At 43.6% G+C, this 48,329-nt stretch carries 46 protein-coding genes and 1 pseudogene; 11 read left to right on the top strand and 36 right to left on the bottom strand.

The genetic code is table 11. The features are described 5' to 3' along the window. Window positions 1-95: 95 nt before the first annotated feature. Window positions 96-726: pseudogene (locus AACR09_RS07935) on the bottom strand (DUF5677 domain-containing protein). 90 nt (window positions 727-816) lie between these two features. Between AACR09_RS07935 and AACR09_RS07930 the strand changes: the two are divergent. Continuing rightward, window positions 817-1,842 (top strand): IS110 family transposase, encoded by a 1,026-nt coding sequence (locus tag AACR09_RS07930; RefSeq protein ID WP_193836298.1) that lies wholly within the window; start codon window positions 817-819, stop codon window positions 1,840-1,842. A 380-nt stretch (window positions 1,843-2,222) separates the two neighbouring features. On the opposite strand, the gene AACR09_RS07925 is transcribed toward AACR09_RS07930, so the two are convergent. The 4 genes from AACR09_RS07925 to AACR09_RS07910 form a co-directional block, all read right to left on the bottom strand. Continuing rightward, window positions 2,223-3,275: a protein kinase domain-containing protein gene (locus tag AACR09_RS07925; RefSeq protein ID WP_193836297.1), complete on the bottom strand. Its 1,053-nt coding sequence runs from the start codon at window positions 3,273-3,275 to the stop codon at window positions 2,223-2,225. Window positions 3,276-3,477: 202 nt separating this feature from the next. Continuing rightward, window positions 3,478-3,600, bottom strand: a complete 123-nt coding sequence (locus AACR09_RS07920; protein WP_265575724.1) for a hypothetical protein — start codon at window positions 3,598-3,600, stop codon at window positions 3,478-3,480. After that, window positions 3,554-3,748, bottom strand: a complete 195-nt coding sequence (locus AACR09_RS07915; protein WP_322621730.1) for a hypothetical protein — start codon at window positions 3,746-3,748, stop codon at window positions 3,554-3,556. The genes AACR09_RS07920 and AACR09_RS07915 overlap by 47 nt, the downstream gene beginning before the upstream one ends. Further along, the gene (locus AACR09_RS07910) at window positions 3,735-3,923 is read right to left on the bottom strand and encodes a hypothetical protein (RefSeq protein ID WP_193836304.1); all 189 of its coding nucleotides are present in this window, start codon (window positions 3,921-3,923) and stop codon (window positions 3,735-3,737) included. The genes AACR09_RS07915 and AACR09_RS07910 overlap by 14 nt, the downstream gene beginning before the upstream one ends. 382 nt (window positions 3,924-4,305) lie before the next feature. Between AACR09_RS07910 and AACR09_RS07905 the strand changes: the two genes are divergently transcribed. Continuing rightward, entirely contained in the window at window positions 4,306-5,613 is a 1,308-nt protein-coding gene (locus AACR09_RS07905; protein ID WP_193836303.1) for a GGDEF domain-containing protein, read from the top strand. 808 nt (window positions 5,614-6,421) lie between these two features. Here the strand turns inward: AACR09_RS07905 and AACR09_RS07900 are convergent. From AACR09_RS07900 to AACR09_RS07860, 9 genes are all read right to left on the bottom strand, one after another. Beyond that, window positions 6,422-6,574 carry a YoaH family protein gene (locus AACR09_RS07900; protein WP_017073513.1) on the bottom strand — a complete coding sequence of 51 codons (153 nt, stop codon included), beginning with the start codon at window positions 6,572-6,574 and terminating at the stop codon, window positions 6,422-6,424. A gap of 41 nt (window positions 6,575-6,615) precedes the next feature. Then, window positions 6,616-7,755 carry a conjugal transfer protein TraF gene (locus tag AACR09_RS07895; protein WP_193836296.1) on the bottom strand — a complete coding sequence of 380 codons (1,140 nt, stop codon included), beginning with the start codon at window positions 7,753-7,755 and terminating at the stop codon, window positions 6,616-6,618. A 50-nt stretch (window positions 7,756-7,805) separates the two neighbouring features. Continuing rightward, entirely contained in the window at window positions 7,806-8,693 is an 888-nt protein-coding gene (locus tag AACR09_RS07890; protein WP_017082176.1) for a DUF2861 family protein, read from the bottom strand. Then, on the bottom strand, window positions 8,693-9,352 hold the full coding sequence (gene vxrB / locus AACR09_RS07885) for a response regulator transcription factor VxrB (RefSeq protein ID WP_009845363.1): 660 nt from the start codon (window positions 9,350-9,352) through the stop codon (window positions 8,693-8,695). Before vxrB ends, AACR09_RS07890 begins: the two co-directional genes overlap by 1 nt. After that, a complete protein-coding gene (vxrA, locus tag AACR09_RS07880) occupies window positions 9,327-10,799 on the bottom strand; it encodes a sensor histidine kinase VxrA (protein ID WP_054546846.1) in 1,473 nt (490 codons plus the stop codon). The genes vxrB and vxrA overlap by 26 nt, the downstream gene beginning before the upstream one ends. 344 nt (window positions 10,800-11,143) lie before the next feature. Beyond that, window positions 11,144-12,523: a Re/Si-specific NAD(P)(+) transhydrogenase subunit beta gene (gene pntB / locus AACR09_RS07875; RefSeq protein WP_017079246.1), complete on the bottom strand. Its 1,380-nt coding sequence runs from the start codon at window positions 12,521-12,523 to the stop codon at window positions 11,144-11,146. 10 nt (window positions 12,524-12,533) lie between these two features. Further along, window positions 12,534-14,084 carry a Re/Si-specific NAD(P)(+) transhydrogenase subunit alpha gene (gene pntA, locus AACR09_RS07870; protein WP_004731020.1) on the bottom strand — a complete coding sequence of 517 codons (1,551 nt, stop codon included), beginning with the start codon at window positions 14,082-14,084 and terminating at the stop codon, window positions 12,534-12,536. 300 nt (window positions 14,085-14,384) lie between these two features. Continuing rightward, window positions 14,385-14,666 carry an HlyU family transcriptional regulator gene (locus AACR09_RS07865; RefSeq protein WP_017095724.1) on the bottom strand — a complete coding sequence of 94 codons (282 nt, stop codon included), beginning with the start codon at window positions 14,664-14,666 and terminating at the stop codon, window positions 14,385-14,387. Between the two features lie 39 nt (window positions 14,667-14,705). After that, complete coding sequence (locus tag AACR09_RS07860) at window positions 14,706-15,074, bottom strand: late competence development ComFB family protein (protein WP_004731025.1); 369 nt, start codon at window positions 15,072-15,074, stop codon at window positions 14,706-14,708. Between the two features lie 338 nt (window positions 15,075-15,412). Between AACR09_RS07860 and AACR09_RS07855 the strand changes: the two genes are divergently transcribed. Next, on the top strand, window positions 15,413-16,654 hold the full coding sequence (locus AACR09_RS07855; protein ID WP_017079247.1) for a GGDEF domain-containing protein: 1,242 nt from the start codon (window positions 15,413-15,415) through the stop codon (window positions 16,652-16,654). 47 nt (window positions 16,655-16,701) lie between these two features. On the opposite strand, the gene AACR09_RS07850 is transcribed toward AACR09_RS07855, so the two are convergent. Both AACR09_RS07850 and AACR09_RS07845 read right to left on the bottom strand, forming a co-directional pair. Next, window positions 16,702-17,733, bottom strand: a complete 1,032-nt coding sequence (locus tag AACR09_RS07850; RefSeq protein WP_193836295.1) for a Solitary outer membrane autotransporter beta-barrel domain — start codon at window positions 17,731-17,733, stop codon at window positions 16,702-16,704. Between the two features lie 77 nt (window positions 17,734-17,810). Then, on the bottom strand, window positions 17,811-18,761 hold the full coding sequence (locus tag AACR09_RS07845) for a diguanylate cyclase (RefSeq protein WP_004731034.1): 951 nt from the start codon (window positions 18,759-18,761) through the stop codon (window positions 17,811-17,813). 152 nt (window positions 18,762-18,913) lie between these two features. Between AACR09_RS07845 and AACR09_RS07840 the strand changes: the two genes are divergently transcribed. Beyond that, window positions 18,914-19,351, top strand: coding sequence for a DUF3069 domain-containing protein (locus AACR09_RS07840; RefSeq protein ID WP_004731036.1), 438 nt, complete (start codon window positions 18,914-18,916; stop codon window positions 19,349-19,351). 392 nt (window positions 19,352-19,743) lie between these two features. Here AACR09_RS07840 and modC read toward each other — a convergent pair whose 3' ends face one another. From modC to AACR09_RS07820, 4 genes are all read right to left on the bottom strand, one after another. Next, a complete protein-coding gene (gene modC, locus AACR09_RS07835) occupies window positions 19,744-20,850 on the bottom strand; it encodes a molybdenum ABC transporter ATP-binding protein ModC (protein WP_065607045.1) in 1,107 nt (368 codons plus the stop codon). Beyond that, complete coding sequence (gene modB, locus AACR09_RS07830) at window positions 20,847-21,545, bottom strand: molybdate ABC transporter permease subunit (RefSeq protein WP_004731040.1); 699 nt, start codon at window positions 21,543-21,545, stop codon at window positions 20,847-20,849. The genes modC and modB overlap by 4 nt, the downstream gene beginning before the upstream one ends. After that, complete coding sequence (gene modA, locus AACR09_RS07825; RefSeq protein WP_004731042.1) at window positions 21,546-22,304, bottom strand: molybdate ABC transporter substrate-binding protein; 759 nt, start codon at window positions 22,302-22,304, stop codon at window positions 21,546-21,548. A gap of 94 nt (window positions 22,305-22,398) precedes the next feature. After that, window positions 22,399-23,865 carry a cobyric acid synthase gene (locus AACR09_RS07820; RefSeq protein WP_193836294.1) on the bottom strand — a complete coding sequence of 489 codons (1,467 nt, stop codon included), beginning with the start codon at window positions 23,863-23,865 and terminating at the stop codon, window positions 22,399-22,401. 296 nt (window positions 23,866-24,161) lie between these two features. Between AACR09_RS07820 and AACR09_RS07815 the strand changes: the two genes are divergently transcribed. Next, window positions 24,162-24,554, top strand: coding sequence for a YgiW/YdeI family stress tolerance OB fold protein (locus tag AACR09_RS07815; RefSeq protein WP_004731047.1), 393 nt, complete (start codon window positions 24,162-24,164; stop codon window positions 24,552-24,554). Between the two features lie 99 nt (window positions 24,555-24,653). Continuing rightward, window positions 24,654-25,178, top strand: coding sequence for a hypothetical protein (locus tag AACR09_RS07810; protein ID WP_004731049.1), 525 nt, complete (start codon window positions 24,654-24,656; stop codon window positions 25,176-25,178). Between the two features lie 167 nt (window positions 25,179-25,345). Here the strand turns inward: AACR09_RS07810 and AACR09_RS07805 are convergent, their stop codons facing one another. The 5 genes from AACR09_RS07805 to nrdD all read right to left on the bottom strand — a co-directional run bounded on the left by AACR09_RS07805 (window position 25,346) and on the right by nrdD (window position 32,186). Then, a complete protein-coding gene (locus tag AACR09_RS07805; protein ID WP_102488563.1) occupies window positions 25,346-26,953 on the bottom strand; it encodes an ABC-F family ATPase in 1,608 nt (535 codons plus the stop codon). 324 nt (window positions 26,954-27,277) lie between these two features. Then, window positions 27,278-27,964: a putative ATP-dependent zinc protease gene (locus AACR09_RS07800; RefSeq protein WP_017081072.1), complete on the bottom strand. Its 687-nt coding sequence runs from the start codon at window positions 27,962-27,964 to the stop codon at window positions 27,278-27,280. A gap of 11 nt (window positions 27,965-27,975) precedes the next feature. Beyond that, window positions 27,976-29,160 (bottom strand): amino acid aminotransferase, encoded by a 1,185-nt coding sequence (locus AACR09_RS07795; protein WP_102461987.1) that lies wholly within the window; start codon window positions 29,158-29,160, stop codon window positions 27,976-27,978. A gap of 266 nt (window positions 29,161-29,426) precedes the next feature. Continuing rightward, on the bottom strand, window positions 29,427-29,894 hold the full coding sequence (gene nrdG, locus AACR09_RS07790) for an anaerobic ribonucleoside-triphosphate reductase-activating protein (RefSeq protein WP_102534117.1): 468 nt from the start codon (window positions 29,892-29,894) through the stop codon (window positions 29,427-29,429). A gap of 171 nt (window positions 29,895-30,065) precedes the next feature. Continuing rightward, entirely contained in the window at window positions 30,066-32,186 is a 2,121-nt protein-coding gene (nrdD, locus tag AACR09_RS07785; RefSeq protein WP_102556086.1) for an anaerobic ribonucleoside-triphosphate reductase, read from the bottom strand. Between the two features lie 303 nt (window positions 32,187-32,489). Here nrdD and AACR09_RS07780 point away from each other — a divergent pair, with 303 nt between their 5' ends. After that, on the top strand, window positions 32,490-33,368 hold the full coding sequence (locus tag AACR09_RS07780; protein WP_193836293.1) for an endonuclease/exonuclease/phosphatase family protein: 879 nt from the start codon (window positions 32,490-32,492) through the stop codon (window positions 33,366-33,368). Window positions 33,369-33,507: 139 nt separating this feature from the next. Here the strand turns inward: AACR09_RS07780 and AACR09_RS07775 are convergent, their stop codons facing one another. The 5 genes from AACR09_RS07775 to AACR09_RS07755 all read right to left on the bottom strand — a co-directional run bounded on the left by AACR09_RS07775 (window position 33,508) and on the right by AACR09_RS07755 (window position 37,613). Beyond that, on the bottom strand, window positions 33,508-33,939 hold the full coding sequence (locus AACR09_RS07775) for a YeeE/YedE family protein (RefSeq protein WP_102482673.1): 432 nt from the start codon (window positions 33,937-33,939) through the stop codon (window positions 33,508-33,510). After that, complete coding sequence (locus tag AACR09_RS07770) at window positions 33,939-34,415, bottom strand: YeeE/YedE family protein (protein ID WP_102461989.1); 477 nt, start codon at window positions 34,413-34,415, stop codon at window positions 33,939-33,941. The genes AACR09_RS07775 and AACR09_RS07770 overlap by 1 nt, the downstream gene beginning before the upstream one ends. A 252-nt stretch (window positions 34,416-34,667) precedes the next feature. Then, window positions 34,668-35,900, bottom strand: coding sequence for a glycosyltransferase (locus AACR09_RS07765; RefSeq protein ID WP_193836292.1), 1,233 nt, complete (start codon window positions 35,898-35,900; stop codon window positions 34,668-34,670). A gap of 99 nt (window positions 35,901-35,999) precedes the next feature. Beyond that, window positions 36,000-36,464 carry a GNAT family N-acetyltransferase gene (locus AACR09_RS07760; RefSeq protein WP_004731086.1) on the bottom strand — a complete coding sequence of 155 codons (465 nt, stop codon included), beginning with the start codon at window positions 36,462-36,464 and terminating at the stop codon, window positions 36,000-36,002. Between the two features lie 51 nt (window positions 36,465-36,515). Further along, a complete protein-coding gene (locus AACR09_RS07755; protein WP_193836302.1) occupies window positions 36,516-37,613 on the bottom strand; it encodes a ketoacyl-ACP synthase III in 1,098 nt (365 codons plus the stop codon). Window positions 37,614-37,735: 122 nt separating this feature from the next. On the opposite strand from AACR09_RS07755, the gene trxC reads away from it, so the two are divergent. Further along, window positions 37,736-38,170, top strand: coding sequence for a thioredoxin TrxC (trxC, locus tag AACR09_RS07750; RefSeq protein ID WP_193836291.1), 435 nt, complete (start codon window positions 37,736-37,738; stop codon window positions 38,168-38,170). A gap of 181 nt (window positions 38,171-38,351) precedes the next feature. Here the strand turns inward: trxC and AACR09_RS07745 are convergent, their stop codons facing one another. Then, entirely contained in the window at window positions 38,352-40,001 is a 1,650-nt protein-coding gene (locus AACR09_RS07745; protein ID WP_193836290.1) for a GMC family oxidoreductase, read from the bottom strand. After that, entirely contained in the window at window positions 39,994-41,598 is a 1,605-nt protein-coding gene (locus AACR09_RS07740; RefSeq protein WP_193836289.1) for a long-chain-fatty-acid--CoA ligase, read from the bottom strand. Before AACR09_RS07740 ends, AACR09_RS07745 begins: the two co-directional genes overlap by 8 nt. Before the next feature lie 303 nt (window positions 41,599-41,901). On the opposite strand from AACR09_RS07740, the gene AACR09_RS07735 reads away from it, so the two are divergent. Both AACR09_RS07735 and AACR09_RS07730 read left to right on the top strand, forming a co-directional pair. Further along, window positions 41,902-42,927, top strand: coding sequence for an AraC family transcriptional regulator (locus tag AACR09_RS07735; RefSeq protein WP_102503069.1), 1,026 nt, complete (start codon window positions 41,902-41,904; stop codon window positions 42,925-42,927). A 269-nt stretch (window positions 42,928-43,196) separates the two neighbouring features. After that, entirely contained in the window at window positions 43,197-44,348 is a 1,152-nt protein-coding gene (locus AACR09_RS07730) for an MFS transporter (RefSeq protein ID WP_017079268.1), read from the top strand. A 163-nt stretch (window positions 44,349-44,511) separates the two neighbouring features. Here AACR09_RS07730 and AACR09_RS07725 read toward each other — a convergent pair whose 3' ends face one another. The 3 genes from AACR09_RS07725 to AACR09_RS07715 all read right to left on the bottom strand — a co-directional run bounded on the left by AACR09_RS07725 (window position 44,512) and on the right by AACR09_RS07715 (window position 46,394). Then, a complete protein-coding gene (locus AACR09_RS07725) occupies window positions 44,512-44,847 on the bottom strand; it encodes a winged helix-turn-helix domain-containing protein (protein WP_017079269.1) in 336 nt (111 codons plus the stop codon). Between the two features lie 176 nt (window positions 44,848-45,023). Next, entirely contained in the window at window positions 45,024-45,371 is a 348-nt protein-coding gene (locus AACR09_RS07720; RefSeq protein WP_029222224.1) for a winged helix-turn-helix domain-containing protein, read from the bottom strand. 129 nt (window positions 45,372-45,500) lie between these two features. Further along, window positions 45,501-46,394, bottom strand: coding sequence for a helix-turn-helix transcriptional regulator (locus AACR09_RS07715; RefSeq protein ID WP_193836288.1), 894 nt, complete (start codon window positions 46,392-46,394; stop codon window positions 45,501-45,503). Window positions 46,395-46,444: 50 nt separating this feature from the next. On the opposite strand from AACR09_RS07715, the gene AACR09_RS07710 reads away from it, so the two are divergent. Further along, a complete protein-coding gene (locus tag AACR09_RS07710) occupies window positions 46,445-47,842 on the top strand; it encodes an MATE family efflux transporter (RefSeq protein ID WP_017079272.1) in 1,398 nt (465 codons plus the stop codon). Between the two features lie 154 nt (window positions 47,843-47,996). Here AACR09_RS07710 and AACR09_RS07705 read toward each other — a convergent pair. Continuing rightward, on the bottom strand, window positions 47,997-48,329 hold a 333-nt coding region (locus AACR09_RS07705; protein ID WP_228011029.1), incomplete at its 5' end, for a nitrous oxide-stimulated promoter family protein.

Below are 48,329 nucleotides of genomic sequence, written 5' to 3'. Positions count from 1 at the left end.
AAAGATGGTTGTGACTCTTAACTCTATGCTGAGAGATGGCGCCATGTGGGATGAAAACACTGCCAAAAATTAATCATTGACGCCATAGTCGTTTGTTATAAAGCTTTGTTGAGTTTATCGATTATCTTTTGTGGGTACTCAAGCGTAACTTTATCTACCCCAAAGAATTCTAAACTGTCTCGAATAGAAAGAGCTACCAAGTTTATTGCTTGATCGAAAAATTGAAGTAACTTTTCATCATCGTAGGCTGAGCCTAGTAAAACTTGAGAATCTTTCGAGTTACTCTCGATTAAAGCACCTACATTGCCGTGTGCGTACATTGACAACATCGAATAGTAACTATTATACAATTCCACTAAATCAGCTTTTTTGAAGCGATCCCACACTGAGAGCTTTTTACCTGACTTTTTATTTATCACTTTCAATATGTTTTTGAAGCTCGTAAAGCCGTTGGTATTGAGCTTTTGTCATAGCCTCTGGATGACTTTGGTCTTTAATGCAACATTGTAGATCAGCGAAAGTTTCTAATGCAGAGCGTAAAACTGTAGGAACTGATGAAATTCTGTGATTATTTAAAAGAACTACAGCATCTAAGCATAGTTCCGTAACCCTAATTGTTAATGCAATGATGTACTTTTCCTGTAGATTGTCGTGAACTAGTGATGCGAATTTCTCATCTCGAAATTGAAATAGTCCAACCCAATCATCTACTTTATTTGAACTCATTATCTACCTTACTTTATAACGAATGACATGGATTCCCCCCTTCCGAGGATCTGCCACACTTATGTGGTACTTAATTGCACCGGAGGCACCATGTCTGATTTTTCTTATTTCTGCGGTATCGACCTAGCTAAAAACCACTTTAGTCTTCATGCCGTAGACCAAAATGGTAAGGTCATACTTCATAAGTCAGTAACTCGCTCTAAACTACTGACTACAATAGCAAATATACCACTCATGCGTATAGGCGTTGAAGCGTGTGGTGGTGCACATTATTGGGCAAGAACACTCAATACACTCGGTCACGACGCCCGCATTATGGCCGTTAAATACGTAATTCCTTATCGAACCAAGGGAAAGAACGACCTTAATGATGCTGTTGCCATATGCGAAGCTGTTCAGCGACCATCCACTCGCTTTGTACCCGTAAAATCCCCCGAGCAACAAGCCATCTTATCGGTACATAGAATGAGAGAGCATTGGGTTCGTGAACGCACCGCGCTTATGAATCGCATGCGTGCCTTACTCTCTGAATTCGGGTTGATCATTCCTGTTGGCCGCTCTTCATTAATGAAACACGTTCCCTTAATGCTTGAAGATGCAGAAAATGAACTGCCACATCTCGCAAGAACGGTGATTGCCGATGCTTATCACCACCTTGGAGAGTTGAATCAACGTATCGCCGATACTGAACAAGTCTTCGACTCTTTTGCTAAGGTCAGCGCTAATGTTCAACGAGTGATGAAAGTTCGAGGTATTGGACCGCAAACCGCTACTGCGATACTTGCTTCGATAGGCAACGGTTCTCAATTTGATAAAAGCCGTGATTTCTCTGCTTGGCTAGGACTCGTACCAAAACAATATTCGACGGGAGGAAAGCCTCGCTTAGGTCGGATAACCAAACACGGCGACAAATACTTACGAACACTATTAGTTCACGGCGCAAGGACCGTGATTGCCAACCTTGGCGACAAGCAAGATAAGTTAAGTCAGTGGTGTCGGGGCGTTCTAGAGCGGAGAGGAATGAACCGAGCGATAGTGGCACTTGCCGCGAAGAACGCACGAATTATATGGTCGCTTTTACACAATCAAACAGAATATGAAAACTATGCTGCTTAAGTAAAAACCTAAGCAGCATAAAGAGTTAAACCCACCGGGTCATTGCAGACGCTAATGATGGAGATAGGTTAAGACCACTTGCGGAGAGCCTGTTAATGCGGCGGACACACTAGATGTCATCTAACGAATAAGGCACCGCAGTCGCGCAAGTCATCAGGGCCACGACGTATGCGAATCGTCGATAAGTAGGCCGAATGTAGAGCGGCAGTCCAAAACCCATCAACATAAGTTTAGCGGATGTTTGACAACCGGGGGAATCCATGTAGCCGCATTAAGGTGTGAGCAACGCTACCACGAAACTCACCCTTATCACCGTAAACACGAAACTCAACGATGGAATGAAAAATGCCAAGCGTTGGGAATCACTCTTAAATGCCTTGTTATATTGTATGTCTGCGAACTTCTAAAATAGACTTTTTGTCATTAATGTACGTATCTTCAAAGAATTTAAATAGGAATCTAGCATTTATCGATTGCCCTTTATCCAATGCTTCAAATTCCGCTAATAATGTATCAAATACATGTTGTAATGAGGGACGATCATTAGGAATTGGTTCTAAAAGTGAAAGAATCAATTTAGTAATTTCTTGATTCGCACAATTTACCAGTCTTTCACCATTTTTAGCCCATGAAGACCAACCCTGCTTTAGCTTAGGACTTTTTTTCAAAGCAAATGCTGCATCCTTTCCTGTTGGGTGCATACCAGTAAACATCATGCAGAGAATTACCCCCAAGGCAAATAAGTCAGGCGCAAAACCGTCAATACTCTTGTCATATTGTTCAGGTGCTTTATAGGCAAACTTCCCTCCAGCTTTACCTTGTACTGGATCCTTAAGGAAATAGTTAGCCATGCCAAAATCACTAATCATAACTCTGTACTTGAATGAATAGTGATATTCTTGAGGTGGATACGGTTCATACTCAGTTCTGTCCTTAACTGGCTTCCCATTACTATCAAACAGCTTAGACATGTCTTCAAACATGATATTAGGTGGATTTAAATCTTGGTGGTGCTTAATTCCAGAAGCCTGCATATCAATCAACCCCTTAACCAATTGCAATGCAATGTTGTATGCTGCCACGTCATCTAAACCATTTAGTATCAATTCAGAAAGATTACCATCAATACCAGCCCTCATGCAGACAAAGTACTGTCCTTCAATAATATCGATATATTGAATAGGCAAAACATACCTACTTACAATTTGGAACCATTTTTCTGTCTCTTCTTTGAATATTTCAAAGCTATCCCCATCGTATCTTTTGCATTTTTTATATGCTATGAACTTTGGAATGGTATATGTTGCAGGTGGAATAGGTGTATTTTCAACCAAATAAACCCTTCCAGAGTTACCTTCAAATGTATTGATAATCTTGCCTAGAAAGATTGATTCCAATACATATTTTTCATTAAGAGCATTCAATTTTGTCATTATTAATCCTAGCCATTACTTTTAAATACAGAGTTTTTCTGTTTAGTCTGTTTTATGGAAAAGGATTATAACCATTAACCCCATCTATAACAGTGATTTAACCCATTAGCAGTAAAACTTGATGCTTAAAATGTAGATTCTTGTCGTAGAAATGCAGAAAGGGCTACTCTCGTAAGAAAGTAGCCCTTTAGATTGGTGTGAATTATCGGCGTTTCTTGTAGCGTTTTCGGGTGGTATTTGCCCTCACCACTCGCCCGTTCTTGAGCGTGTAACCTTTCTTAAGTTGGCCGTTTGCTCGGCGGCCTTTGCACTTGTGTCCTTTCATTCGGTATCTCCAGTTTTCGTATCCGTTGCTCTTGGTCTTGCTGCACTCGCTTTATCCAGTTGATGTCCGTTTTCAAGGCTGCAATCGTGCCAAGGCTTGAGACTCCACCGGTAATCCGTGTAATGGTTAATGCATCAACGAATTCCATCACTTCGTTTTCCGTCGTGATGCGTAGTATTCAAGTAGATGACGCGCATGCCTAACGTATCGACCACAACAGCACCGACTACGCTAGGGATTTTCTGCAGAGCATCGAACCCTTGTTCGACATATGGCGCGTAATTGGGAATGAAAGACAAAATGAGTGGTACGAACGATCTCATAGACAATAAAGTGTTTCGATAAAACTAAGCTTAAAAAGTGACACTGCAACATAATTACTCTCCACTTTAATTGAGGAACAGTAAGTGGCCACGTGACTCGTTATCACAGCAAGCCATAAAACTCGAACACACTACTCTGATTACAACAAAACGAGCCACTTCAATTTAACTGTATAAATATACAGTTAAATTATCACCTCCGTAAAAACCGTACTCATTGAGCAAATAACGTTCAAAATCAGGGTGCTGTGTTCAATTTTTAAACTTGAATTTGGTCTAATGGTGTGCTTTCCTGTATAATCGTCAATTCTGGATCAGTTCTGGGTATAGCAATTTTATGAATGCTAATACTCTAATCTCCGATTGCGCCAACTCTAAGGCATTGCACATTAGGTTCGAATCACGTGTACGAGTTAGTATCATGAGCGACAAAGCATTCCGAAAACTCAACATATTCCTTTCGATTTTTTGCCTAACAATCACGCTAGTGTCGTTGATTTCATTTAATACGCTCATGAATAAGAGCCACGTTATTACGCCAGACAAATTCCCTACACGCGTTCACACAGACAGAGACCATGATGGTGGCACCGTAGGCTCATTACATAAGCTAGAAAATGGAATTGAGTTACAGTGTGACTTTGAACGAACCTATAGCTTACCCTTCTGTGAAATTGAATTCGTTATATCGACACAAGGTAAAGGGCTCGATCTCTCGACGTACGATTCGGTCACCATTAATATGGATTACCAAGGCCAAGAAGACCCAAGGTTTCGCTTCTACATTCGTAATTACGACAAGAATTACAGCGTGAAAGGCGATGCTATGTCGAATAAGTTCAATCGCTTAGATTTCTCGCTAGCAGATAAAAACCACATCGACTTAAACTACTTCAACGTTCCTTTTTGGTGGATTGATCATTACAACCAACCGATTACTAGTAGCGCGGTAGACATTACAAACGCGGTGTCTGTTGAGCTCGGGCTTGGAGCCAGCACGCTTGATGGACATCATTCACTTAAGATCTCGAGCATTGTTTTCCACGGTAAAATCATTAGCAAAGCTTTGTTGGGAGAACTCCTAATTGGATTATGGGTGACGTATGCCATCTATTATGTGGGTTGTGCGTTACATATCGCACAGCGAAGCAAAACGCGCGCAGCAGAGCAACAACGTTATTTAACCCAAGAAATTGAAGAGCTAAAGGTAAAGGCCACAACCGATCCGTTGACCGGATGTCGAAACCGAACCGAGGCGTTAGATACCTTCTATGATTTCGAATGGCTGGCGCAACAAGGAAAAACGATTCACATCGCGTTGTTTGATTTAGACCATTTTAAGCAGATCAATGATCAATACGGCCATGAAGTGGGTGACAAAGTGCTTATTCAGTTTGTCGCAATGGCGAACGAGAGCCTTGGTGAGCAGTACTTGCTTTATCGCTGGGGTGGTGAGGAGTTTCTACTCGTTTGCCTGGAACAAACTGCGCTACAGTGTAACGAATCTATCGATGATTTTTACCTAGCAATGGACCAAAGACCTTGGCCTAAAGCGCTTAAAGTGACGACTTCGACTGGAGTAACGCAGCTTAAGGAGCATGAGTCGATACGTACAGCCATCAAACGTGCAGACAAAGCACTCTACCAAGCGAAAGACAATGGACGAAACCAAGTCGTTACGTTTTATTAAGGCTCGCTAGACTGGACTGCAGCTACACATTCAACTCTCGGCCAATACTCAATCACACGCCATTAATGCCCTGTCGATATCTACTCTCCACTTAAGCAGCCGTTAGATTCGTAAGTGCTGACCAAACAAGCCCATAAGCTTTGCTGTCTCATCAGAACTTAAATCGATTCATATGCCTATAAGCGTGCTCTCGCTATCTGCAATAACACCGTTTGCTATAACACCATCTGTAATAACTCCATCAATATCATTCTCAGGTTGATACGTATCGTTCCTGAATCGCTCTATAAACAGCTCTTCCGTACGCCTCTAACTTCCTAAGCACTTGTTTTAAAAGTCCACATATTTGGCTAGTAAAGCGCGCTTTAACCAATGGTTAGTCACTCGCGGTAACGGTTTTGAACATTACCGTCGTCACTTATCTCGCACTGTTCTTAGATGAAATCCTCATTTGTCTGCTTCTGAACATTCATGCACTCGTACCCACTAAAAATAGAAGTCACAACGTCACTAGCCATAAAAAACGGCATATATTTAACCACTTAGACGTGGTGACACAAATGCTGACACCTAAAATGGCGATTGTTTTACTTTCAGATCTTGCTGTAATTTAATTACAAATAGAAACCAAGAAAAGCCCTTAAAGTGGATTACTCTAATGTAACTTACTGAATAATTTAAGTTTAAGAATTCTGGGCGGGTTGGAACTTAGGGGGAGCTAAAGAATTTGTATGTACGAGATAATATACTAGAGGGTAATATATTTAGTTATAGTGCATCAAGGTAATAAAAAAGAAGGGCTGATGCCCTACTCTTCTTTATTACTCATTTCTTCACGAATTTGCTCAGCAACAATTTTGATCGCTTGTCCTGTGCTGATGCCCTGAGTCATCATTTCTTGAATTCGTTCAACAGCTTTCTGTTGTTCTTCGTGAGAAAGGGTTGGTAAGTCGTTTAGCATGCTCTGCTCCTTTATTTAGGAGCAGAACTATATAAGGACTGTTAGTAACTAGCAAGGAAATTGATTGAAGCACCCATTGCATTTTTGTTTGTGTAGTTCGCACTTAAATCTAACAGGAACAAATTGAGTGGCGAGATACCAATACCGGCTGTGACTGTTCCTTCCGAATCAGAGTAAGCCAGGTTCTTGTAGTACCCTCCCCTTAACTTAAGCTGACGCAGAAGATCGACTTCGGTACCAACACGAATCATCTGTTCGTTATCTTCGAACGAAGTAAACTTCTCAGTCTCGTTTAGGTCGTAATCAACACTGAAAGAAAAGTAATCCGATACGATGCCGGCACCAACGGTGTATACCGGTTCAAGCTTGTAATTATATTTGCCGCCAACAAGGTTACTTTGAGAGCCGCTTGTTAATAACTGAGTTGTGTCTTTCGTCTCAATGTCTCTTGAGATCAAATTAGTCGCAGCTACACCCACTCGGAATGGACCGAAGAACCAGAGTGCACCAGCATCCATGTTGAACGCAGTTTCACCATTGCTGTTTTCTCGTACGTCAGACAGATCGTAATCTTTCACCGACGCCACATAATTGTATGTGTAAATTCGCTGAATCTTAGGTGTGATACCAAATGAGATATGTTGGCCCATGAAAGTTTGGTATTTAGCAAGAGAGAGGCCGACTTCGGCGACCCCAATAGAAACCGCCTCGACGGTGGACAGTTCAAGCTGCTGCTGTTCTGTACCACCAGTATGTACGTCAGGACTTGCGAAAGATTCCGTGTAAGCTTTAGCAAAAAGGTTGGCAGCAATAAACTGATTTGGCAATGCAAAAGCAACAACGCCACCTAACTCAACGTTAGCTTGATTACCGTCAAGCTTCTTCAAGCCATCCGTAATATCGCTACCGGATGCATCAAGCACGGCATCGATATTCGATTTCATATCGTTAGGATCATTGTAGCTACCACCAAAACTTGGCGTGATCATTCCCATATCATCGTTACGACGATAAATGGCAACAAGTGCTGGGTTATAGAATGGAGCGGTTAGGAAGTTTGCTGAAACAACACCAACACCACCCATCGCATCACCACGCGCTTCAATGGCGTAGTTTGCTGCTGAAAGAGGAAGACTGGCGAATGCAATTGATGCTGCGAGTAGTTTAGTCGTATTTTTCATGCCGTTTATCTTTGTTAGATCCCTTACATAGTTAACGGCTCAATTCTAAATTACTTTAACTCTTCTTCGCTAGAAATATCATAAGTTTTACTGATAGTTTGTGCTTGTTCTATCGCTATGTCACCTTGCCAGCGAGAATGCACCATTGAAACCGCCAAAACGTAGCGATCATTGGGAAGTTCTTCGCCAGTGAGGTTCATTGGATAATCAGATTCATAGCTCTTGCCCCACACCTGCTCATAGTGTTCATCGACGTAATCGTATAAACCAATTTCGAGCTTAGGAAGCGGACAATAAGGATTCAGAAGTTCTTTTTTATCGATGCGCCACGTGTCTTTTGATGCCCAACGAACTTGCTGACGAAAAGCAACGTCACCAAGAATAATCCAAGTACTCCATGAATTACCGCCATCGCCTTTCACACTTAAACGATACAGGCCTGACTCAAGTTGAGATGCTAAATTGTAACGCTTGCGGTATAGGCTCACCGATGCGTTGTTTACCACTTCACTGTCTTTGGTTAGCTCGCTGTCCGATGAAACAATCTTATCGACCCACTTCTCGAAGGTAATATCTTGAATGTTGTTTTCGGATTCAACATCAATCGATACGCGAAAAGTATCTCGGCCAGGGCTTTGAATGATGTGTCTTTTAACGACGACTGAACTGATCCAATCTGGGAGTGTTTTTCTGGTGAGGGTTTTACCACAATCTTTGTTCAATGCTTGATCGAACAGCTCATTGAGGTGGTCTTCTCGTGATTGAGAAGAGTTGATTTGCCAAACTTCCACTAGTGAATCAAACATCTGAGGTAAGTCATTATCCAACAGGTGTTTATGAACTTGAGTTAGAGTATCGCTACTCTTAAACCAATCTGCAGCTTGCGCGGTATTCACCACGCAAGACAACATTAATAGTGGAAGTAAGGCTTTTTTCATTACGCTTTCATCTTGTAACCAACGCCACGCAGCGTTTCGATTTCTAGACCCGGCAGTTTCTGTCTTAGTTGCAGAACGTGCGTGTCTACCGTACGTGTTGTTGGGAAATGGTTGTAACCCCATACATGGTCAAGCAGCTCATCACGTGTGAAAACACGGCCAAGGTTGCTTGCCAAAAATAGCAGTAGGTCAAACTCTGTGCGCGTTAACGTGACTTCCAGTTCATTGAAAAACACTTCACGTGTCGCTTTATCGATAACCAGATTTTGAGCCATCACTTTTGATGCGTCTTGATCTTCTGCATCAGGCAGGCGTAACTGCGCGCGAATTCGAGCAAACAATTCAGCTTCAGCGAAAGGCTTAGTTAGGTAGTCGTTTGCACCTGAGTCTAGGCCCGCAACTTTGTCTTTTACTGTGACGAGAGCCGTCAGCAAAATAACTGGGATGTCTTTCTTTTTCTTCCAACCTGGAAGTGAATCTACTGAGTCACCATCAGGAAGTTGACGGTCTAGAATCACTAGGTCCGCTTGTTCCCAGTAGCCTTCAACTTCAGAGATCAGTTCTGCATGCAAACATTCATATCCAGCTTGCTCAAGGCTAACTAATAAACCGTCAGCTAAATTTTTATCATCTTCAACGAGAAGCAATGTCTGTTTCACAAGGTATCTCCAAAATAAATGTTGTTGGGGGGCCGATAAGCGTCATGTGACCGCCCATTTTTCCGACCATAGATTCCACTATCGTCAGACCTAAACCGAGTCCACTCTTACTTACGAATGGCTTTCTTAGTTGCCCCCAATCTTTGCGGGACAAGTCTCCATTATCTATAACTTTGAATGTCAGCTTCTTGTCAGAAGTATTCAGTTCTAGTATCACTGGTGCGACACCGTATTTCACGGCGTTTCTGATCAGGTTGTCGATGCACGTTCCTAACCAATATACGTTTATTTTTGCAGCAATGTCTTTGTTTACACGGAGTTCAATTCCCGGTGCAAATTCTTCTTCAACTTTGTATTGAAGCCACTCTTCGACACTTGGTACCCACTCTGTTGCGAGCGGTTGGTTGTCTGATTGCAAATAGTCTTTACTTGCTTCTGCCAACTGCCTTAAACGGCGTGTATCTTCACACAGCCTACGAAACTCATCATATACCGATTCTGGTAAGTGTTCGAACTCGCGTCTGAACCCTTCAACGGTCAATGACAAACTTGCAATCGGCGTTCTTAATTCGTGCGTTAGGATTTGAAGCACCAGCATGCGGCTCTTCATCTCTTGTTTCTTACTGTTCCAACGGTAAACTGCCCACCCCAAAACAAGCATGATGTTGGCGAGCACCAAGATAAACATGGCGACTTGCAGAAGCTCGGAATGATCTTCTATTTCCCAACATACATTACCGCGCTGAACAAAACAGCTTTTGCCTTCTGAAGATAAACTGAACGATAATCCAGAAAGTGTCGCGTTTTCATTCCAGTCTGATTCTTTGTACAGGTAATATCTGTCGCCGCGTTTTACCCACATTTCGTCAAGCTCGACAAACATGCTCGAACCGGCTAACAGTGCCGTGATAGCTTCACTGTCCATGTTTTGTAAACGAGATAACAGTTCATCATGTTCAGTGTTTGGACGCTCTTGAATATGCATAAAGCGTTTCAAAGAGTCGAACTTGTCCGGGTACTTCTCTACGTATCGCGCCGCATAGGAACCACCACCAGGGTGAATCAAGCCACTACGGCTAAACCAACGATCAGAAAGCTTGGTTCCTTTACACATTGCACGAGTAAAGACCAAAGGTTCGGTGATCAACGGGCTTAACGGTAATTTCCCGCTACAGGTTTTTGATAACTGGTATAAGCGCTGTATGTCTTTTAATGGGTACTCTGCGGTTTGTGGCAGCATAGAAGACGGCATGATCAAACGTGTTGGATAATCAGCCTGCAACAATCGAATATCATAAGATTCGATTGCGGTTTCATGATCAAAGAGTTTGGTGAAATTATCGATACGCTCAGGTAAAGAGTCAGCAAGCGCGTTTGCAGACACAGATAACGTAGCGATAAGAAGAGTAAATGTTCTTTTGATGATCACAAACCAACGCAAATTCATATAGATCAAACAAATATATACCATTCGCTATCAAAGATAAATTTTTAACCGCATGAAAAACAGTGGGAATGGTGAGTTATAGCGATAAATCCCATCATATTAGGATTGTGTTGCACAGGCGCACTCGCAAGCTGATTGGTGAAACCAGCCATCATTCGAATGGGTTTTGCTTTGGTTTCTTTACCCCATTCGTTGTGGGTTTAGGTTAAGACAAGTTCTGAGGATCAAAAAAAGGAGCTCAAATGAGCTCCTAGTCTGGTTATTACATGGTGCTTAGAAAGCACTTGGAAAACTCTTAGAAATTTTCTTAAAAAACTTCTTAACAAGAGACTGGAAAGTGCTTTCTATAGATGCTCTAGAATGCCTAGACAGCTCTGTTTAGCATCACCAAACAGCATCTGCGTATTCTCTTTGAAGAACAGTGGGTTTTGCACACCGGCGTAACCTGTGTTCATCGAACGTTTGAATACGATAACATTCTGAGCATTCCAAACTTCAAGTACTGGCATACCAGCAATTGGGCTGTTTGGATCTTCAAGTGCTGCAGGGTTCACGGTGTCATTTGCACCAATAACCAATACAGTATCTGTCTCATCGAAGTCATCGTTGATTTCGTCCATTTCAAGAACGATATCGTAAGGCACTTTTGCTTCAGCAAGCAGTACATTCATGTGACCCGGTAACCTACCAGCAACTGGGTGGATACCAAATCGAACTTTGATGCCCTGCGCTCTTAGCTTGTCAGTGATTTCATGCACTGGGTATTGAGCTTGAGCTACTGCCATTCCGTACCCTGGAGTGATGATGACTGACTTTGAGTTTTTCAACATGTCTGCCACATCTTCAGCTGATGTTTCGCGGTGTTCACCCTGCTCTTCATCGCCATCAGACACAACCACGTCTTGGCCGAATCCACCAGCGATAACACTAATGAACGAACGGTTCATCGCCTTACACATGATGTAAGACAGAATCGCACCTGACGAACCTACCAAAGCACCCGTTACGATAAGCAGATCGTTCGCAAGCATGAAACCTGCTGCCGCTGCTGCCCAACCAGAGTACGAGTTCAGCATAGAAACAACCACTGGCATATCTGCGCCGCCAATCGATGCCACTAGGTGGTAGCCGAATGCGAATGCGATAAGAGTCATCACCATTAACGCGAACATGCTGCCGTCAGCTTTAACGAACATGATCATGAGCAATGTAGAAGCAACGATAGCCGCTAGGTTCCACTTGTGCTTATGAGGGATGTTCAGTGCCGACGAAGAGATAACGCCGCGAAGCTTACCAAATGCAACAATAGAACCGGTGAAGGTTACCGCACCGATAAAGACGCCTAGGAACACTTCCACTAAGTGGATAACGTGCTCTGCATGCGTTGCCGCTTCTGGTGCATCAATGTAGCTGTTGTAACCAACAAGTACCGCCGCCATACCTACGAAGCTGTGCAGAATTGCCACCAGCTCTGGCATTTCGGTCATTTCTACTTTCTTCGCGAAGTGGATACCAATACCACCACCGATCACCATAGCAATGATGATCCACACAATTCCAGCAGAATGAGGGCCAAAGATCGTCGCGATCAACGCGATTGCCATACCCGTGATACCGTAATAGTTACCTGCACGTGCAGATTCCTGCTTCGATAACCCGGCCAAGCTCATTATAAAGAATACAGCAGCAACAATATAAGCTGCTTGTACTAATCCTTCAGACATCTGTTACTCCTTAGTCTTTACGGAACATTTCAAGCATACGTTTGGTCACGGTAAAGCCACCAAAGATATTGATACTTGCAATTAATACGGCAATAAATGATAAGAATGTGACGACGCCACTTCCTTGTCCTATTTGTAACAGTGCGCCTACTACAATGATCCCTGAAATCGCGTTAGTTACGGACATCAGAGGTGTATGCAGTGAATGGCTTACATTCCAAACTACGTAATAACCCACCACACAAGCGAGAACAAAAACGGTAAAGTGAGATAAGAACGCAGCAGGAGCAACCGAAGCTATCCAAGCGAAAGCACCAACAGCAACTGCCATACCCGCCGCTTTCTTAATTGGAGAGACAGGTTCTTGAACTTTTGGTTCAGGTCTCACCGCTTTAGGCTTAGCTTGTTGTTGTGGTTGAGCAGAAACTTGAATTGGTGGAGCTGGCCAAGTCACTTCGCCTTCTTTAACCACCGTTACGCCACGTAAGACGACATCTTCAAAGTCGATATTGATGTTGCCATCTTTCTCTTTGCAAAGCAGTTTCAGCAGGTTAACTAAGTTAGTCGCGTATAGCTGAGATGATTGAGTCGGCAGTCGACCAACCATATCGGTGTAACCTACCACTTTCACGCCATTAGCGGTTGTGATCACTTGGTCTGCAACCGTGTATTCACAGTTACCGCCATTCGCAGCGGCAAGATCCACAATGACGCTACCTGCACTCATACTGTCTACCATCTCTTTGGTAATCAGCTTAGGTGCAGGGCGACCTGGGATCAGTGCCGTTGTAATAATGATATCGACGTCTTTTGCTTGAGCCGCATAAAGCTCTTCCGCTTTCTTGTTGAATGCTTCAGACATCTCTTTTGCGTAGCCATCACCCGCGCTGGTATCTTCCTTGAAATCGACTTCCAAGAATTCAGCGCCCATAGATTCGACTTGCTCTTTTACTTCAGGACGAACATCGAATGAACGAACGATCGCACCCAAGCTACCTGCAGCACCAATCGCCGCTAGACCAGCAACACCCGCACCAGCAACCAATACTTTTGCTGGTGGAACTTTACCTGCCGCCGTAATTTGACCCGTGAAGAATCGACCAAATTCATGTGCCGCTTCAACAACGGCACGATAACCGGCGATATTTGCCATAGAACTCAATGCATCTAGCGCCTGAGCTCTCGAAATTCGTGGAACAGAATCCATCGCCATCACGTTGATGCTACGAGTAGACAATTGTTCCATCAATTCTGGATTTTGAGCAGGCCAAATAAAGCTGACCAATGTTGCGCCATCTTTAAGTAGATCGATTTCGTTTTTAGACTCGTCAACGATCGGAGCGTTAACTTTAAAGATAATATCGGATTTCCAAGCTTCATCTGCAGTAACAACTTTTGCTCCAGCTTGTTCATAAGCTGCATCTTCAAAACTTGCTAACGCACCTGCTTGTGATTCAACACAAACTTCAAATCCTAATTTTAGAAGCTGTTCTACCGATTTCGGCGAAGCAGCGACTCGCGTTTCACCTGCGAGTGTTTCTCTTGGTACACCAATTTGCATAGCTATTCCTTGACTATTGGCACGAATGACTTATTCGTTTGTATCTAACGACAACTAATACTTCAAGCGTTTTGTTCAAAGAACAGGAAAAGTTATTACTTATAACGATTTGGATGGAATTTGAGCGCTTCATTTGAAGAAATGACGACCGTCTCGAACTAAGAGGTCAAACCACTTGCAAATAATCCTTTAAATAACAACTTACTAGCTGTTCTTTGTCCCTAAAACTAAAAAGAGCTTTCAGCATATACACTGAAAGCTCTCTAAATTATGACCAACATCAATTCTAACCCTATTTGGTTAGCTAAATATATTGTCGCCCATTTGGTCGATGAACATCTGCGATTTTTTTAGCATCAATTCATCGGCATCTTGTTTGTTTGAAACAACATCTGAACGAATAAAACGATGAGTTTTGATTTCACCGTCGAATTCTTTCTCGATTCGCCCAGCAACACGGTATTGACCAGATTCTGCAATGGCATCTTGATAGATATTGAAGCCTTTATATTCGACTGGCTCAATATCTACTTTTTGTTCGGTTTTTTCTTTGCCACCAAATAATCTAGAAAAGAATCCCACGTTTTTTACTCCTTAAATGACCGTATTAACCCTAAACTATCACGACTGTTTACGGTTCAACAATGGCTTTTCATACCATTGCAATTCTACGTCATCATCAAAATTGTGTTGACTAAATATAACAGGCACATTGTCGTCACGTTCGCGTCTTCGATCGTCAATAATCATACTTTCTGCATTTTTGACCGCGATCTCACTATTTCGTTTATAGAGTACCAATTTGTCTTCTGGCAATGCCGAAAGAAAATCGATATCGAAACGAATATAGATGGGCTTAAGTTGACCTAAAGCCAAACACGCCAGATCAGCCAACTGTTCGTTGTTATAACTAGACACATATTCCTCGGTAGCCAAGACCTGACCCACCAGAGTTTCCATATAGTTGTGAACATCAACACTAATTTGCATACCACACCTCCATTTGTAGCTATCACGACAGATCGAGTTCTAGCCTGATTGGCAACGACCTACATATTGTTACCTTACTATACCCTACTCATTACTACAGATTTACTAACTGCATGTTAACTAACTATAACGACTAATTAATTTCTCATATATACTGTGTAGTTGGTTCTATGGTTAATAGCAACTCAAATACATATAAAAATGGTTGCACCATTAGCGACCTATGACTATGTTTTTGCTCTGATTTAAGCAAAAAGCTTGGCATTCGCTTGTTTAACCGTATCCTACGTATAAAATTAAATTACAAGATCATCAGTATAATTAGGCTCACCACGTAAATGGCATCTTCTTTTGTAACGTCGAGCATGTTTCGATTTTGCTTCCCTCTATTTTTATTGGCAATTTTATTCGCTGGTATGAACAACGTCATTCTCGTGACGGATTCAAACCTAGGGTTTGCTAGCAACCTTCCATATATCTTATTGAGCGTTGCCGTTTTGCTATGCCATACATTCAGACAAGGACGCATGGCCATGGTGTCATTAACCATGCTAGTAGCCTACCTGATCATCCAAGTTCGCTTGCAAACCCCTTTGAACACCGGAACCACCTTATTAGAGCTGTCGTTACTTGCGGCATTAGTACCGGTCACTTGCTTATTGGTGTATGCCTTCCCGGATAACGGTGTCAATTCAAAGTCGATGCTCCTCTACGCCATCGTTCTCGTGCTGTTTATGGTTTGGGCGCAATTGATCGTTTCTCATTTCCATGCTGGCGGTTTTGAATCATGGAGTGAAGGCCTACTGTTCATTGTTAGAGACTTCTCCAAACTGCCTTTTGTTTTGGTGTTGTATAGCCTTTGCTTGCTTGGCCTTACAGCCATCCTAGTGCTGGTGTACAACCGTTCTATTGATGTTGTCGTTTATAGCACTATCTTGCTGTCCTCTTGTACGTTCATCTTCTTTGACGTGCAGTACATCTCTAGCACTATGTTCTCCTTATCAGGCACGTTGATCATCGTCTATGTGATGTCTGCTAGCCACGATATGGCGTTTAATGATCAACTGACTAACATCCCAGGTCGACACGCCTTAGAAGTCGATATGAAGCACTTAGGCCGTAAATATTCGATGGCGATGGTTGATATCGACCACTTCAAGAAATTTAACGATACCTATGGCCATGACATTGGCGACGATGTGCTGAAACTGGTGGCTCGTATTCTTAGAGAAACCACCGGTGGTGCGAAAGCGTATCGCTATGGTGGAGAAGAGTTCACGATTATTTTTAAAGGCAAATACACGGAACAGGTGAAAGAGCACCTTCAAGTTCTGATTTCAGAGATCCAAAACTACGACATGACCATTCGTAATAGCCACGAGCGTCCTGATGACCATGAAGTGGGTATCAAAAATCGTGGTCAGAACGGGAAACCATCGGAAGTGGTGAATGTGACGGTGAGTATTGGGCTGTCTGATAGCACAACCACCAAGCATCCTGAAGAAGTATTGAAGCTTGCTGACAAGGCACTCTACAAAGCGAAAGAAACCGGACGAAACAAGCTGTGTGTTGATAGCTAAACGTAAGTGTCGATAGCTTAAGTGTCGATAACTCGACTAAAGGGAGCTTAATCTTGGTTAAAGAAAATAACTAAGCTCCCGCCTTTCAAACTGCTTCCGTAATTGATCGTAAACCCTATTCCCACATTATCGACCCAGTCATTAAACAGGTTTGGGTTAAGCAACCAACCTACGCTGCCCTCGTAGTAAGATGTTGTGCCCATAGAAGCCACGGTGTCACCTCCTATATCAATTCTTCTTATACTCGAGTACATCGATGTGATGTTTTTATCCCAACGAACTAGATCATAGAAAATCTTGGCTTCATTAGCGATATACCAACCTTCAGGGTGGCCGACATTGCCATTATTCGCCTCGCCCCAGCCAATACCATTAAAGTAATGCCAACTGGTACTCAATTTATACTTTCCCCAATCATTCTTATCTTCGTACATCAGCTTGATTTTAGGCTCGATGATGTAAGCCCAAGCATCAGTATTGAGGTAGACGCCATCCAGTTGGTCTTGAATAGGCTTTAACAACGAAGCGCGATATTCATAATCATTGCGGTAGTAAGAGATGTGGTTACCGATTGCAGAGCTGAAGCTCCAATATTCGTCTAACTGAGATACATTCGCGAATTCCACGTAGCCAGACACTACCGACTCTTTTTGAAAATCGTTTTTGTTTGCTGCAGCATACTCAACATCATTCTCGATCCGCAATGCAGACAAGCGTAGCGTCACCTCTTGATGGTTGTCTTCAATGTAACTTGTCAACTCAAATGTATAAGGCAAACTGAGGGAGGTAATGTTTTGTCTACGACTCACCGAATCGTTCGAACCAATATCTTCATTGTCCAAACTCAGCACTTTGTTCGGGTCGAAGTTATTAATACCAAAAGTAAAAACATCGGTATCGTTAAGTAATACACTGGTGGCAAAGCGCTGCTCTAGTTCCTTTCTGAAAAGATCAGACACGGAGTTAGCATTAGCGGTGGTTGGCACTGCAGTTAAAACTAGAGGAGCCGCGGTTAAAAATAGAGGAACCGCAAGCGTCCAGCATGTTTTAGTCACATAAAATGACTTTGAATCTGGCATTTCTCTTATCACTTAAAGCACTTCCTAGCTAAAACGCTAGTAAAGTATAAATTCAAATATCTCAAAGAGCTCGCCAACTAACGAGCAAGCTCCAAAATGTTGCGTTGTATGAAGGTATTTCTGCCGCTTTGTTTCGCTTGGTAAAGCGCTTGATCGACCTTTTCGTAAATAGAGGCGGTAGATTCTCCCCCATCAGGCACGAATGAGAGCACACCTTGTGACGCTGTCACTCTATCGGATACCGTTGAGTGCTCATGAGCGTAGTTCATTTCATGCAACGCTTCTTTTATACGTGTCGCCTGCAACATAGCAGCATCGCTGTCTGTGTCACTTAGGATAAGGACAAACTCTTCACCGCCGTAGCGACCGACAAACTCTCCCGCACGCACAAAAAGCTGCTTCAAGGTACCGGCAAGCCCTTGCAAGCACTTATCCCCTTGAATATGACCGTAATTATCGTTGTAAGGCTTAAAGAAGTCTACATCTAGAAGTATGACAGTCATGGGGATATTACGTCTTCCGTGCCACGCAATGCTCTCTTCAAGCTTAGTATCCATATATCGACGGTTATACAATTTAGTCAGGCCATCTTCATTGGCTTGTTGCTGCAGGAGAATATTCAGTTCTTCGAGCTTGGCGGTACTCTGTTTTAACTCTCGTCTCATGTGCGCAATACGCTGCATCGCAATCAACTTAGAGTTCAAAACAACTTTGTTTACCGGTTTGATTAGATAATCATCACCACCGGCATCAATCGCTTTCGCGATCATCTCCGGCTCTTCATGACCACTCAAAAAGATGATGGGAACCCATTCTGGGAATTGGCCACGAACCTCATTAGCCACTTCAAATCCATCCATGTCTGGCATGCTAATATCAAGTAACACGAGTTCAGGATCAAAATCAGAATAAACATTCAGGGCTTCTTTTCCGCTACCAACAGCTTCTACAACATGACCCAATTGCTTGAGTCGAATAGCGAGTTGCATCCTGTCTAGTTGAACGTCATCAACCAGCAATATGCGCATCGAAGATCCCTTTTCTATCATCACATCACCTTTATCTAGTGTTGAATATTCAAAGTAGCTCAAATTTGGGCTTAAATCATGCCCTAATCTCTATATTATATTGACTTTTTTACAGATCTTTTTAGCATTGTTTCTTTTTAAAGAGAAATACTATGTCAGACGCTACAAACAACGAAGTACAAGAAATCGATTTAACCACTATCTCACCAGAGCTTCGCCAAGTTATCGAATTTGATGAAGTGCCTAAAGAGATGCACAACATGGTTACTTCTATTCATGAGGTGTCTGAAGAAGCAGTGCGTGAAACTTGGAGCAGCCTTCCAGCAAGCGCACAAAATGTTTTGGACAACTTTGAGCAATTCCACGCTCTAATCTCTGTTAGCCAAGCTTTCGCTGGCGTAAACATGATGGAGGAGTTCCCTACTCTTAAACTTCCAGAAGGCATGTCTGATGAAGAGAAAGAAGAGTACCGAGCTCAACTGCTTGACCAAATTTTACATAACTGTGTAAAAGACATGGCTAAGCAAATCAAGAAAGCGCGCCGTGATGCTATCTTGAAGCGTGATTTCAAAGAAGTTTTCATCCGCTAAGCTATTCATCGCACCTAAATTTAGGTTGAATGCTTAACGAAAACTTAATGATTAAGCCGTATGTTATTTAAAACATGCGGCTTTTTTGTGCCTGCAGCTTTTTCTGTTCGTTGCTTGAGAGCTTCGCTCACAATATGTTTGTGTTTTTGCCACTGAAGCTCTTGTCAGTGTCGCTTTTGACATTCGACAAATAAGCAATATGCCTTAACACTCATACAGTGTGGCGCAAAACTGGCAGTTATACCGTAAAAAAATGACGCATGTATCCATTCATGGAATCAAGATCAATATTCATATCGCAGACAAGCAGTAAGCATCGCTGAAAAGCAGTAAACATAGAAAAGGCAATGATCGAACTTATCTCACTCATTGCCTCAAAGGTCGTGCTTGAATCAGTGCGTGACGGCAATATCTCGCTGAGCGACACTCACGCCTTTAATTTGCGCGTAGACTTGCTGACCGATTTCCAAACTCAACTCGTCCAGAGCCCACAAGGTTATAGTGGCCCACAAGTAACAACCAGGCTCTAGCTCCAGTTCTACTGCAACACTCTGCTTGTTTGAGCCTTGCTGGTGCGTCTCTACGCTTTTAATGGTCACAGGGAGGATATTACGTATAGAAGTGCCTTGCGGCTGTTCTAGCGTGATAGAGACATCATTTGCCCTAACTTGTAACCTTACCGCAGCTCCAATGTCGCTCGACACCTTCTGAACCCATAACGATGTCGATTTACCAAGCTTCAGTCGAGATAACGCGTAATCGTCATTGTGCTCAGCCAACGTCCCCTCAAACAATGAACTTTGTTCTGAGAATGATTGCCACGGTTGCATGGCTCTTGAAGCCCACACTTCTTCCGTCACACCCGACGAAATGACTTTGCCTTGCTCTATGATCACAAGGTGATTCGCTAAGCGCAGGATCTCATTAAGGCTGTGCGTCACGTAGATGATTGGAATATTCACTGTTTCAGAGAGGTTTTCCAGAAACGGCATCACTTCACGCTTACGAGGTAAGTCGAGAGAGGCCAATGGCTCATCCATCAACAAAATACTCGGCTTAGACAACAAAGCACGTCCAATTGCCACACGTTGCTTCTCACCGCCAGACAGGCGAGCTGGATAGCGATCAAGCAATGAGTCCAAAGACAACAGCGAGACTATTTGCTCAAAGTGCGCTTTGTCAGTACCTTTCATGCCGTACTTAAGATTCGCCGCGACTTTCATGTGCGGGAACAATCGCGATTCTTGGAACACATAACCAACGTTGCGCTTATGGGTTGGCAAATTAATGCCATTGCGACTGTCAAACAGAGTGGTTCCAGATACGCTGATCAAGCCTTTGTCTGGCTGTTTAAGGCCACTAATCGCATTGATGAGGGAGGTTTTCCCCGCACCAGAACGACCAAAAATCGCTGTAATTCCGCTGCTAGGGAGTTCTAAGTCGATATCGAAAAAGGTTTCACCCAACTGTTGCTGATATTGGAGGATCAAAGCACTCATGCGTTCCCTCCCAAGCGTTTTGCTGACTTTTTGTTGAGCCATTCAGATAGCATTAATGAACCGAGCGCTATCACAATTGAAATGACACACAAACGCGCCGCTTCCATCTCCGCGCCAGGGGTTTCGATAAAGGTATACATGGCCAATGGAATGGTTTGAGTTTCACCGGGAATATTTGAAACGAAACTGATGGTCGCACCAAACTCACCTAGGCTTCTTGCGAATGAAAGCATGGTGCCGGTAATGATCCCAGGGATCATCAAGGGTAAAGTGATGGTGAAAAACACACGAAGAGGTGAAGCGCCCAATGTGGCCGCGGCCTCTTCCAGTTTACTGTCTACGGTTTCTAGGCTCAGACGAATGGAACGAACCATCAATGGCAGCGCGACAACAACACACGCGAGTGCCGCGCCCTTCCAGCTAAAACTGAATACGATACCAAACACGTCATTAAGCCAAGAGCCAATAACGCCTTGTCTGCCCATCATCACTAGCAACAAGTAACCGATGACCACAGGTGGAAGCACCAAAGGCAAATGGACAATACTTTCTACAATGCTTTTGCCCACAAATTGTTTCTTAGCAAGCAACCATGCCAAGCCGATGCCAATAGGAATAAGCCACAAGATGGCAAACCCAGCGACTTTCAAGCTCAGCATTAAGGCTTGGTATTCGTATTCCGATAAATACATCATTTAGCGCACTTCAAATCCAAAACTGTTCAAGGTGTCCTTCGCTTTTTCGCTATTAAGGAAAGTATAAAACTCTTCTGCGACGACTTTATCGCTCAACTTCGCTACAGGGTAACGTATTGGCGTATGTAAATTTGATGGGAACGTCGACACGAGGTTCACTTCTTTAGAAAGCAACGCATCTGTTTTGTAGACAATGCCAAGCTTAGCTTCACTACGCTCTACCAAAGCCAATGCCATACGAACATTGTTACTTGGTGCCAATCGAGTCTTCACATCGTCCCAGACACCTAACGTTTCTAGCGCTTCTTTCGCATAGATACCTGCAGGAACCGACATAGTATTGCCAACCGCAAGTCTTTCATTCGTTAGTAGTTTAGCCCATTGGTCACCGTTTGAGAGATCCAACGATATTGGCGTCTCTTTCGGGGAAATCAGCACCAGTTCGTTTTCGCACAAGTTTGTGACATTGTCACTAGAAACCAATTGACGATCGACTAAATGCGTCATCCATTTTTCGTTTGCCGAGATAAAGATGTCTGCTGGCGCGCCTCTTTCGATTTGGCGTACCAAAGATGACGTGCTCGCATAGACTGGAATAACATCGACAGAATGATCTTTCTCAAACTCTTCGACCAACAAGTTAACCGCATTCGTCATCGACGATGCAGCGTAAACTCGTAGCTTTTCCGCAGCCAAAAGATGACTAGAACTCAATGCCGAAGTTAAGGCGATGGTTAAAAGGATGACTCGCTTTTTCATTATGATCACTTATCTATTGTTCGTTTCAGTTCTTGAGATCGCTTTTAAGTCAGACCTAAGCTATTAACGCAGGCTAAAGCTTTTAAATTCAGACCTAAATTGTTAATTCCGGCCAAAGCAAGTCAAGATTTAAATGCTCTTCGATGGCATCAGCGATTCGATTGATACCCAGCTCTTTAAGCTGTTCATGGTCAATCGCTGTTACATCGTTGGCTCCTGCCCATTCGCAAATAAGCGACAACGCATCGCTGTTATCGAATACGCCATGCAGGTAAGTACCAAAAATCGAGTTATCTTGATTCACAGCGCCATCAAGGCAGCCTGATTCTAACTGAACCGGTAATGCTATTTCTTTGACATCAGTCTTACCTACGTGGATCTCGTACCCTTTTACTTGTGCTGTTTTGCCATCAAGTGTCATGGTGCCGCGCACGTTTGTTAAGGTTTTCTGTTGTGTTAGCGTCGTTTCAGTATCCAGATATCCTAACCCTTCGCTGCTTCCTGGCTCACCTTCAACGCCATCTGGATCGTGGATGATATTTCCTAGCATCTGGTAACCACCACAAATACCCATCACTTTGCCGCCCAAGCGTAAATGACGCTGAATATCTTCATCCCAGCCTTGTTGTTTTAGGTAATCCAAATCTGCTCTTACCGATTTTGTACCCGGCAAGATAATCAAATCTGCATTGTTTACACGTTCACCTTTACCGACATAACGTAAATCAATGGAAGGATTAAGTCTTAACGCGTCGAAGTCCGTATGGTTGCTGATTCGGGTTAGCACTGGCACCACGACTTTAAGTTTAGCTTCTCCGTCAGACTCTTGGGCTGAGGTAATGGCATCTTCCGCTTCTAGGTTAAAACCATGCAGATATGGCAATACACCAATCACAGGCTTGCCGGTTTTCTCTTCTAACCAATCAAGTCCAGATTGAAGTAACGCGATATCGCCTCTAAAGCGGTTTATCACAAAGCCTTTTAAGCGAGCTTGTTCAGATTCAGATAACAACTCTAATGTGCCGTAGAGGTGCGCAAAAACGCCACCACGGTCAATATCGGCAACGATGATCACTGGGATGTCCGCTTTCTCAGCAAATCCCATGTTAGCGATATCATTTTCGCGAAGATTGATCTCGGCTGGGCTACCCGCACCTTCAATCATCACGCTTTCGTATTCTTCAGAAAGTCGGTCAAACGAATCAATAACCGTATCCATCGCCACTTTCTTGTAATCATGATAACCCGTAGCTTCCATATTACTGATCGCTCGGCCTTGCAGAATCACTTGCGCGCCAGTATCTGAATTGGGTTTTAGCAATACCGGATTCATGTGAACAGTAGGTTCAATGTTACAAGCTTGCGCCTGAACCGCTTGAGCGCGACCAATTTCGCCGCCATCTTTTGTCACCGCACTGTTTAACGCCATGTTTTGTGGCTTGAAAGGTGCCACTTTGATTCCTTTCCTTGCCAAAACACGGCATAAACCTGCCACCAAAACACTTTTTCCGGCATCTGACGTTGTTCCTTGAACCATAAGGGCGTTTAACGGTGATCGCATCTGTACTTAAATCCTTAATTTCTTAATTTCTTAATTTCTTAATTTTCAATTTATAGCTGTAGGCAATATTTCTCTGCCTCCATCTTAACGTCATTGCCGAGTAGATGCTCAATAAAATGAATGGAAAATGAATGTGTTACTCACTCTGGATTCAACCCCAGTGTTGTTTAATAGCTCCATCGAAACGAAGCTTATGAACGATAAGCAGCGCATCAACAAATAAAACGTACTAACGAAAAGAAACGTTTCAAATTCAGAGAAACGTTTCTACTAAAAACAACATTAAGGGATTCACCATGAAAAAAACTGTATTAGCTATCGCATCTACTATTATCCTTGCCCCTACTTTCGCAATGGCTAGTGACCACCACAGCAGCAATAGCAACAATAGCAAGCACGAGAGCGCTATCGCTTACACAGGGCCGATTGAAACCGTTTCTGTTGCGACACTACTTGCAGACACAAGCATGTTCGCAGAGCAAGAAGCGATTGTAGATGGCAAGATTGTTCGTCAGCTAAAGAATGATACATTTGTCTTCTCTGATGGACAGAGTGAAATTCAAATCGAATTGGATGATGATATCCGCCTAGCACAACCGCTAACTGCTGATACTAAAGTACGTATCTTCGGCGAATACGAAGGCGGCAAGACACCGGAAATCGAAGTGGATCATATCCAAGTTCTATAAGCGATATATACAAAACATACTGACTTCAAATAATTGGCCTGCATATTGCAGGCTTTTTTGTATTATACTGCCGAAAAATACAATTTATATGGAGTCACCATGCTAGGTTGCACGAATAAGACTGTCCTTTTAGGACTAGCTGCACTGTGTTCATTCTCTGCGTCTGCAAACAACTTTAACTACAACACATTCGAGCTACGCATGGGTACTAGCCCAAGTACTTTCGGTGGTGAAGTCACAACAATGTTCACTCAGAACTCACACTTCGTTGCACGTATCGATTCTGAATTTGAAAGTGATTGGGATGCGGCTGTAGGTATGGGATTTAACGGCCCAATTAGTCAATTTGCTGACGTTACGGGTCAAATGCTACTACACAACATTGAACGTAATGACGACAACCACATCAAAACTGAAGTCAACATCGGTTTGAGAGCGTGGTTAATGGCAAACGTTGAAGTTAACGCACGCCTTGGTCAACTGATCGACAACGACGACTCTCACTCAGTAGTTGGTATCGGCGCTCGCTTCCACTCAACAGATCAACTGTCTGTTGGCCTTGATATGCGAAACAACGGTACTTATGGCCACCAAATCTTAATGTCTGCTCGATTCGGCTTCTAAACTGAATTAGCTGCCTAGGTTTTATTGTAAGCTAAGGTTTCGTCACTAAGTAATAAATAGCTGTACAAATTACATAGAAAAGCCCCGAACACATTAATGTTCGGGGCTTTTTTGTTTGTTAGTTTCGTTGGCTTTTAGTCGTTCACGCCCTAAGCCAGCGACTTACTTTATAAATTAACCATCAGCATCTTTTTCTGATGATCTAAGTACTCTTCATAAGTACCTTGGAAACTAACCAGTTGCTTGTCTTTCACATCAATGACGTGTGTCGCCAAAGAAGAAACGAACTCACGGTCATGGCTTACGAAGATAAGTGTGCCAGTGTAAACCTTCAACGCATCGTTAAGCGCTTGAATTGCTTCCATGTCCATGTGGTTAGTTGGTTCGTCCATTACAAGCACGTTGATGTCTTGCATCATTAGCTTGCCGAATAACAGACGGTTCTTCTCACCACCTGAACAGTTACGCGCTTTCTTGTTCGCGTCATCAGCAGTAAACAATAGACGACCTAGAATGCCACGTACCATAAGGTCATCGTGCTTCACTGTGCGCCATTGAGAGATCCAATCGAAGATGCTCAGATCGTTGTCAAAGTCAGTCGTGCTATCTTGTGGGCAGTAGCCTACCGATGCGTTTTCAGACCATTTAACGATACCTTCGTTTTGCTCTAGTTCTTGAACTAGGCAACGTAGCAGCGTGGTTTTACCCACACCGTTCTCACCGATAACAGCAAGACGTGTGCCCGCTTCAAGCAGCAAGTTACCACCAGCAAACAGTATTTCGCCATCGAAGCCGTGACTAAGCTCTTTAAGTTCAAGCGCTTGACGGTGCAATTTCTTGCCTTCACCAAAATCAATTGATGGGCTCATACGGCTCGATGATTTCACTTCATCAAGCGTGATTTTGTCCATTTTCTTAGCACGTGAACTTGCTTGCTTCGCTTTAGATGCGTTTGCACCAAAACGGTTAACGAAATCTTGAAGTTCGCTAATTTCAGCCGCTTTCTTAGCGTTGTTTGCTAGAAGTTGCTCACGAATCAAACCAGAAGCTTCTAGGAAGTACTCGTAGTTACCAGGGTAAACACGTAGCTCACCGTAGTCGATATCAGCCATGTGCGTACACACAGAGTTCAGGAAGTGTCTATCATGCGAAATGATGATCATTGTACATTTACGCTGGTTTAGCTCTTCAGCAAGCCAGTTGATCGTGTGAATGTCCAAGTTGTTGGTTGGTTCATCAAGAAGCAGAATATCTGGGTTTGCAAATAGAGCTTGCGCCAGAAGCACACGCAGTTTCCAACCTGGTGCAACTTGCTGCATTAGGCCGAAATGGAACTCTTCTTCGATACCCGCTTGAATTAGGATATCACCTGCACGGCTTTCAGCTGTGTAGCCATCCATTTCAGCGAATTCACTTTCAAGTTCAGCGACTTTCATACCATCGTCTTCGCTCATTTCTGGCAAAGAGTAAATACGGTCACGTTCTTGTTTTACTTCCCACAGTTTTCTGTCACCCATGATCACAACGTCGATAACGCTGTATTGTTCAAAAGCGAACTGATCTTGGCTTAGCACACCCAGTTTTTCTCCTGGAGTGATAGAAACGTTGCCCGAGCTTGGCGTTAATGCACCACTTAGGATTTTCATGAACGTTGACTTGCCGCAACCATTGGCGCCGATCAAACCATAGCGGTTGCCGTTACCAAATTTAGCAGAGATGTTTTCAAACAGCGGCTCTGCGCCAAATTGCATTGTGATGTTCGCGGTAGATATCAAAGAACTAATTCCTAAGCGTGTACTGACAGATAATTATTAGGCTATTTCAAGAACCTAAATAAGAAGTACGAAAGTATGGATTAAACAAAAATCGAAGCGCGGATTATATAGAGATCTCGATCACGTTGTCGAGGCCAAACCGTAAACGAATCGTAAACATAGACCATTTAGATGCTTTTCATACGTTATTAACGTGTAAATAGAAAAATCCCCACCAGTTGAACTGACAGGGATTCAATTTATCGATACTAAAAATGTTCTAATCTGATCGCTTTTAAAGCTATCTCTCTTCAAGACTAAAAGGCTTGAGGAAGAGATGTATCGTTATTTAGTAATTTTCTTTTGAACGTACTTTTGGCTTACATCCACTACCGCAACATCTCTAAAGAAACTTCTACCCAATAGAATAGGGAAAGAAAGATGCGTTCGGTCTGCTAACGTAAACTCAGTTTTATCTTTCAGATCGCCGATTTGAATTGAAGCTACGACGACAGCACGTCGTTGTGTGCCTTCCGCGCTCGACTGCTTGATCTTAACCCAACGCTCTACCGGTAAACTGATCTCTTTGGTTGTGATACCGTCATGCTCAATTTTAAACTTAACCCAGTCTTTTCCGTCACGCTCAAAATCAACGATATCTACAGCACTGATCGAAGATGTTGTTGCGCCTGTATCAATACGAGCTTTAAATGCTTCTTTCAAACCAGGAACAAACACCCACTCTTCTTCACCAAGAATCAGTTTTCCATCATCCGTTTTTAACGGTTTTGCTGGTGGCTTTTCAACTGGCTCAGGTTTAACTTCTGGCTCAGTGGGTTTTACTTCTTCAGGCTTCTCTGTAGGTTCCGTTACTTTCTCGCCTTCAGTTGCGTCAGTCTTTGAAGAGTCATCCACAACAGGTTGTTCTACTTGAGGCTTTTGCTCTGGCTCGACAGGAACTTGAGTCGTCGTCGAACAAGCAAACAGGCCACCACTTAGCATTAAAACTACAATCGCTTTCCAATTATACATTCAGTCACCTTTTATTTCGAAACGTTAGCTATCGCTTTAGCTACATAAGGAATATGGGATTCAGAAAGGCCTGCGATATTGATGCGTCCGTCACCAACACCATAGACTCCATATTCTTCACGTAATTGATTCATTTGAGTTTCTTTAAAGCCTAGTACACTAAACATACCTTTATGGCTTTCAATGAAGTCAAAGTGTGACGTGTTGTAAGTATTTCGCAATTCATCACATAAACTTTGGCGCAGATTTAACAAACGTTGCTGCATTTCACTCAATTCTTGCTTCCAAATCGATGTTAGCTCTTGATTCTGAAGAATTGTTTTAACCAAAGCGGCACCGTGATCAGGCGGCATCGTGTAAGTTGAACGAGCAAGCGTTAGAAGCTTACCTTTCGCGTTACCAACGTGTTCGCTGTTCTTACCAATCACAATCGCTGCACCCGTTCTTTCACGGTACAAACCGAAGTTCTTCGAGCAAGACGTTGTAATCAGCATCTCTTCTACGTTGTTAGCCATATGTTGAAGACCTCTCGCGTCTTCTTCTAGGCCATCGCCAAAGCCTTGGTAGGCAATATCAACGAACGGTAAGAAACCATTCTTCTGAGATAACTTGGTGATTTCCTGCCACGCTTCAAAGTTGATATCCGCACCCGTTGGGTTATGGCAGCAACCATGCAGTAGTACCACGTCTGATGGACCCGCTTTTGAAAGGTCATCCAACATTCTTGCAGTATCAACTTGCTTCGTTTCAGGACTGAAGTAATTGTAGTATCGAACTTTTAAGCCCGCTGCTTCCATCACCGGTTTATGGTTAACGTAGCTTGGGTTTGAGATCCAAACTGTGGTGTCTGGTTGAGAGACTTTCATTAAGTCGCCCAACATACGAAGTGCACCACTTGCACCTGGTGTTTGAATCGCAGCAACGCGATCCATTGCTGAAGTCCCTTTAAGCAGCAGATCAACCATGCTCTGGTTAAACTCTTCACAGCCTGCTAGGCCAACGTAAGCTTTGGTTTTCTGAGTATCGACAACAATGTCTTGAGCCATAGAAACGGCTTTCATGATCGGTGTTTCGCCTTGGTCGTTTTTGTAAACGCCAATGCCTAAATCGACTTTGTCAGTACGAGGATCGCCACGGTAGGCGACAGAAAGAGATAAAATTGGATCTAAAGTTGGTTTTGGTAGATGTGAAAACATGAAAGTCACAACCCTTTGAAATTCAAGTAATGGCCTCCAAGTTATCATTTTATTTACAATTTAAGAAACAGAAATTCATCAAAGTTTTGATTTTTAGGAGATAACTCTAGTTGAATCCAGTGCATCCTAGCAATCCCTACTCCAGATAGTTCAATATTCCATCAATTTACAAATTTAACTACGTCATAAAATAAAAAAGCCTCAGCAGAGGGGCTGAGGCTAACTATTTGTACTCATGTAGTATGTCGTAAATTTACGTTAGTCCACTAAACCTGGAACCGATGGATGATTTGGTTTGAGCTACCACGCCAATCTAACATTGGATCCGCTTTATCTTGTTCGAAACGACCGTCAATCAGGGTATCAACGTATTCCAATACTTGCTTCTGTTTATCATCTAGCTCATCGAGCTCATAGCCAGTCCACATCCAAATATCTTTACCTTCACATTCTGCTTTTACACGCTGAACAAGCTTAAGCACTTCAGACACGTTTGCAGGATGCAGAGGATCGCCACCAGAAAGCGATAAGCCACGGCGCTTGATTCGCGGATCATTGAGATCAGCGATAATTTGGTCTTGCAGTTCTTGAGTAAACAAATGCCCAGAGTCCAATCGTTGCGTCGATTGGTTATAACACCCGCGACACTGGTGCACACAACCCGACACAAACAAAGTGCAGCGTGTTCCTGGGCCGTTTACAACGTCGATTGGGTGATATTGATGGTAATTCATAAGGCAGTATTGAAACTCGTTATTGCTTAATAGTTTGAAGGAAGTGTTGTAACAACTGAAACAAAAGAATTGGTATCGACATAGCGCCGATACCAATCTTATTTCTTGAAACGTAGCTCTTCTAAGTGAACTCGCTAAAAATCGCAGACCTTACTAAGATCCTTCGTTAGATCAAAGGTGCTTCACGCGGCGTTTAACTTCTTCTTGTTTACCGAAGTTAAATGGTCGTGCATCTGGGCTACCAAGGTAACCACAAACGCGGCGCGTTACCGACACTTTGGTTGAGTCATGGTTGCCACATTTAGGACATGTAAAACCTTTACTTGTACAGTCGAACTCACCGTTGTAACCACATTCGTAACACTCATCAATCGGCGTGTTGGTGCCGTAGTAAGGAACACGTGTGTAGCTGTAATCCCATACGTTTTCTAGCGCTTCGATGTTCTTCTGCATGTTCGGGAATTCGCCGTAACAGATAAAACCACCGCTAGAAATTTCAGGATAAGGCATCTCGAAATCGATCTTGTCGTATGGGTTCACTTTCTTCTGCACATCTAAGTGGAAACTGTTGGTGTAGTAACCACGGTCTGTTACGCCATCAATCACACCAAACTCTTTGGTGTCGATGCTGCAGAAACGGCTACATAGATTTTCACTTGGTGTGCCGTATAAGCTGAATGCGTAACCTGTCTCTTTCGTCCAAGATTCCACTTCACGCTTCATGTATTCCACCAGCTCAAGCGCTTTAGCACGCATTTCGCCGTCGTCATACAGGTGAACATCTGTGCCGTAAAGCGCAGTCATTGCTTCGTGGATACCAATGTAGCCAAGAGAAACAGAAGCACGGCCGTTCTTGAAGATATCTGCAATAGAGTCGTCTGCTTTCAATCGAACGCCACAAGCACCTTCCATGTAAAGGATTGGAGCAACGCGGGCTTTCACGTTTTCTAGACGAGAAATACGAGTTTCTAAAGCGCGACGAGCCAGCTTCAGTTTTTCATCAAGCAGCTCGTAGAACTTAGTCATATCTTGTTTTGCGTTAATCGCAATACGTGGCAAGTTCAAGCTAACAACACCTAAGTTGTTACGGCCTTCATGAATCAACTCACCGTTTTCTTCGTAAGTATTCAAGAAGCTACGGCAACCCATAGGCGTTTTAAATGACCCTGTCACTTCTACCACTTTGTCGTAGTTAAGAATGTCTGGGTACATACGCTTAGACGCACACTCAAGCGCTAATTGCTTGATGTCGTAGTTTGGATCTTGCTTCTGGTGGTTCAAGCCATCTTTGATTGCAAATACCAGTTTAGGGAATACCGCTGTTTTGCGGTTCTTACCCAAACCTGCAATGCGGTTCTTCAAGATAGATTGCTGGATAAGTTTTGAACCCCAGCTTTCGCCTAGACCAAAACCAAACGTGACGAATGGTGTTTGACCATTAGCGGTGTGAAGTGTGTTTACTTCGTATTCCAGAGATTGGAACGCGTCGTAACACTCTTTCTCGGTACGAGAGATAGCGAAAGTTTCTGGGCTATGAATGTCCCACTCTTTCGCTAGCGATAAATGCTTCTCGTAGCTCGCCATAACGTAAGGTTCTAGAACCTCATCGATACGGTTAATCGTAGTACCGCCGTAAATGTGGCTCGCGACTTGTGCGATGATCTGCGCAGTTACCGCTGTCGCCGTAGAGATCGACTTAGGTGTGTCGATTTCTGCGTTACCCATCTTGAAGCCATGCGTTAACATGCCTTTCAGATCGATAAGCATACAGTTAAACATTGGGAAGAACGGTGCGTAGTCTAGATCGTGGTAATGAATGTCACCACACTCGTGAGCTTGTACGATGTCACGCGGCAAAATGTGAGTTTTTGCATAGTGTTTAGCCACGATACCCGCCAGCAAGTCACGCTGAGTTGGGATAACTTTACCGTCTTTGTTGGCATTCTCATTGATCAGATCAACATTGCTTTCTTCGATCAAGCCTTCGATCTCACGAGTTAAAGCACTTTGCTTTTCACGTGCGATGTCGCGGTCATGACGATATTCAATGTAGGCACGAGCCAGAGACTTATACGGTCCCTGCATTAGCTCATTCTCGACCAAAGTCTGAATTTCAGAAATATGAACTTCATCGTAGTCTTCGAGCTTCAACTCAACTGCTAATGCCACATTCAGAGCATAAATAGCAATTTCCTTATCGGCTTTGTCTGATGCTGCTTCCACTGCAGCTTGGATACGATCTCTACTGAATGGAGCTCTTGAGCCATCACGCTTGATTACGATTGATTTCACCACTTCTCCTTACTCTTGAGGTATTCACAGACTTATCCACAAACACACTATATAGAGCGATTTATCGTTTAACTAACACTAGATATTGTGGCGTATTTAACGAGAACCACAAACTTTGAGTATTGATTTGGATCAATAAAACGCGCACGCTGAACAAGATAAATCCAATATTATTACGTGAGTTCTCAAGTCGAAAAGAAACAATGTAACAATAAAAAAACTGCTAAAAAGAGTTGAATTTTTGGTAAGTGTTGTAGGATAACGGCTCAACTATATTGGACACCAAAATTAGGGATATTTGGGATGAAACGACTTCAAAAGTGGATAATGTTAGCTTGCTTACTCAGTAGCCAGACATTTGCTGAACCTTTGACCATATCCAGTTGGAATATCGAATGGTTATCAACCAACGAGGCTGTGAATAAGTTTTCTGCCCAACGTGATCAAGCTGATTTCGACAAACTTGAAGAATACTTTCAATCCTTAGATGCGGATGTGGTCGCCTTTCAAGAAGTCGATGACGTCAATGCCATTCAACGCATCGCTGGCGATCAATACAAAATATTGATGTCTGACCGTGCATTGCCCAAAAATAGTAACCGACAATTCAAAGAAGTGAACCAATATACGGGCTTCGCGGTTCGTAAAGGAATCACACTCACCGACTACGCTGACTTTCCTCTGGAAACGAGTGCTAACAGCAAGCTCAGATTTGCCAGTTATATGGTTGTGGAAACGGATTCAAATCCAATTCACATGTTGTCAGTGCACTTAAAGGCCGGATGCAGTGGCGCTTACAAGTCGAACCGTGACTGTTCAAGACTTAAAGACCAAGCTAAGCAACTGAATAAGTGGATACAGCAAAGAGAACGCAAAGGCGAAGACTACGCGATTCTGGGCGACTTTAACCATAACCTCTCCTACTCACGAGATTGGATGTGGAAAGATATGGCGCAAAATACCGATGCTCAGTTGGCAACAAGAAAAACTCGAGCAGATTGTAAAGTACGCTCAAACCGCAATAACCATCGCACGCATCAATTTCGTTCGGTGATTGATCATATTGTTGTGAGCAAGTCCTTAGATGCCTCTCCTGCGAAACAAAAGGTGTTTGGAACGCAAGACGTTCTGGACTACAAACTCAGTGATCACTGTCCAGTTTCAACAACGATCAAACAGTAAGTTATAGATAAGTGCAAATAATAGAAAACAGTAGATATAGAAAGAGGCTGACTGGCTTTTACTGAAAGCGGGTCAGCCTCTCTGTTTGGTCAGATAAGAGCGAATCCTCTCAGCCATGCAATAAATGGTAGGCGCACTGTTAGCAGCTCTTATTGGTTCGACCCGCCAGCCACATCCCCACCAGCATACTTAAGACGAAAAGCCATACAGTAGGGTTACCGCCACTAAGGCTGGTTACTGCAGGCCCCGGGCAAAAGCCTGCAATCCCCCAACCTAAGCCAAACGCTGTAGAGCCAAGAATCAGCTTTCTGTCTATCAACGGATTGTTACGGCTATCTAAAGGTTCGCCATTGACGGCTTGAGCGCGCTTTTTAATGACCAGATGATAAAACGGAGTGAAGACCAATAGCGCGCCACCCATCACGAATGCCAAGCTGATATCCCAGTTACCGGTAATGTCTAAGAAGCCGAGTACTTTGTTAGGATCAACCATGCCTGAAATGATCATTCCTGCCCCAAACAGAAGACCTGCGAGTAAACCGATAACGATAGTAAATGAAGAGTTTTTCATTATGCCCCCAAGCCAATCAGGTTTTTAACCAGCACTGTTGCCATCGCGACACCCATAAATACACAGGTTGCGACAATTGAACGTTTAGACAAACGAGCCATTCCGACAATGCCATGACCGCTAGTACAACCGTTCGCCATCTTGGTACCGAAGCCCACCAATAGTCCGGCTATGATAACCACTGCGAAGTTGATCTCTTCTAATTGCGGAAGTTGGTAGCCCGTTGGAATCAATAACCAACCGCTCGCGACCATTCCGACAACAAAAGCAAGTCGCCAATGTTTTTCGGTTTTCTCTGTGTTGGTGTCCGATCTGGATTCAGATCCTGATTCTAATCTTTTGTTGTTTCTAGACGGCAATAAGCGGCTAACGATTCCGCTGATCCCCGCAACTCGCCCGATCCCCAACATCAGAATAATTGCCGACGCGCCTAGTAGCATGCCACCGAAAAATGCATCCCAAGGTATTAAACTCATCACTGACCTCTCCCATCCACAAACTTAAATTTAACTCGTCGCAACTTTAAATTAGGTCTTACTAATAAACTTAAATTAGGTCTTACTAATAAACTTAGATTAGAGTTTACTAATAAATATAAATTAGTCAATGCTAATGTACCACTGATATGTGTCGTTTTGTAAATCTGGAATTAACAAGCTTCCGTCATGAAAAAAGCCCCTAGGCGTTAACCTAAGGGCTTATGATTTGATTCGGTTGTATTGTGTAAGCTACTTAGTCTTGTTCTTTTCTGCTATCCACTGCGACATGTACTTAGTACTCGCCATGCTGTGGTGCTTGAGCATCGAACCAAAGAAGTTATCCAGTCGATGAGATTCAAGTTCAGACTCTAACGCAGTTAATCGCTCGATCAATGTGTCACCCAGTTGATTCTGCTCATAGTGCGCTTCAAGGATCGAATGACATTGGCTTTGTGCCTTCAGCCAGTTCTCTTCATCGTTATAAAGAGCAACAGCTTGTTCAACAAACTCGTCAATATCGTCTGCAACCGCGCCCGGCCATTGCAAATCACCTTGCGGCAACATGCCTTCACTACCAATTTCACTGGTCACGTTTGGAGTTTGAAGCTTCATCGCATCAAGCAACTTACCTTTAATGCCCGCACCAAAACGCAGTGGCGCGACACACACACGAGCTTGCTCCATCACTTCTTGAGCATCTTTTGCCCAGCCTTTGATATGGAAACCGGTTTTAGGGTTATGCAAAGCCGTGGCTTTCGGTGGCGGATACGATCCATAAATATGAAGTTCAGTGTCAGGCAGCTGCTTGCGGATCTTCGGCCAAATCTTCTGTAACTGAAGTACGGCATCCCAGTTCGGTGCGTGTCTAAAGTTGCCTATTGTCATGAAATGCTTACGTTCTTCAAAGCTTTTCGTGCTTTCAGGTAGAGTGTTGAGATCAACCATGAACGGCAAGTGATGAAGCAGTTTAGGATCGACATTGAATTCAGATTGAAGCAGCTCCATCTCATAGCTTGAAATGATCAACGAAAGATCACAGCGTAGAATCGCGGCAATTTCACGTTTAGCCAAGTCACTGTACAAATGCGCTTTGGTTAGTTCAGTCTCTTTCTTAACGGCTTCGTGGCGTGCATTACGTAGAAACTGCAAGTCTTCGGTATCCAATAACTTAAATGCATTCGGACATACCTTCTCCACACGCCATCCAAATTGCTCTTCCATCATAAAACGGTCGAACATCACGACATCGGGTTGTAGCTCTTCAATGTACTGGTCAAAGCTGTCGCAATTCAACTGTATAGATTGGCTTGTGATGCCCTCTTCAGAGAGATCAATCATGTGCTCGGTTTCTTGAGCTGGCGTTGCGAACTCAACGGACCAACCTTGCCTCTTAAATAGACGTAAAAGAGACATCATATGGCTGCCCGCCGCCGATGAATTCGGTTCTGGCCAAACGTAGCCAATTGCTAAAACTTTCTTCAAAACACTTCCTAAGAAATAACAAAAGGGACTGTAAAAGTCCCAAATTAAACGTAAGTCGATTTATACCGCTGATTACAATTAGTTCTAAAAACTCAGCGATCAGATTCGCTCACCTACATTGCGAGCTATCATAAGTACTTCATCAGCAGAATACAGGTTTGAAATCGTGGTTTCGACTTCAGCGCCTAATGTCGACTGATACAGTTTTTGTGCAAAATTGTCTGCTCTAGTGGTAACCAGAACATGCTTTAGTGCCGAACCTTGCTGCGCTAGCTGCTGCTTTACTTGCGGAAGGGAATCAAGAATCAGCTTTCTACCCAATCCTTGACCTTGAGCGCTAGGCAAAACAGCGAGTTGTTCCAACTCCAATACTGCTTCCGGTCTAAAGCCACTTTTCTGAACCCAAATAATGTAGCCAACAATTTCACCTTCGCTTTCAGCAACAAAGTTAAGAAAGCGTGGTGAAGCGCTTAAGTTACATTGTAACCACTCTCGCGAATTTTGCTGTCGAACAAAGGCTGCTTGGTGAACTAAAGCCGCCCCATCGAGGTCGGCTTTCTTCATAAGGCGCACTTTACTCAAAACACTTTACCCATAATACGTCGCTCATTAGCGTTATTCAGTCGCTGAGTTTGGGTGCGTTTTACAGTGTAAAATGGCTCTTTCTAGAAGCTCCAAAGCAGATTTATCGGCCTCAGGAAGTTTAGCATCCGATTGACCTAGCGGTTCAACGCGGCTGCCCCATTTAATATGGCCAGCACCCCAAGTTAAACCAGCGCCAAATGCCGCAACAAGAATGTTGTTGTTAGGCTTAACGAAACCTTGCTCTAGCGACTCACATAATGCAATTGGCACAGTAGCGGCCGATGTGTTGCCGTAGTTTTGGATGTTAATAAACGCTTTCTCGCGATCAATACCCGCCATATCACACAGAGTTTGGATGATTCGGATGTTGGCTTGGTGCGGGATCACAACGTCGATATTGTCGGTTGAGATACCTGTGCGGCTCAAGACTGTGTGTGCCGCTGCGCCCATGCCTTTCACTGCGCGTTTGAAGATCTCTTTACCAACGAAATCGAAGTCCCAGTAACCGTTGTCAGCCGCAAAGCGGTCCATAGAAGTACCGAATTTTGGTACCGCTAGAATATCGCGGCCTTCGGCGTCACAACCGATTTGAGCTTCTTGTAAACCCACTTGCTCTTCAGTACGTGATAGAACCACAGCGCCAGCGCCGTCACCGAAAAGAACCGCAGTGTCACGCTTGGTCCAATCAATGAAGAATGACAGACGCTCAGCACCCACAACGATGGCGTTGCGGTAATTACCAGCCTGAATCAATCGAGTTGCCGTTTCAACGCCGTAGATGAAGCCAGTACACGCTGCGTTAAGGTCGAAAGCCGCTGCACTCTTAATGCCTAAGTTCTGTTGAACCTTAGATGCGGTATTTGGAATAAGTGAGTCTGGGCTGCACGTCGCGATGATCACGAGATCGATATCTTCGGCTGTTAGGCCAGCACACGCCATGGCATGTTTCGCTGCAACAGTCGCTAGCTCAGAGGTATTTACATGACTGATACGACGGTTTTCGATACCAGTTCGAGTTCGAATCCACTCGTCAGACGTATCAATGAAAGTGCTTAGATCATCATTGGACAGCACGGCTGGTGGTAGACACTTTCCCCAGCCAGTAATTTCGGCGTAAAATTTTGTCATCATTTACCTGTTTATTGTTTGTTTTTATTTAAGTATCGTATTCTAGTTTTAAACAGTATAAGCGCTCCGTGCGTGATTCGTAAATCGCGTTAGCAACGGAGTTACAATAAAAAGAGAAAGTTATGTCTACATTCAACACACGATGCCCTTCTTGTAATGGCGTAAACCGAGTTCCTTCAGAAAGAATTTCAGAAAGCCCAACTTGTGGTAAATGCAAAACAGCATTGCTCGATGACGCTCCCATCGAGGGAACGTCACTTAATTTCCAATCTATCTTGAACAGTTCACAGCCTGTGGTTGTCGATTTCTGGGCGACATGGTGTAACCCATGCGTGGGTTTTGCGCCAGTATTCAGTGACGTTGCTAATGAGCGTTCGGGAGATGTTCGATTCGTTAAGATTGATACTGAAGCTCAGCAGCAGCTTGCAGCAATGTATCAAATCAGAAGCATTCCGACCGTGATGGTGTTTAAAGACGGTAAACGTGTCGATACAATTAACGGAGCATTACCAAAAGGTCAATTTGATCAGTGGCTTAATCAAGCTCTAACCAAGTAACACTATTGTTTAAGCTTTTGTTTAAGCTATTGATTAAGCGATTGGTTAAGCTATTGGTTAAGCTATTGAATTAGCTTTGGCTTTATTCTAAGTAAGCACACAAAAATAGGTTAGAGAGTCTTACCAAATCAAGACTATCTAACCTACAGTTTTATTTATGGTTATCATTTAACTTCTTGAATTAAACCACAGCTTCGCCTTTCGCTTGAATACTAGATGCTTGCTTACCTAACCCGTATTGCTCTTTGATTTGATCTGCAACTTTTTCAGCAATCATAATGGTTGGCGCGTTGGTGTTTGCCCCAATCAATGTCGGCATCACAGAAGCATCAATGACTCTTAAGTTATCCAATCCATAAACTTTAAGATCGTTATCTACCACGGCTAATGAATCACTACTAGGGCCCATTTTACAGGTCCCGACCGGGTGATACTGAGTGTCTGCACGGTTGCGAATGTCTTGCTCGATAGCCTTGTCATCACTGGCGTCCACTGGGTAGAAAGCATTGCCACGGATGTCATCAAACGCCGAACTCTCTAACATTTGATACTGCTTCTTCCAGCCCTTAATCATGATCTCCATATCTTCAGGATGACTGAAAAACGCAGGATCGATCTTAGGCGGATCATAAGGATCATTGCTATTGAGCGTTACGCTGCCGTTGCTTTTCGGACGCAACAAGGTGACATGAGACGTAAAACCATGACTGGTATGGATTTTTCTTGCATGGTCATCGACAACAGCGACCACAAATACAAACTCTAAATCCGGCACCGCGATATGATCTTCGGAACAAAGAAAACCTATCCCCTCTGCAAAATTACTGCTCATCTTGCCACGGCGTTCTTTGTGCCATAGCGGCAGAGCTTTGGTCATTTCAGAGGCCATTTGCAACGAGATGCCGAAGGTTTCGCGCTTTTCGCTGCATTTGTACGAATGCACTAAGTCGATATGGTCTTGCAGGTTCTTGCCCACTCCAGGCAACTCATGAACCTGTTCGATGTCATGCGCCTCCAAATCGTCTTTAGCACCGACACCAGACAGTAATAACAACTGGGGAGAACCAAATGCACCAGCAGATAGAATCACCTCTTTGTTGGACCTGACCTGATAACGCTGTCCGTCCGAGCCATATTCAACGCCAACCGCTTCCTTATCTTCAAACAAGACCTTATGTGTGGTGGCTTTAGTAACGACCGTGAGATTCGATCGTGAAAGGTTTGGCGTTAAGTAAGCCTTGGCAGCGCTGCATCGTTCACCATTTAACTGAGTGACCTGGGTCGGCATCGCCCCAAACTGAGCCGCACCGTTAATATCTTCATTGCGAGGTACGCCTATCGATTCACAGGCCGTTAAGTAGCGTTCAAGCATTGGGCTTGGCGATCTAAGGTTTGCCACATTAAGAGGACCACCTTGACCATGAAACTCATCTTGATGAACTTCGTTGTTTTCGGCTTTCTTAAAGTAAGGCAGACACGAATCATAGCTCCATCCCGCATTACCCATGCTTGCCCATGTATCGTAGTCGGAACGGTGCCCACGAGCGTACATCATGGCATTGATAGAACTAGATCCACCAAGTGTCTTACCTCTCGGCTGATAGCCTCTACGACCATTTAAACCCGGCTGTTCAACGGTTTCGAAAGCCCAATTATTGAGTTTGGTTGGCATCATAGCCACCACGCCAACGGGTGTATGAATGAATGGACTCGTGTCTTTACCGCCCGCTTCTAACAAGCAAACAGTGACATTAGGATCTTCCGACAGCCGAGAAGCCATGACACACCCCGCTGAACCACCGCCAACAACAATAAAATCATAACTATCCATTAGTCATCTCCGCTATTTTTAGTGGGTGCAATTCGCGCTTCAATATTTTGCCGGTTGCTGTCATGGGTAAGGCTTTGCGAATGAAGACCTTACGCGGATATTTGTAATCGGCCAATTGCTCACGACACCATGTAATCAGAGCTGCACTATCACATTGTGTATGTTCGTGAAGCACCACATGAGCGTGAATTTCTTCGCCTAGGCGATCATGATGTTCACCCACAACCGCGACCATTTCGACATCAGGATGACACATCAATACTTCTTCGATTTCGCGCGGATACACGTTGTAACCCCCACGGATGATCATGTCTTTAACGCGATCAACAATGAACAAGTTGCCGTGCTCATCGGTGCGTCCAATATCTCCTGTTAGGAACCAACCGTCTCTTATCGCTTCTGCTGTCGCCTCTGGCCTTTGATAGTAGCCTTTCATGACACTTGGACTTTTGATGCAGACTTCGCCCAATTCACCCATTGCAACAGAGTTGCCTTGTATATCAGTGATCTTGATAAGGTGACCACACAAAGGTTGACCCACACTGCCAGACAATCGGTCACCATCAATATGATTAAAGGTCGCAACTGGCGCTGTTTCTGATAAACCATAGCCTTCTAATACTGGAAGCTCAAAGCGAGACTCAAACTGTCGAATAACCTCAAGTGGCATAGAAGCACCGCCAGAAACACCCAACCTCAAGCTGTGTTTAACCTGTTCAGAGCGTTTGCTTGTGTTTTCTAAGCTATCAGGAGACTCTTCTCCCGCCTTTAATAACGCGATATACATAGTAGGAACGCCCGCAAACACGCTGACTTTATGGCTGATGATCTGTTCAATAACCAGTGATGGTTCAAAACGAGGAATCAACACCATGGTTGAACCCGTCAACACACTCGCGTTCATCATCACTGTCTGGCCGAAACTGTGGAACAGAGGAAGTGTGGCCATTGTCGTGTCGCTGTATTCCAATCTCATTAGATACTGTGACGACATCGCATTGGTCTGCATGTTGGTGTGGGAAAGCTCAGCTCCCTTTGGCTGACCTGTCGTACCTGAAGTATAAAGAATCACAGCGGTATCATCACCATGGCAAGCCACAGACTCAAAAGGAATCAAAGGTTGTGCTAACCAGTCAGCGATTGATTCATGCTGCTCGTTTCTTTTTGAAGTCGTGTCTGCGCCGGCTGGGATGGGCATTTCGACAAAGTGTTCACAATGGTTTGCCTGTTCGAAACCTTGTAAGCCATAGCGACCGATGGGCAGCTCTTCACTGCCCTCAAAGCATAAATAGGCTTTCGCGTCAGAGTCATTAAGGTGATAAGCGATCTCTCTTGCTTTAAATAACACGTTCAAAGGCACCACGACGCAGCCTGCTTTCAGAATCCCATAATAGGCAATCGGGAAATACGTGACATTCGGACACGACAACGCGACCTTATCTCCTTTCTTGAGCCCCAGCCTCTTTAAATTAGCGGCGACGTTTCCAGAAAGTTGTTCCAACTGAGAAAAGCTGACTTCATCCGTCCCCATTCGCAGAGCGACTTTATTTGGGAAAAGCGAAGCGCTGCGCTCCAAGTTAACAGCAAGATTGTGCATCCATGATCTCCTTATTCGGCTTAGACCTGTTAGTCACGGTCACCGTAGACGTTGTTGTATTTTGTTTCGAATATGTGTTTAACCTATGTTCATTTGCTCTTTGCTTTCGTTTCTAATCTATTGTTATTTCGACCCTATGCACACGTGTCCGTGTATGGCTTATTAAATTACAACATTTTGATAACATTCTGCAAAGATTGCAAAAAGACAAAAAACGGTGATATTCGGACATAATTGCAACACAGCCGACGAAAAGATGTTCGTGGTTAAGATAGAATAAGGACACTCAACAAGAGGCATATTATGGAATACACCGCAGTTTACGAACCGGATATGCAGGCATTTGGTATTCTTGATCTTCAACTATTGTCTCGATATTTTTCATCATCCTTGACAGTCGATACGTTATTGAAAGGCAGTAACATCGATGAGTTCCAGCTCAATACGCCAGATACCCACATCACGCTCGCACAAAAATTAGCGGTGTTCAGTAACGCGCTTGAGAGTTCCAACGTAGAGGGGTTAGGACTAAAAGTTGGACAGGAAGCCCGATTCAGTGATTTTGGTGTGTTGGGTTACGCAGTGTTCAGCAGTGAGACACTGTTAGACGCTCTTTTAATGGGCTTCAAATATCTGCGTCTTGCGGGCCCTGTTCTCAAGAAGACCATGTCCGTTGAACATCAAACCGGATACTTTCGCGCTGAGCAACTTATCGAGCTCGACTCTTTGTTGCCTTTCTGTTGTGAGTATTGGTTTTCCGCTATTCAAAGTTTATGTGAAGAAGTGCTACAACAGCCGTTTCCCTCTCTTGTGATCCGCTTCCCTTACCCTAAACCTACTTATGGCGATCTCTATCAGGAGATTTTCCGTTGCCGTGTAGAGTTTGATTGCGAGCAGCTTGAGTGGCAGTTCGATGCAACACGCCTATATTCACCTTTACCAACGGCTAACCCAATCACGTTACAAATGTGTTTGAAATCTTGTGACGACATGTTGGCTAGAGTCAGTGCGCCCACCAGCCTTAAAGAGAAGATCTCACAGATGTTTATTGAAAGGCCTGGCTGTTACCCTTCCATTGAAGCGCTATCCACAGAATTGGGAATGTCTTCTAGAACACTACGTAGACACCTCAAAGCCGCAGACACGAGCTATCAGAAAATATTGGATCACGTGAGATTTCACCTCTCTAGGCACTATCTTTCATCGACGCATATGAGTATTGAAGAAATCTCCGATAGAGTGGGTTTTTCGGACAGTGCGAACTTTCGGCATGCCTTTCGTAAGTGGAGCGGAAGCTCTCCAAGGCAATACCGTAAAGACATCGGATAATGTTTTTTGATACCTAAATTAAATCCAAATGATGGAAAATTAGAGGCCTATCATCTTCCAAATTAAATAACCAACGAACAAAGGCTTAACAGCTTTTCGACCGCATAAAATCTTGCCAAATCATAAAATGTCGCAATGGTATTTTAGTTTAGATGAACGATAGATTTCTTTTATCTTAACGACCATTTTTATTCGCTTTACCCAATTCGGTTTCTCCCCCATAGTCGCGGAAAATTCATCGTTTCTTTTACTATTTAGAGGCTCCTGCATTGGACAACATCCAACCAACAACTCGCATAACTGTTCCTGTTATTGCATTGTCTTTTTACGCGATCGCTTCAGGCTACTTAATGAGTTCATTACCATTAATGCTGTCTGAATATGGCTTAGACAGTAATCTATCGAGTTGGTTGGCGAGTGCCTTTTATGCAGGCCTTTTAGCGGGTACGTTATTGATTGAGCGTGCGATCGCTCGCGTTGGTCACAAAGACGCGTTCGTCATTGCACTTAGCGTATTTATCGCAACAATTCTTGTATTACCGTTGGCGCCACATCAATCAGTTTGGTTGTTGGCTCGTTTCGTCGCGGGTGTCTCAGTCGCTGGGATCTTTGTGATTGTGGAATCTTGGCTAATGAGCGGTGAAGAATCTCAACGTGCGAAACGTTTAGGGGTTTACATGTGTTCGTTATATGGCGGTTCGGCCGTTGGTCAACTTGGCATCGGATACCTTGGTATTACGGGCGGCGTGCCTTTCATTGCAATGTTCACCCTGCTGTTTGGAGCAATCATTGTATTGATGTACGGACAAGCGACAGCACCACAAATTCACGATGCGCAGTCTTTATCACTGAAACAAATCAGTAAGCTAAGCCACAGCGCTTTGATTGGCTGTATTGTATCTGGGTTAACACTTGGGTCTATTTATGGCTTGATGCCTGTAGAACTCGCTCAGCGCAACATCGCACACCAAGACATTGGCGGTTTGATGGCGTTAGTGATTATGGGTGGTATGGCCGTTCAACCGATGGTGACGTGGTTATCTCATCACATAGGACAAGTGTTATTAATGGCTCTGTTCTGCCTACTAGGGGTTGCAAGCATTGGTGTGCTCACTATCAACCATGATTTTTACGTTCTTGGTATGAGCTTGTTTGTGTTAGGTATGGCGACATTTGCACTTTACCCAATTGCGATTAACTTGGGTTGTCGTAATTTAGACCCGAGCTACTTAGTTTCAGTGACTCAAGTTATGTTGTTGTGTTACAGCATCGGCTCTGTAGCAGGGCCATTGGTTGCGGATAGCTTTATGGATTCACAAGCAGGATTATTCACTTACCTGTTCGCGTCTCTACTCGCTACAACCATCTACATGCTAATTGCTAGCCTAAAGCGTTCTCCTTTACAGATTGCAGGCGAGTAAATCAAATAGGCAGGCACAAGAACTGTATCACTAGGGCTCTTAGTTATGACTTCCCGTCTAAATTAAGAGCCCTTTTTGTTTTATGTCGTCTGGAGGAAAGATCGACAAAAAACCAATAGAAAACAGCAATAATAGATAGAAATAAAACCTATTATTTCAAATGTTAAGGTTGAAACACGTAACCTTCACCAGTAATCGTGATGATTAATCCGTCTCCGAATAATGATCTTATTTCAGATATCGCAACAATCACAGATGAGTTGGTCACTTTCTCACTTTCCCAGCCAATCTTCTTTAATTGGCCAACACTGAACAGTTCACCTCGATGTCGATTCATAAATAAAATGATCTTTCGGTACGCCAAAGGCATGGTAGCCAGTACGTAACCATTTTCAACATTGCGAATGAGTTTGGTGTTGAGTTCAACAATTTTACCGTTTAGTTCAAGTACTACGTTGTTTTCAGAGTGGTTCGTTTCTATTGCAGGATAAGAGTCCATTTTTATATCATTCCCTTACTATATAGCCAGCGACAAAGTCAGATTCAGTTGTATTTATATAACGTCGCTTATAAGTGGACGTTTTAGATTTGACGATAATCAATGGAATTCGTACGGTAAAGAGATTAAATTTTTATTATTAATATATTAACAGGATATCAATAGAAGATTACTTATTACTCCATGACATACCCTTCGTTGGAAACGGTTTGTATACAACGGCAGTCAAGAATCCTCCTTATCTCGTAAATAGCAACCAACACAGATGCAGATGTCACCGCTTTACCTGCCCAGCCTACACGCTTCAAAATTTGCTTGCTCACCACTTGGCCTCTGTTCAGGTAAAGATAGAAAAGTACTTTACGATGAGGCTCAGCAAGCGTTCCTATTATTGAACCACAACCCTGCTTGCGTACGATTTTAGTGCCTGATTGAAACTCTTTATTGTTTAAAATGAGCTTCGACGGAAGAGCTAAATCATCCGTCTCACTGATAACTTGGTGCATTAATTCCTCGTGTTGCATAAGCAGTCGTCTCTGAGATATTTCCAATACTATCGAATAGAGCAAAAATACTAAATTGATAGATAGCTCAATACAGTAATATTACTGCAAAGCTTGATCTTGCGTAATTGATCGAGGAAATAAGCAAGGCTAACCAAGAAGTCGATGGCTTTTTCGATATTGGCTGGGTGACAAACCAAAATGTTTTTTGAAACGATGTGAAAAGTTATAAGGATCTTTGTAGCCCAACCGATTAGCAATCATAGAGACTGACCAATCTTGATATTTCAGCAAACTGGTGGCTTTATCCATGCGTAATTGAATCAATTTACTGCGTGGTGAGAGGTTGAATAGCGTCTTGGTGACTCTATTGAGCTGCTCTTCACTGATGAATACCCTTTCGGCCATCCCTGCGACAGTCCATGGCTGGTGCAGACTGCTTTCAATCTCGTTATAGAGTGCTTGAACACGTGCGGTGGTGCTGGTCGATTTGGGTTCAAACCCCGTCAACGTTCGGATGATTTCACTCAAAAGCAACTTACGGTAACTGGCTCGCCCTCCTATCTCAAAGTAAACCAAGTTCATTAATGACCAGATCTGCTCACACTCCCCGAACGGCACAATCCCCTGACCTAAACTTGCTATGTGCTGCCATTGCTGCGTATCAGGCGTCAACATCCACGCCATTTTCCAATAATTATATTGAGAATCAAGTTCAAAACGAAATGGGGTTTCGGCAGGAAGAACCACCAGCGTATAAGGCGTAATCGCTTGTACCGAGGTTGAAGTGGTTAGAATTCCGCCCCCTTCTTGAGTAAAAATCAACGTATGAACATTGACGGATTCTCGCTCAACCCAATAACCATCGTATAGCTTTGCCATACCGCCCATATAGACACCAAAGCTTTTCATCTCTGGGATATCTTCAACGGTCAAAAAACGTTCTTTGCACTGTTCGGCAAGAAAAACGTCATCGTGCCAAGTAGATTTTGGCCCCATTGACTCAATGACGGATTCGCACAGGTTTTGTTGTTTTTTAAACATGTTGTTACTTCGCTCAAAACACTATAGTTCTGCCATAAATCGGAGAGCTTATGACAACTAACATCAACCCTAACTCATCTATGAATAACAAGCCAGAGAGCATCTTACCTCGTATCGTTAAACTTGGTTTACCTGTTGCTTTGCAAAGTGCGCTTGTCGCTATTCTTGCCCTTGCTGACGTATTAATGGTCAGTGATTATGGTATGGAAGCAGCTGCGGCTGTGGGAATTGCGTCAAAATGGCACTTCGTTGCTATTATGATTATGGCAGGGTTGGCCTCAGCAAACGGTACATTAGTCGCTCAATACTGGGGAAAGAATGACCGAAAAAGCGCACGAACAGTATCATCGATTGCGATGATATTTGGCTTAAAAGTTTTGCTGCCTGTTACTGCAATCATCACTCTAGGTTCTCAGTTTTTAATGATGTTGCAAACCAGCGATCAAACCGTGATTGAACTTGGCGCAACTTACCTATGGTATGGCTTCCCTGTTCTACTTCTGACTCACATTGTTGTCGTGGTAGAAGCAAGCATGCGCTCATCAGGTGACACCGTAACCCCGCTGTTATTAGGTGGCGTTACCATCGCACTCAACATTGCGCTTAACTTCATTCTTATTAAAGGTGCTTTCGGCATTCCAGCAATGGGCGTCGCAGGTGCGGCATTGGCGACAACCTTAGCGCGATTGATTCAAGTGGGCTTGATGTATAGCTACATGCGTATGCGTAAACATTGGTTATTAACGACACCGAGCTCACCACATCGCCCATCATTGTGGTTGTCTTACCGTCGCATTGCTTTGCCGTTGACGATGAATGCTGTGTTGTGGGCAATGGGTACCATGGCATATCAAATGATTTTCGGTCACATGGGCACGACTGAGCTTGCGGTGTTCTCGATGCTCGCACCATTTGAATCGCTGTGTTACTCGATCTTCTTTGGTATCTCAGTGGCGTGTTCTGTTTTGTTAGGCCATTCATTAGGCCGTGATGAATTTGATGACGCGATGAGCATGGGTCTAACCTTCATTAAAGCCGTTGTTGGTTTTGGCGCGGTCGTTGGGTTGCTACTGTTTATGGGTAAAGAACATGTTCTATCATGGCTAAACCTTTCTACCGATGCATTGTACCCACTCGCTGCACCTGCAATGACTATTATGTGCTTTGCAGTAGTCATTCGTATGCTCAACATGGTGATCATTAACGGTATTATTCGTGCTGGTGGTGATAACGCTTTTTGCCTGCGAATGGATTTCATCGCGATGTGGATGGTTGGGATTCCAGTGTGTGTTTACGGCGCATTTGTCGCTGGATGGGATTTCAAATACATCTATGGTCTGATGTTGGTAGAAGAAGTGGTGAAACTGGCCATCTGTTCACACCGATACTTGAGCCGACGCTGGATCAACAACCTCACAGTGACCTACGACGAGCCTCAAGCGGCATAAGTTACCTGTCTAGCTGTCTACCTGCCTAGCTACCTACCTAACTGCATTCCAGCTTAGATAGAAGTGTATCTACATCAAAAAGGTCTGAATAATCAGACCTTTTTTGTTTCGATTACTTTCACATTACACATACTTTCACACAGTAAACAATGTGTTACTTCTTATTCATTCGGATATGGCGGTTCGACACATTCGGCAATGGCTTCTCTGGCACTTTTCGTTTTTCATGTATCAAGTGTCGGATCGCTAAAATCGGATGCTTGAGTAACATTCTTGGCCCAGCATATCGCATCACCAAACGCATCTGCTCTTTAGGGTCAGGCTTATAGCAATGAATCGGACACTTATTGCAGGTTGGCTTCGCCTCGCCATAAGGACAGCGATCAAGTCGTGTTTCAGCATAACGCAACAGTTGCTCGCACTCTTCACATAACGCGTTGTCCAAACGAACAGCACCGTGATGATCTTTGCAATAGATGTGCACCAT

Origin of the sequence: Vibrio sp. OPT20 (assembly GCF_963889365.1) — a bacterium.
Classification (GTDB): domain Bacteria; phylum Pseudomonadota; class Gammaproteobacteria; order Enterobacterales; family Vibrionaceae; genus Vibrio; species Vibrio splendidus.
Note: the sequence above shows the minus strand (reverse complement) of the source record. Positions and strands in the feature narration are given on the sequence as shown.

Excerpts from the sequence above, each read along its gene's own strand:
- AACR09_RS07930 (WP_193836298.1), top strand. The coding sequence starts at position 817 with ATGTCTGATTTTTCTTATTTCTGCGGTATCGACCTAGCTAAAAACCAC.
- AACR09_RS07925 (WP_193836297.1), bottom strand. The coding sequence starts at position 3,275 with ATGACAAAATTGAATGCTCTTAATGAAAAATATGTATTGGAATCAATC.
- AACR09_RS07920 (WP_265575724.1), bottom strand. The coding sequence starts at position 3,600 with ATGAAAGGACACAAGTGCAAAGGCCGCCGAGCAAACGGCCAACTTAAG.
- AACR09_RS07915 (WP_322621730.1), bottom strand. The coding sequence starts at position 3,748 with ATGGAATTCGTTGATGCATTAACCATTACACGGATTACCGGTGGAGTC.
- AACR09_RS07910 (WP_193836304.1), bottom strand. The coding sequence starts at position 3,923 with ATGAGATCGTTCGTACCACTCATTTTGTCTTTCATTCCCAATTACGCG.
- AACR09_RS07900 (WP_017073513.1), bottom strand. The coding sequence starts at position 6,574 with ATGCTAAACGACTTACCAACCCTTTCTCACGAAGAACAACAGAAAGCT.
- AACR09_RS07895 (WP_193836296.1), bottom strand. The coding sequence starts at position 7,755 with ATGAAAAATACGACTAAACTACTCGCAGCATCAATTGCATTCGCCAGT.
- AACR09_RS07890 (WP_017082176.1), bottom strand. The coding sequence starts at position 8,693 with ATGAAAAAAGCCTTACTTCCACTATTAATGTTGTCTTGCGTGGTGAAT.
- vxrA (WP_054546846.1), bottom strand. The coding sequence starts at position 10,799 with ATGAATTTGCGTTGGTTTGTGATCATCAAAAGAACATTTACTCTTCTT.
- pntB (WP_017079246.1), bottom strand. The coding sequence starts at position 12,523 with ATGTCTGAAGGATTAGTACAAGCAGCTTATATTGTTGCTGCTGTATTC.
- pntA (WP_004731020.1), bottom strand. The coding sequence starts at position 14,084 with ATGCAAATTGGTGTACCAAGAGAAACACTCGCAGGTGAAACGCGAGTC.
- AACR09_RS07860 (WP_004731025.1), bottom strand. The coding sequence starts at position 15,074 with ATGCAAATTAGTGTTGATGTTCACAACTATATGGAAACTCTGGTGGGT.
- AACR09_RS07855 (WP_017079247.1), top strand. The coding sequence starts at position 15,413 with ATGGCATCTTCTTTTGTAACGTCGAGCATGTTTCGATTTTGCTTCCCT.
- AACR09_RS07850 (WP_193836295.1), bottom strand. The coding sequence starts at position 17,733 with ATGCCAGATTCAAAGTCATTTTATGTGACTAAAACATGCTGGACGCTT.
- AACR09_RS07845 (WP_004731034.1), bottom strand. The coding sequence starts at position 18,761 with ATGCGCATATTGCTGGTTGATGACGTTCAACTAGACAGGATGCAACTC.
- AACR09_RS07840 (WP_004731036.1), top strand. The coding sequence starts at position 18,914 with ATGTCAGACGCTACAAACAACGAAGTACAAGAAATCGATTTAACCACT.
- modC (WP_065607045.1), bottom strand. The coding sequence starts at position 20,850 with ATGAGTGCTTTGATCCTCCAATATCAGCAACAGTTGGGTGAAACCTTT.
- modB (WP_004731040.1), bottom strand. The coding sequence starts at position 21,545 with ATGATGTATTTATCGGAATACGAATACCAAGCCTTAATGCTGAGCTTG.
- modA (WP_004731042.1), bottom strand. The coding sequence starts at position 22,304 with ATGAAAAAGCGAGTCATCCTTTTAACCATCGCCTTAACTTCGGCATTG.
- AACR09_RS07820 (WP_193836294.1), bottom strand. The coding sequence starts at position 23,865 with ATGCGATCACCGTTAAACGCCCTTATGGTTCAAGGAACAACGTCAGAT.
- AACR09_RS07815 (WP_004731047.1), top strand. The coding sequence starts at position 24,162 with ATGAAAAAAACTGTATTAGCTATCGCATCTACTATTATCCTTGCCCCT.
- AACR09_RS07810 (WP_004731049.1), top strand. The coding sequence starts at position 24,654 with ATGCTAGGTTGCACGAATAAGACTGTCCTTTTAGGACTAGCTGCACTG.
- AACR09_RS07800 (WP_017081072.1), bottom strand. The coding sequence starts at position 27,964 with ATGTATAATTGGAAAGCGATTGTAGTTTTAATGCTAAGTGGTGGCCTG.
- AACR09_RS07795 (WP_102461987.1), bottom strand. The coding sequence starts at position 29,160 with ATGTTTTCACATCTACCAAAACCAACTTTAGATCCAATTTTATCTCTT.
- nrdG (WP_102534117.1), bottom strand. The coding sequence starts at position 29,894 with ATGAATTACCATCAATATCACCCAATCGACGTTGTAAACGGCCCAGGA.
- AACR09_RS07780 (WP_193836293.1), top strand. The coding sequence starts at position 32,490 with ATGAAACGACTTCAAAAGTGGATAATGTTAGCTTGCTTACTCAGTAGC.
- AACR09_RS07775 (WP_102482673.1), bottom strand. The coding sequence starts at position 33,939 with ATGAAAAACTCTTCATTTACTATCGTTATCGGTTTACTCGCAGGTCTT.
- AACR09_RS07770 (WP_102461989.1), bottom strand. The coding sequence starts at position 34,415 with ATGAGTTTAATACCTTGGGATGCATTTTTCGGTGGCATGCTACTAGGC.
- AACR09_RS07760 (WP_004731086.1), bottom strand. The coding sequence starts at position 36,464 with ATGAAGAAAGCCGACCTCGATGGGGCGGCTTTAGTTCACCAAGCAGCC.
- AACR09_RS07755 (WP_193836302.1), bottom strand. The coding sequence starts at position 37,613 with ATGACAAAATTTTACGCCGAAATTACTGGCTGGGGAAAGTGTCTACCA.
- trxC (WP_193836291.1), top strand. The coding sequence starts at position 37,736 with ATGTCTACATTCAACACACGATGCCCTTCTTGTAATGGCGTAAACCGA.
- AACR09_RS07745 (WP_193836290.1), bottom strand. The coding sequence starts at position 40,001 with ATGGATAGTTATGATTTTATTGTTGTTGGCGGTGGTTCAGCGGGGTGT.
- AACR09_RS07740 (WP_193836289.1), bottom strand. The coding sequence starts at position 41,598 with ATGCACAATCTTGCTGTTAACTTGGAGCGCAGCGCTTCGCTTTTCCCA.
- AACR09_RS07735 (WP_102503069.1), top strand. The coding sequence starts at position 41,902 with ATGGAATACACCGCAGTTTACGAACCGGATATGCAGGCATTTGGTATT.
- AACR09_RS07725 (WP_017079269.1), bottom strand. The coding sequence starts at position 44,847 with ATGGACTCTTATCCTGCAATAGAAACGAACCACTCTGAAAACAACGTA.
- AACR09_RS07720 (WP_029222224.1), bottom strand. The coding sequence starts at position 45,371 with ATGCAACACGAGGAATTAATGCACCAAGTTATCAGTGAGACGGATGAT.
- AACR09_RS07715 (WP_193836288.1), bottom strand. The coding sequence starts at position 46,394 with ATGTTTAAAAAACAACAAAACCTGTGCGAATCCGTCATTGAGTCAATG.
- AACR09_RS07710 (WP_017079272.1), top strand. The coding sequence starts at position 46,445 with ATGACAACTAACATCAACCCTAACTCATCTATGAATAACAAGCCAGAG.